At 63.8% G+C, this 54,982-nt stretch carries 59 protein-coding genes and 2 riboswitches (1 of these 61 running past the window's edge); of the genes, 28 read left to right on the top strand and 31 right to left on the bottom strand.

The genetic code is table 11. From position 1 onward, the window contains the following. Position 1: 1 nt before the first annotated feature. From gcvPA to T5B8_RS06190, 10 genes are all read right to left on the bottom strand, one after another. Entirely contained in the window at positions 2 to 1,381 is a 1,380-nt protein-coding gene (gene gcvPA, locus T5B8_RS06235; protein ID WP_353177165.1) for an aminomethyl-transferring glycine dehydrogenase subunit GcvPA, read from the bottom strand. Positions 1,382 to 1,455: 74 nt separating this feature from the next. After that, the gene (gene gcvH / locus T5B8_RS06230; RefSeq protein ID WP_353177163.1) at positions 1,456 to 1,851 is read right to left on the bottom strand and encodes a glycine cleavage system protein GcvH; all 396 of its coding nucleotides are present in this window, start codon (positions 1,849 to 1,851) and stop codon (positions 1,456 to 1,458) included. Between the two features lie 71 nt (positions 1,852 to 1,922). Further along, on the bottom strand, positions 1,923 to 3,032 hold the full coding sequence (gcvT, locus tag T5B8_RS06225) for a glycine cleavage system aminomethyltransferase GcvT (protein ID WP_353177161.1): 1,110 nt from the start codon (positions 3,030 to 3,032) through the stop codon (positions 1,923 to 1,925). Between the two features lie 54 nt (positions 3,033 to 3,086). Next, a riboswitch (glycine riboswitch) is annotated at positions 3,087 to 3,169 on the bottom strand. Between the two features lie 17 nt (positions 3,170 to 3,186). After that, positions 3,187 to 3,279, bottom strand: a riboswitch (glycine riboswitch). Positions 3,280 to 3,371: 92 nt separating this feature from the next. Next, the gene (locus T5B8_RS06220) at positions 3,372 to 4,577 is read right to left on the bottom strand and encodes a UbiH/UbiF/VisC/COQ6 family ubiquinone biosynthesis hydroxylase (protein ID WP_353177159.1); all 1,206 of its coding nucleotides are present in this window, start codon (positions 4,575 to 4,577) and stop codon (positions 3,372 to 3,374) included. Next, a complete protein-coding gene (ubiH, locus tag T5B8_RS06215; RefSeq protein ID WP_353177157.1) occupies positions 4,574 to 5,806 on the bottom strand; it encodes a 2-octaprenyl-6-methoxyphenyl hydroxylase in 1,233 nt (410 codons plus the stop codon). The genes T5B8_RS06220 and ubiH overlap by 4 nt, the downstream gene beginning before the upstream one ends. After that, positions 5,803 to 7,152 carry a Xaa-Pro aminopeptidase gene (gene pepP / locus T5B8_RS06210; protein WP_353177155.1) on the bottom strand — a complete coding sequence of 450 codons (1,350 nt, stop codon included), beginning with the start codon at positions 7,150 to 7,152 and terminating at the stop codon, positions 5,803 to 5,805. Before pepP ends, ubiH begins: the two co-directional genes overlap by 4 nt. 67 nt (positions 7,153 to 7,219) lie before the next feature. Continuing rightward, positions 7,220 to 7,777 carry a UPF0149 family protein gene (locus tag T5B8_RS06205; protein ID WP_353177154.1) on the bottom strand — a complete coding sequence of 186 codons (558 nt, stop codon included), beginning with the start codon at positions 7,775 to 7,777 and terminating at the stop codon, positions 7,220 to 7,222. A 118-nt stretch (positions 7,778 to 7,895) separates the two neighbouring features. Continuing rightward, entirely contained in the window at positions 7,896 to 8,303 is a 408-nt protein-coding gene (gene mrtJ, locus T5B8_RS06200) for a JDVT-CTERM system glutamic-type intramembrane protease MrtJ (protein ID WP_353177152.1), read from the bottom strand. Positions 8,304 to 8,334: 31 nt separating this feature from the next. Next, positions 8,335 to 9,564: a JDVT-CTERM domain-containing protein gene (locus T5B8_RS06195; protein ID WP_353177151.1), complete on the bottom strand. Its 1,230-nt coding sequence runs from the start codon at positions 9,562 to 9,564 to the stop codon at positions 8,335 to 8,337. Between the two features lie 5 nt (positions 9,565 to 9,569). Next, positions 9,570 to 9,941, bottom strand: a complete 372-nt coding sequence (locus tag T5B8_RS06190) for a post-PEP-CTERM-1 domain-containing protein (protein ID WP_353177149.1) — start codon at positions 9,939 to 9,941, stop codon at positions 9,570 to 9,572. 129 nt (positions 9,942 to 10,070) lie between these two features. Here T5B8_RS06190 and argE point away from each other — a divergent pair, with 129 nt between their 5' ends. The 13 genes from argE to T5B8_RS06125 all read left to right on the top strand — a co-directional run bounded on the left by argE (position 10,071) and on the right by T5B8_RS06125 (position 21,696). Next, positions 10,071 to 11,246 (top strand): acetylornithine deacetylase, encoded by a 1,176-nt coding sequence (argE, locus tag T5B8_RS06185; RefSeq protein ID WP_353177147.1) that lies wholly within the window; start codon positions 10,071 to 10,073, stop codon positions 11,244 to 11,246. Between the two features lie 24 nt (positions 11,247 to 11,270). Continuing rightward, positions 11,271 to 12,641 carry an amino-acid N-acetyltransferase gene (gene argA, locus T5B8_RS06180; RefSeq protein ID WP_353177145.1) on the top strand — a complete coding sequence of 457 codons (1,371 nt, stop codon included), beginning with the start codon at positions 11,271 to 11,273 and terminating at the stop codon, positions 12,639 to 12,641. Continuing rightward, positions 12,638 to 13,381 (top strand): 16S rRNA (uracil(1498)-N(3))-methyltransferase, encoded by a 744-nt coding sequence (locus T5B8_RS06175; protein ID WP_353177143.1) that lies wholly within the window; start codon positions 12,638 to 12,640, stop codon positions 13,379 to 13,381. The genes argA and T5B8_RS06175 overlap by 4 nt, the downstream gene beginning before the upstream one ends. Before the next feature lie 533 nt (positions 13,382 to 13,914). Next, positions 13,915 to 14,442: a TetR/AcrR family transcriptional regulator gene (locus T5B8_RS06170; RefSeq protein ID WP_353177142.1), complete on the top strand. Its 528-nt coding sequence runs from the start codon at positions 13,915 to 13,917 to the stop codon at positions 14,440 to 14,442. Then, the gene (locus T5B8_RS06165; RefSeq protein WP_353177140.1) at positions 14,439 to 15,572 is read left to right on the top strand and encodes an MFS transporter; all 1,134 of its coding nucleotides are present in this window, start codon (positions 14,439 to 14,441) and stop codon (positions 15,570 to 15,572) included. The genes T5B8_RS06170 and T5B8_RS06165 overlap by 4 nt, the downstream gene beginning before the upstream one ends. A 181-nt stretch (positions 15,573 to 15,753) precedes the next feature. Next, positions 15,754 to 16,302, top strand: a complete 549-nt coding sequence (locus T5B8_RS06160; protein WP_353177139.1) for an NERD domain-containing protein — start codon at positions 15,754 to 15,756, stop codon at positions 16,300 to 16,302. A 668-nt stretch (positions 16,303 to 16,970) separates the two neighbouring features. Beyond that, positions 16,971 to 17,921: a glutathione synthase gene (gene gshB, locus T5B8_RS06155; protein ID WP_353177137.1), complete on the top strand. Its 951-nt coding sequence runs from the start codon at positions 16,971 to 16,973 to the stop codon at positions 17,919 to 17,921. A 7-nt stretch (positions 17,922 to 17,928) separates the two neighbouring features. Then, positions 17,929 to 18,672: a TonB family protein gene (locus tag T5B8_RS06150; protein WP_353177135.1), complete on the top strand. Its 744-nt coding sequence runs from the start codon at positions 17,929 to 17,931 to the stop codon at positions 18,670 to 18,672. A 54-nt stretch (positions 18,673 to 18,726) separates the two neighbouring features. Further along, complete coding sequence (locus tag T5B8_RS06145) at positions 18,727 to 19,281, top strand: YqgE/AlgH family protein (protein ID WP_353177133.1); 555 nt, start codon at positions 18,727 to 18,729, stop codon at positions 19,279 to 19,281. Between the two features lie 11 nt (positions 19,282 to 19,292). Beyond that, positions 19,293 to 19,742: a Holliday junction resolvase RuvX gene (ruvX, locus tag T5B8_RS06140; protein WP_353177132.1), complete on the top strand. Its 450-nt coding sequence runs from the start codon at positions 19,293 to 19,295 to the stop codon at positions 19,740 to 19,742. 42 nt (positions 19,743 to 19,784) lie between these two features. Then, positions 19,785 to 20,297: a bifunctional pyr operon transcriptional regulator/uracil phosphoribosyltransferase PyrR gene (gene pyrR, locus T5B8_RS06135; RefSeq protein WP_353177131.1), complete on the top strand. Its 513-nt coding sequence runs from the start codon at positions 19,785 to 19,787 to the stop codon at positions 20,295 to 20,297. Further along, entirely contained in the window at positions 20,294 to 20,737 is a 444-nt protein-coding gene (locus T5B8_RS06130; RefSeq protein ID WP_353177129.1) for an ACT domain-containing protein, read from the top strand. The genes pyrR and T5B8_RS06130 overlap by 4 nt, the downstream gene beginning before the upstream one ends. Next, entirely contained in the window at positions 20,734 to 21,696 is a 963-nt protein-coding gene (locus T5B8_RS06125) for an aspartate carbamoyltransferase catalytic subunit (RefSeq protein ID WP_353177127.1), read from the top strand. The genes T5B8_RS06130 and T5B8_RS06125 overlap by 4 nt, the downstream gene beginning before the upstream one ends. A gap of 5 nt (positions 21,697 to 21,701) precedes the next feature. On the opposite strand, the gene T5B8_RS06120 is transcribed toward T5B8_RS06125, so the two are convergent. Further along, entirely contained in the window at positions 21,702 to 23,072 is a 1,371-nt protein-coding gene (locus tag T5B8_RS06120) for an aminotransferase-like domain-containing protein (RefSeq protein ID WP_353177126.1), read from the bottom strand. 136 nt (positions 23,073 to 23,208) lie between these two features. Here T5B8_RS06120 and T5B8_RS06115 point away from each other — a divergent pair, with 136 nt between their 5' ends. Continuing rightward, complete coding sequence (locus tag T5B8_RS06115; RefSeq protein ID WP_353177125.1) at positions 23,209 to 23,814, top strand: LysE family translocator; 606 nt, start codon at positions 23,209 to 23,211, stop codon at positions 23,812 to 23,814. 22 nt (positions 23,815 to 23,836) lie between these two features. Here the strand turns inward: T5B8_RS06115 and T5B8_RS06110 are convergent, their stop codons facing one another. The 6 genes from T5B8_RS06110 to T5B8_RS06085 form a co-directional block, all read right to left on the bottom strand. Further along, entirely contained in the window at positions 23,837 to 24,931 is a 1,095-nt protein-coding gene (locus T5B8_RS06110) for a succinylglutamate desuccinylase/aspartoacylase family protein (protein ID WP_353177124.1), read from the bottom strand. A gap of 100 nt (positions 24,932 to 25,031) precedes the next feature. Then, entirely contained in the window at positions 25,032 to 25,937 is a 906-nt protein-coding gene (rimK, locus tag T5B8_RS06105) for a 30S ribosomal protein S6--L-glutamate ligase (protein WP_353177122.1), read from the bottom strand. A gap of 5 nt (positions 25,938 to 25,942) precedes the next feature. Next, positions 25,943 to 26,431: an ATP-dependent zinc protease family protein gene (locus tag T5B8_RS06100; protein ID WP_353177121.1), complete on the bottom strand. Its 489-nt coding sequence runs from the start codon at positions 26,429 to 26,431 to the stop codon at positions 25,943 to 25,945. Between the two features lie 382 nt (positions 26,432 to 26,813). Continuing rightward, complete coding sequence (locus tag T5B8_RS06095) at positions 26,814 to 27,920, bottom strand: PilT/PilU family type 4a pilus ATPase (protein ID WP_353177119.1); 1,107 nt, start codon at positions 27,918 to 27,920, stop codon at positions 26,814 to 26,816. Next, positions 27,910 to 29,100 carry a PilT/PilU family type 4a pilus ATPase gene (locus tag T5B8_RS06090; protein WP_353177117.1) on the bottom strand — a complete coding sequence of 397 codons (1,191 nt, stop codon included), beginning with the start codon at positions 29,098 to 29,100 and terminating at the stop codon, positions 27,910 to 27,912. Before T5B8_RS06090 ends, T5B8_RS06095 begins: the two co-directional genes overlap by 11 nt. Before the next feature lie 12 nt (positions 29,101 to 29,112). After that, a complete protein-coding gene (locus T5B8_RS06085) occupies positions 29,113 to 30,153 on the bottom strand; it encodes a type IV pilus twitching motility protein PilT (RefSeq protein WP_353177115.1) in 1,041 nt (346 codons plus the stop codon). A 79-nt stretch (positions 30,154 to 30,232) separates the two neighbouring features. Here T5B8_RS06085 and T5B8_RS06080 point away from each other — a divergent pair, with 79 nt between their 5' ends. Then, on the top strand, positions 30,233 to 30,934 hold the full coding sequence (locus T5B8_RS06080) for a YggS family pyridoxal phosphate-dependent enzyme (RefSeq protein WP_353177113.1): 702 nt from the start codon (positions 30,233 to 30,235) through the stop codon (positions 30,932 to 30,934). A 45-nt stretch (positions 30,935 to 30,979) separates the two neighbouring features. Then, on the top strand, positions 30,980 to 31,642 hold the full coding sequence (gene rpiA / locus T5B8_RS06075; protein WP_353177111.1) for a ribose-5-phosphate isomerase RpiA: 663 nt from the start codon (positions 30,980 to 30,982) through the stop codon (positions 31,640 to 31,642). On the opposite strand, the gene T5B8_RS06070 is transcribed toward rpiA, so the two are convergent. The 3 genes from T5B8_RS06070 to T5B8_RS06060 are packed head-to-tail and all read right to left on the bottom strand — an operon-like array spanning position 31,639 to position 34,042. Next, complete coding sequence (locus T5B8_RS06070; protein WP_353177109.1) at positions 31,639 to 32,985, bottom strand: sensor histidine kinase; 1,347 nt, start codon at positions 32,983 to 32,985, stop codon at positions 31,639 to 31,641. The genes rpiA and T5B8_RS06070 overlap by 4 nt on opposite strands. A gap of 2 nt (positions 32,986 to 32,987) precedes the next feature. Then, positions 32,988 to 33,665, bottom strand: coding sequence for a response regulator transcription factor (locus tag T5B8_RS06065; protein ID WP_353177107.1), 678 nt, complete (start codon positions 33,663 to 33,665; stop codon positions 32,988 to 32,990). A 17-nt stretch (positions 33,666 to 33,682) separates the two neighbouring features. Continuing rightward, positions 33,683 to 34,042, bottom strand: coding sequence for a PepSY domain-containing protein (locus T5B8_RS06060; protein WP_353177105.1), 360 nt, complete (start codon positions 34,040 to 34,042; stop codon positions 33,683 to 33,685). Positions 34,043 to 34,152: 110 nt separating this feature from the next. Here T5B8_RS06060 and T5B8_RS06055 point away from each other — a divergent pair, with 110 nt between their 5' ends. The 4 genes from T5B8_RS06055 (at position 34,153) to moaCB (ending at position 37,774) form a co-directional block, all read left to right on the top strand. After that, a complete protein-coding gene (locus T5B8_RS06055) occupies positions 34,153 to 34,458 on the top strand; it encodes a PepSY domain-containing protein (RefSeq protein ID WP_353177103.1) in 306 nt (101 codons plus the stop codon). A gap of 366 nt (positions 34,459 to 34,824) precedes the next feature. After that, a complete protein-coding gene (locus T5B8_RS06050; RefSeq protein ID WP_353177101.1) occupies positions 34,825 to 36,027 on the top strand; it encodes an MFS transporter in 1,203 nt (400 codons plus the stop codon). Between the two features lie 86 nt (positions 36,028 to 36,113). Then, a complete protein-coding gene (locus T5B8_RS06045; protein WP_353177099.1) occupies positions 36,114 to 36,857 on the top strand; it encodes a molybdenum cofactor biosynthesis protein in 744 nt (247 codons plus the stop codon). Further along, positions 36,854 to 37,774, top strand: coding sequence for a bifunctional molybdenum cofactor biosynthesis protein MoaC/MoaB (gene moaCB, locus T5B8_RS06040; protein WP_353177097.1), 921 nt, complete (start codon positions 36,854 to 36,856; stop codon positions 37,772 to 37,774). The genes T5B8_RS06045 and moaCB overlap by 4 nt, the downstream gene beginning before the upstream one ends. Before the next feature lie 72 nt (positions 37,775 to 37,846). Here moaCB and T5B8_RS06035 read toward each other — a convergent pair whose 3' ends face one another. The 4 genes from T5B8_RS06035 to modA are packed head-to-tail and all read right to left on the bottom strand — an operon-like array spanning position 37,847 to position 40,764. Next, positions 37,847 to 38,119, bottom strand: coding sequence for a hypothetical protein (locus T5B8_RS06035; protein ID WP_353177095.1), 273 nt, complete (start codon positions 38,117 to 38,119; stop codon positions 37,847 to 37,849). Between the two features lie 51 nt (positions 38,120 to 38,170). Beyond that, positions 38,171 to 39,271 (bottom strand): molybdenum ABC transporter ATP-binding protein, encoded by a 1,101-nt coding sequence (gene modC / locus T5B8_RS06030; protein WP_353177093.1) that lies wholly within the window; start codon positions 39,269 to 39,271, stop codon positions 38,171 to 38,173. Next, positions 39,271 to 39,960 (bottom strand): molybdate ABC transporter permease subunit, encoded by a 690-nt coding sequence (gene modB, locus T5B8_RS06025; RefSeq protein ID WP_353177091.1) that lies wholly within the window; start codon positions 39,958 to 39,960, stop codon positions 39,271 to 39,273. The genes modC and modB overlap by 1 nt, the downstream gene beginning before the upstream one ends. Before the next feature lie 6 nt (positions 39,961 to 39,966). Further along, positions 39,967 to 40,764, bottom strand: a complete 798-nt coding sequence (gene modA / locus T5B8_RS06020; RefSeq protein WP_353177090.1) for a molybdate ABC transporter substrate-binding protein — start codon at positions 40,762 to 40,764, stop codon at positions 39,967 to 39,969. 299 nt (positions 40,765 to 41,063) lie between these two features. Between modA and T5B8_RS06015 the strand changes: the two genes are divergently transcribed. The 3 genes from T5B8_RS06015 to codB all read left to right on the top strand — a co-directional run bounded on the left by T5B8_RS06015 (position 41,064) and on the right by codB (position 43,946). After that, a complete protein-coding gene (locus T5B8_RS06015; protein WP_353177088.1) occupies positions 41,064 to 41,588 on the top strand; it encodes a hypothetical protein in 525 nt (174 codons plus the stop codon). A gap of 234 nt (positions 41,589 to 41,822) precedes the next feature. Next, positions 41,823 to 42,500: a hypothetical protein gene (locus T5B8_RS06010; RefSeq protein ID WP_353177086.1), complete on the top strand. Its 678-nt coding sequence runs from the start codon at positions 41,823 to 41,825 to the stop codon at positions 42,498 to 42,500. 186 nt (positions 42,501 to 42,686) lie between these two features. Next, entirely contained in the window at positions 42,687 to 43,946 is a 1,260-nt protein-coding gene (codB, locus tag T5B8_RS06005) for a cytosine permease (RefSeq protein WP_353177085.1), read from the top strand. A gap of 54 nt (positions 43,947 to 44,000) precedes the next feature. Here codB and T5B8_RS06000 read toward each other — a convergent pair whose 3' ends face one another. The 6 genes from T5B8_RS06000 to T5B8_RS05975 form a co-directional block, all read right to left on the bottom strand. Next, positions 44,001 to 44,930 (bottom strand): alpha/beta hydrolase, encoded by a 930-nt coding sequence (locus T5B8_RS06000; protein WP_353177083.1) that lies wholly within the window; start codon positions 44,928 to 44,930, stop codon positions 44,001 to 44,003. A 4-nt stretch (positions 44,931 to 44,934) separates the two neighbouring features. Further along, a complete protein-coding gene (locus tag T5B8_RS05995; protein WP_353177082.1) occupies positions 44,935 to 45,318 on the bottom strand; it encodes a hotdog family protein in 384 nt (127 codons plus the stop codon). Next, complete coding sequence (locus T5B8_RS05990; RefSeq protein ID WP_353177081.1) at positions 45,315 to 45,752, bottom strand: MaoC/PaaZ C-terminal domain-containing protein; 438 nt, start codon at positions 45,750 to 45,752, stop codon at positions 45,315 to 45,317. The genes T5B8_RS05995 and T5B8_RS05990 overlap by 4 nt, the downstream gene beginning before the upstream one ends. Further along, complete coding sequence (locus T5B8_RS05985; RefSeq protein WP_353177079.1) at positions 45,739 to 47,256, bottom strand: AMP-binding protein; 1,518 nt, start codon at positions 47,254 to 47,256, stop codon at positions 45,739 to 45,741. The genes T5B8_RS05990 and T5B8_RS05985 overlap by 14 nt, the downstream gene beginning before the upstream one ends. Positions 47,257 to 47,328: 72 nt before the next feature. Further along, positions 47,329 to 48,084: an enoyl-CoA hydratase/isomerase family protein gene (locus T5B8_RS05980; RefSeq protein WP_353177078.1), complete on the bottom strand. Its 756-nt coding sequence runs from the start codon at positions 48,082 to 48,084 to the stop codon at positions 47,329 to 47,331. Beyond that, positions 48,081 to 48,722: a TetR/AcrR family transcriptional regulator gene (locus T5B8_RS05975; RefSeq protein WP_353177076.1), complete on the bottom strand. Its 642-nt coding sequence runs from the start codon at positions 48,720 to 48,722 to the stop codon at positions 48,081 to 48,083. Before T5B8_RS05975 ends, T5B8_RS05980 begins: the two co-directional genes overlap by 4 nt. A 289-nt stretch (positions 48,723 to 49,011) precedes the next feature. Between T5B8_RS05975 and T5B8_RS05970 the strand changes: the two genes are divergently transcribed. The 5 genes from T5B8_RS05970 (at position 49,012) to T5B8_RS05950 (ending at position 54,133) form a co-directional block, all read left to right on the top strand. Continuing rightward, positions 49,012 to 50,235, top strand: coding sequence for a substrate-binding domain-containing protein (locus tag T5B8_RS05970; protein ID WP_353177074.1), 1,224 nt, complete (start codon positions 49,012 to 49,014; stop codon positions 50,233 to 50,235). Between the two features lie 114 nt (positions 50,236 to 50,349). After that, a complete protein-coding gene (locus T5B8_RS05965; RefSeq protein WP_353177072.1) occupies positions 50,350 to 51,156 on the top strand; it encodes an ABC transporter ATP-binding protein in 807 nt (268 codons plus the stop codon). After that, positions 51,156 to 51,881, top strand: coding sequence for an ABC transporter ATP-binding protein (locus T5B8_RS05960; RefSeq protein ID WP_353177071.1), 726 nt, complete (start codon positions 51,156 to 51,158; stop codon positions 51,879 to 51,881). The genes T5B8_RS05965 and T5B8_RS05960 overlap by 1 nt, the downstream gene beginning before the upstream one ends. 16 nt (positions 51,882 to 51,897) lie before the next feature. Beyond that, positions 51,898 to 52,959, top strand: a complete 1,062-nt coding sequence (locus T5B8_RS05955) for a branched-chain amino acid ABC transporter permease (RefSeq protein ID WP_353177070.1) — start codon at positions 51,898 to 51,900, stop codon at positions 52,957 to 52,959. 13 nt (positions 52,960 to 52,972) lie between these two features. Then, positions 52,973 to 54,133, top strand: coding sequence for a branched-chain amino acid ABC transporter permease (locus T5B8_RS05950; protein ID WP_353177068.1), 1,161 nt, complete (start codon positions 52,973 to 52,975; stop codon positions 54,131 to 54,133). 96 nt (positions 54,134 to 54,229) lie between these two features. Here T5B8_RS05950 and adhP read toward each other — a convergent pair whose 3' ends face one another. Further along, a protein-coding gene (adhP, locus tag T5B8_RS05945; protein WP_353177066.1) for an alcohol dehydrogenase AdhP crosses the window boundary here: on the bottom strand, positions 54,230 to 54,982 show its 3' portion. Its footprint extends 273 nt past the window's final position; 753 of the gene's 1,026 nt are visible here — the last part of the coding sequence; its start codon lies off the right edge, out of view; the stop codon is at positions 54,230 to 54,232.

The raw sequence follows: 54,982 nt of genomic DNA, 5'->3' as shown, positions 1-54,982 counted from the left end.
GTCAGGCCGCGTCCGCCTGTTCGGCGAGCACCGTGCGCAAGGCCTGGGCATAGGCATCCAGGTCGGCCTCGGTCTTGGTTTCGGTGGCACAGACGAGCACGGTGTCTTGCAGTCCGTCGTAGAAATCGGCCAGCGCCAGACCGCCGAATATGCCGCGCTCGGCCAGCGCATCGAGCACGCGCTGGGCATTCGCCGGCAGGCGGAGCACGGTTTCGTGAAAGGCCGCGCTGTCGAAAACGCGTTCCACGCCGTCGATCGCGGTAAGTCGTTGCACCAACGCGCGTGTATTGGCGATACAGGTCGCGGCGGTGTTTTCCAGCCCCGTCGCGCCCAGCAGGCTCATATGGATGGTGGCCGCGGTTACCAGCAGGCCCTGATTGGTACAGATATTGGAGGTCGCCTTGGAGCGGCGAATATGTTGCTCGCGCGGCTGAAGGGTCAGTACATAGCCCGTGCGACCGTCCATGTCCTGCGTTCGCCCGACCACGCGCCCCGGCATCTGGCGGACATGCTTCTTGCGACAGCACAGAATGCCGAAATACGGTCCGCCGGAGGCCAGCGGCGCACCCAGCGGCTGGCCTTCGCCGACCACGATATCCGCGCCCTCGCCCGTGCCCCAGCGGCCCGGCTCCTTGAGTACGGCCAGCGCAAGCGGGTTGATCACGCCGATAGTCAGCGCACCATTGGCCTGGGCCCAGTCGGTGAGCGTGTCCACGTCTTCGAGCACACCGAAGAAATTGGGCTGGGGGATCACCAGCGCGGTCACGTCTTCGCCGGCCCAGCGTTCCAGATCGGCGCTGTCGATACGACCGGTGCCCGGTTCATAGGCGACGGTTTCGAACACGATGCCCTGATTCGCACAGATATTGCGCGCGACCTGGCGATAGAACGGGTGCATGCTCGCCGGCATGAGAATACGGGCCGATTTGGACTTGCGATTGGCGCGCACCGCCATCAGCACTGCCTCGGCCAGCGCCGATGCGCCGTCGTAGAGCGAGGCATTGGCCACATCCATGCCGGTCAGCCCGGTCATCATGGTCTGGTATTCGTAGACCACCTGGAGCGTGCCCTGGCTGGCTTCCGGCTGATACGGCGTATACGCGCTATAGAATTCGCCGCGCGTGGTCAGCTCCCACACCGCAGCCGGAATATGATGCTCGTAGGCCCCGGCACCGATGAAGCACAGGCCACCCGCATCGCGTGCCGCGCGTTCCTGCATCAACCGGCTGACCGCCTGTTCGCTCGCTCTCGGCGGGATCGAATCCAGGCTGACATCGCGCAGGCGCGGGTCGATCTCGTCGAACAGATCGTCGATCGTGTCCACGCCGATGGTGGCCAGCATCGACTGGATATCGTCTTCGGTATGCGGAATGAAGGGCATGAATCCTCGCAGAACGTAATACGCGGGCACAGCGGCACCGACGCCGGGCAATACCGGCGCCAGTGCGAGCGCCGCTAGTCTTCCTCTTCTTCGACGATGCCTTCGTAGGCATCGGCATCCAGCAGTTTTTCGACTTGTTCGGAATCGGATACCGTCATCTTGAACAACCAGCCTTCGCCGAAGGGATCTTCGTTGACCAGTTCCGGCGAATCCTCGAGCTGTTCGTTGATTTCGGCGATCTCGCCATCGAGCGGGGCATAGATATCCGATGCCGCCTTGACCGATTCGACCACGGCCACGGCATCACCGGCACCGACCTTGGTCCCGGCCTCGGGCAGTTCGACGAACACCAGATCGCCCAGCGACGACTGGGCATAGTCGGTGATACCGACCGTGCAGGTGCCATCGCCGTCGTAATCGATCCATTCGTGGGTCTTGGTATAGGACAGATCCTTGGGTACTTCGCTCATGGGGCTCCCTTGCAGCAGATTCGCGCGGTGCGCGCTATGTTTTGGTGGATAAAGGCTACTGAGAAACGGGCTCAGTCGTCGATACGGCGCTTGCCGTGGCGCACGAAGGGATAGCGCACGATGCGCGCGCGCTGCCACTTGCCGCGCAGACACACCTCGACGCTTTCTTCCCAATCGGCCGGTACCCGCGCGAGCGCGATCGAGCACGACAAGGTGGGTGAATAGCTGCCACTGGTGATTTCGCCTTCGGCTTCTTTTTCGTCGACATCGCTGTCGGCGGCCCGTACCGCGGTTTCGCTGCGCATCACGCCGCGGCCTTCCAGCACCAGCCCGACGAGCTTCTCGCCGACGCCCTCGGCGCGCATGTGCTCGAGCGCCGAACGGCCGACGAAATCCCGTTCTTCGGGCTCGAATGCCACCGTCCAGCCCAGGCCGGATTCCAGCGGCGTGTGGTCCTCGTCCATATCCTGGCCGTAAAGATTCAGCCCGGCTTCCAGGCGCAGGGTGTCGCGCGCGCCCAGGCCGATCGGCGCTACACCCTTGCCGCGTAGCGTTTTCCAGGCATTGACGGCCTCCTCGGCCGGCAACACGAGTTCGAAACCGTCCTCGCCGGTATAGCCGGTGCGCCCGATCGAGCGATCATCCTGGGTCGCGACCCGAAACGGCTTGAGCTTGAGCGCGGCGGCCTTGAAATCGTCGTCGAAGAGCTCGGCGGCAATATCGCGCCCGCGCGGGCCCTGCACCGCGATGATGGCCAGATCCTGGCGGTGATTGATCGCCACGTCGTAGTCGCGCGCCTGGCTGTCGATCCAGGCCAGATCCTTTTCCGTCGTCGCGGCATTGACCACGATGCGATACAGGTTGCCACTCAGGTGATAGACGATGAGATCGTCGATCACCCCACCGCGGGTGTTGAGCATGCAGGTATAAAGCGCGCGGCCGGACTCGTCGATCTTGGCGACGTCATTGGCCAGCAGCCGACGCAGGAATTCGCGTGCCTCGGCGCCGCTGATATCGACCACTGCCATATGCGAGACGTCGAACATGCCCGCGCTTTCGCGCACGGCATTGTGTTCCGAAATCTGGGAGCCGTAGTCGATCGGCATATCCCAGCCGGCGAAGTCCACGAGCTTGGCGCCGTCGGCGACATGCGCGTCGTAAAGCGGGGTTCGTTTGGCCATGACAATCTCTTTGCAGATGAATCAACAGAACACGGGCCGGCCCGGGCTTTCGCCTGCCGCCCCTCTGTCCTGGCACCTGAGAGATTCGCCCCTTCGGTGAGCCGGACTGTCGCCGGCTGCTCTCCAGAGTCGATCAAGCTGGCGTATAAACGCCCGCATGCACGTGGTTCGGGTACCTGAGCGTTTCCGGGCGGAAATTTGCGCCTTCGGTGACGAGCGACTGCCCGTTCTCTCCCACGCGGTTATTGACCGTGCCCTCGACTATACCGGCGACATCGACACAGGCCAAGCGCCAACCGCGAGGCCCCACTTACCTGCAAAATACAGCAGATTTTTCGACTACTGCAGCAACCGCGGGCCGTTGGCGGATAACCCTACGGCGTGATGAATCATGATCTGGCGAATCGGCGCGAGATTAGCCGCGATCCCGATTGCGCTCTGGCGCAGCGTGCGCAGCAACGGATTGGCACTGCCGTAAACGCGTTTGAAGGCATCGGTCGTGCCCAGCATCATCAGATTCTCGGCCATGCGTGCGCGCTGATAGCGGCGCAGATAGGTCATGTCGCCGGCATCGCGATTCGCCGCGCGCCCCGCCTCGAGCGCTTCGACCATGCCCGCCACGTCGAGAAGGCCGAGGTTGACCCCCTGACCTGCCATCGGGTGAACCACATGCGCCGCATCGCCGGCCAGGGCCACACGCGGGCGACAATATTCGCGTGCATGCTGGAGCTTGAGCGGGAACGAGGCACGCTTGTCCATATGCTGGATTTCGCCCAGTACGCCCCCGCTGGCCTCGGTCAGCCGCGCGCAGAATGTGTCGTGGTCGAGTTCAGCCAGCTCTGCGGCCAGTGCATCGTCGGCATGCCAGGCCAGCGAACAGCGACCGTCCGACAGCGGCAAAAACGCCACGGGCCCGGTTTCGGTGAAACGCTGCCAGGCGATATGGCGATGATGACGTTCCGGAGTCACCGTGCCCACGGTACAGCGCTGACCGTAGGGCCAGCCGGTGGTTTCGATACCCGCGGCCGCGCGCACCGGCGAATTCGCACCTTCCGCGCCGACCACCAGGGCCGCGCTCACGACCGTGCCGTCGTCGAGACGTAGGCGCGCGGCATCGCTGTCGATGGCCAGGCTTTCCATCTTGGCCGGACAATAGATATCGACATCGGTCAGCGCCTGCCAGGCGCTGTCGACGATCAGATTGTTCTCGACGATATGCCCGAGTTCCGGCAGACCGACCGCGGTATGTTCCAAGAACAGCTCGCTCGCGCCGCCGGCCTCCCAGACCTTCATGCCGGTAAATGCACAACAGCGGCGGCGCTCGACCGAGGCCCACAGACCAAGATTTTCGAGTACACGACGCGTACCCGGCGCGATGGCCGACACACGCAGTTCGTAGTCTTCACCCAGCTCGAAACGCGAGGGACGCTTGGCTTCCACGAGCGCGACCGAGAAATCGGCACGCGAAAGGGCCACGGCGAGCACGGCGCCCACCATGCCGCCACCGACAATGGCGATATCGTAACGGGGGCTTTGCTTGCTCATGAATTGGCCTCGCGAAGACGTGCCGGCGCCAGGGCCAGACCCATGCTGCGCCGGGCCATATCGTCACGAATCGACGGCAACAGCGACAGGCCGAACAAGCCCGCGCCGCGCGCGTGATCGAGCATGGGAATACGGTTGGAGAACAAACGCACAATCGCGTCGGTGAAATTGGCCACGCGATGCTGGTCGGGTCGGCGGGCCTCGGCCCAGCCGGTGAGCAGATCGGCATCGCCGGGATCGAAATCGGCATCGCCCGCCACGCGCTCGCGCAGCATCGCCGCGAGCAGCAACGCATCGCGAATCGCCAGATTAAAGCCCTGCGCGGCGGCCGGATGTAGCGCATGGCCGGCATTGCCGATCAGCACGGCCCGCTCGACCGCGGCGCGGTCGCACAGCACGCGCGCCAGGGGATAACTGCCACGCGGGCCGGCCAGCTTGAGCGTACCCAGGCGCTGGCCGAATGCCGCTTGCAAAGCGTCGATGAATTCGTCTTCGCTGACCGCGCACATCTGCTCGGCGCGTTCGCTGGGCAACGTCCAAACCGCCGCACAGCTGGCACGGGCACAGGGCAACAGGGCCACCGGGCCGTCCGGGGTGAAGCGTTCGTAGGCAACGCCGCCGTGTGCGCGTTCGGGCTCCACGAACGTCACGATCGCGCGCTGGCGATAATCGTCGGTACGCGCGCCGATACCCAGCGCGCCGCGCACCGAGGATTGCGCGCCATCGGCGCCGACCAGCAGCCGTGTACTCAAGGTGTGAGCCGTACCGTCCGGCCCCGTGCAACGCAATTCGATCCGCTCGCCGTCCGCGTCGCGCTCAAGCGACTCGAAACGCGCCGGCGCGACCACATCGACCTGGTCCATACGCGCCAGGCGTGCACGCAATACCTCGATCATGGTGACGTTGTGCAGCACATAGCCCAGGGCCGACAGATCGTAATCCGCGGCATTCACGCGCACGCTGCCGAAGCGGCCCTGCTGGGATACATGCAAGCGCTTGATCGGGGCGGCGTCGTGAGCCATATCGGCCCACAGATCCAGCTCTTCGAACATCGCCCGGGTGCCGGCCGCGATCGCGGTGGTACGGGCTTTCATGTTCTCGTCGGCCGGGGCATCGAAGGCCACCGCTTCGACCAAGGCAATCTTCAGGCCGGTATCGGCCAACGCGCAGGCGAATGTCGCCCCGGCCAGCCCGCCGCCGACCACGGCGATATCGTAGTCGCGGCTCACGGGGTTTCGCTCCGATAGGGTTTGGCCATGAGTGCCTCGATCTCGTCGGCGTCCTTGGGCACATCGGCCGTGAGCACGTCACAGCCGGTTTCGGTAATCACGATATCGTCCTCGATGCGAATGCCGATATTGGCAAACCGCGAGGTGGGGTTGTCATCGGCGCGGACATACAGCCCAGGTTCGACGGTCAACACCATGCCCGGTTCGAGCGCTCGCCATTCGCCATCGATTTTATAATCGCCCACATCGTGTACGTCCATGCCCAGCCAATGGCTGGTGCCGTGCATGAAATAGGCGCGATAGCTTTCCTCGGCGATGGCGTCGTCCACGCTGCCCGCGAGCAAGCCCACCTCGATCAGCCCGGCCACGAGTACATGCAGCGCGGCCTGATGGACCGCATTCATCGGCGCGCCCGGCCTGGCGGCCTCGATCGCCGCCCGGTTGGCCGCAAGCACGATGTCGTAGAGCTCGCGCTGCGCCTCGGAGAAGCGCCCGTTGACCGGAAAGGTGCGGGTGATATCGCCCGCATAGCCGCGATATTCCGCGCCTGCGTCGATGAGCACCAGATCGCCATCGGCCATGGGCGCGCTGTTTTCGATGTAGTGCAGCACACAGGCGTTTTCGCCGGCGCCGACGATCGTGGGATAGGCCCAGTGCATGCCATCGCTTTCGAAGGTGTAATGCAGCACGGCGGCCAGCTGATACTCATACATGCCGGGACGTACCGCCTGCATGGCGGCACTATGCGCCCGCGCGGAGGTCGCGGCGGCCTGACGCATGAGCGCGACCTCCGCGGCCGATTTGCGCAAGCGCATCTCGTGAAGTACTGGCTCGAGCACAGCCAGCTCACAAGGCGGCACGCCGCCGCGGCCCTGGCTGCGTAGCGCCGACAGGTGATCGAGCACGCTCTGTTCGAATTCCGGATGCGTACCGAGGGTGAGATAGAGCTTTCGGCGGCCGTCGAGCAAACGGTCGATCCAGTCCTCGAATTCATCGATGGCGAAGGCGCGATCGGCGCCGTAATCGGCCATCGCGCCCTCCGGGCCGGCGCGCCGGCCAATCCAGACTTCCTGCTCGGCATTGCGCGCGCGGCAGAACAGCAGGTAGTCGCCGGCGTCGAAACCCGGCGCGATCACGGCAATGGCCTCCGGCTCGAGAAAGCCGGTCAGATACCGGAAGTCGCTGTTCGGCCGGTAGGGGTAATCGACATCGTTATTGCGATTGCGCTCGGGCGTGGCAGCAATCATCGCCACACCATCGCTACCCACAATCTCCGCCAGGCGTGCGCGGCGCGCGGCATGGAGCGCCGGATCGTCGCGATGCTGCAGCTGTGATTGATCTCTCATCCGGTCCCTCATCAAAGCCTTGTCACGAAAACAGCCTGGCCCGGGCGCTGCGCTTACCCGCGCACCCTTAATGCAGCGATTCGCGCCGCGTGGGGCCTTCGCGCTTGGGCTGAAGTTCGAGAAATACCATCTGCACGCCCACCCGCACGTATTCCACCAGCTCGGCGTAGTCCGCCTCGGCGGATTCGTGGTCGGCATCTTCGGCGGTCAGCCCCGCACGCGAAAGTTCGGTGAGGTCGTTGACCACCTCACGCACCTCGCCCGAGAGGCTGTTGATCTCGAAACTGCCGTCCGCGCTCAGGCCATAGAGAAAGCCGGCACACCAGCGCGCCAACGCCTGCACGCGGCGCTCGAGATCGACATCGTCGCCCGGCAATAAGGGCGTGAAACTCAGATCGGGATCGAACAGACCTTCCAGCGTCATTTCGCGCAGCGCGGCGAGCGCGCCTTCGATCTTGTCGTTCTTGACGTCCTCGACCGCGCGCGTGGCGCTGATTTCGTTATCGATACATAACATGCCGGTGAGCGTGCCGTGCACCTCACCGGGCGTCTGTACCGATTCGGCCTGGGTCAGGCCCACCTGCAGGGCGTCGAAGATACTGTTCTGACTCGTGCCTTGGCTCATATCGCGCAACTCGTTTGCAATACGCCATGGTAGCAAAGCCGCGTATTGACCCAGCGCACAAGCGCGCCTGCGCGAGTGTGCTTGGCGGGTTAACGCCTGGGTCGCGCGCCTTAAGCGGTCAGGCGCTATGCAGCCCCAGGCAGCAGAAATAGACGAGGTTATAAAAGGCGTGCACGCTCACCGGCGACCACAGCCGCGCATGGCGTTCCCAGAGCACGCCGAACACAAGGGCAGGACAAAAGGTGGCCAGCGCCCAGGCTGGCGGATGGGCGAGCAGATGCGCGCCAGCAAACAGCGCGGCAGTCAGCAGGTTGGCCGCGCTCAGCGCCCCCCAACGGGCGCGGCTACGCGTACGCAGCCAATCGTGCACACCCAGCCGGAACACGATCTCTTCGAGCCAAGGCAGTACCAGTACGGCCATGACAAAAACCTGGGTGCCCGGCCAGCGCAACGCGAATTGCGCGGGCGTCACCAGCGTGATCAGCCAGAGCGCGGGCACGACGGCGACAAGCGCCGCCGCATACACCGGGTCGCGCCCGGGCGATCGCGTTGCCGGCTCAGACGAGCCGACGACGGCGACACACCCCGAACGCGCCCATCGCGAGCAGCAAGGCCCAGAGCGGGTCGAAACGACCTTCGCCCGTCAATGTACAGCCGCCACCGCTACCACCATCATCGCCACCGCCCGAACTCGCGGAACCGCCGCCGGCCGGCTCGCTGACCGGCTCGCTCGGCGCTTCCTCGGTGGGCTCTTGCGGATCGGCGATGGCCTGATCGGCCTCGTCGGGGCAACGCGCGCCGTTGGCCAGCGTCCAGCCGATATCCTCCAGCACGCAGGTGGTCAGACCGATGCCATTGGCGACATCGTCGTTACCGGTGGCAAAGGGTTCCATGATCTGGTCCGGATCGAGCGATATATCCCAATGCGAGATCGAACTGCCGGGTCTCACCGTCGACGGTGCATAGAGCATTACCCGGCCTTCGTTGAGGCCATCGGTGAGAATGCTGGCGGCGCGGCTACCGGTATTGATATCGCTCCAGACCACGTTCGGGCCGTTGGTCAGCGATTCGGCGCGCTGTTCGTCGTTCAGCTCGGTCCACAGTGGATCGCCGGCAAAGGACAGATCCTGGATCAGGCTGCTGTAGATATCCGGAAACCTGGCGGTGCCACCGCTAACCTGCGGAAACTGGCCGGCTTGCGATTCGGCGCTGTCGGTCAGTGCCACCAGCGATACGAACCCCACGCCATGGGTGAGTTCGTGCTCGACGGTACTCACGAAACTCGGACGGCCGGCCGGCGTGGCGCCGTCGGTGCCGTAATACCAGCGCGTCCCGCCCAGACAATCGGTGCCCTCGTCGAGATTGGGATTGAAGGTTGCCCGAATATCGTTGTCGGTATCGGCCACACGCGCACCGAGCAGGGCATTGGCCAGCGGCAGCGGATAGAACACATCGCGCCGAGCGCGCGAGGCCTGGGTGAAATTGGCGACATAGCTGATTGGCCCGGCCGCGCCCAGGGTCGCGCTGTTGCGCTCGCAGGTCAGCGCGGCGTTAAAGCCCGCGACGATGCGAATCGGCACGCTGCTGTCGATACGACTGCCGAGAATATCAGCCGCGTACTCGAAAGCGATCCGTCGCTGAGCGCCCAGCGTCAGCCCGGTGTTGCCGCCTTCCGGAGCGACCGGGGTGGGATCATTGAACCCGCTGTCGGCGTCATCGCTGACCACGAGCACCATATCCGCGGCCTGAGCTGTACCGAACAACAGCGCGAGGCTGATGCTCGCCATACCGACTAACGATTGTGCGCCGCGCATAGGGCCCCCGTGTCGTCGCTGGCCTCGTCGTGGTCGACATGACCCATATGCAGGCTGCCATCGGGGCAGCGCACCGCGCGCGTCATCGGCGCGGATTCGAAGCTGGGTGTGAGCATTTGCGCGCCTTCGCTGTTCTTCCAGGCTTTCGGCGCCGCGATACTTGCCTTCTGGCCGGCCTCACCCGGGTTCGTGCCTTCGGCCTTCTCTGCCGGGGGCGCGACGATTTCACCGGTTTCCGGATCGATAAAGATTTTCTGCTCGGCGGCAAAGACCGCGCCGGTCGCGGCCACACTGGCGGCCAGCGTTAACGCCAGCGCAGTTATTTTCGAAAATCGCATCGGCTTGTTCATATACCTGTTCCTCATCCGGGGCGCCAACGTGTTTTACGCGGCTGACCATGATCGGGTTTTGGCACCCGGTATATCATGGCTATTCCGATACCCGGCAAGCCGGGCCGACCTCGACGCTCGCTATCGCATATGACAACACTGGACTGGCAAGACACCCTCGAAACCCTGATCCGTCATCGCACCATCAGTAGCGGCGATCCGGCATGGGACTGCGGCAACCGTGTCGCCGTCGAGGAGCTCGCCGATCGACTCGAACAGGCCGGTTTCGATTGCCGTGTAATGCCGATGCCCGAGCGCGACGACAAGGTCAACCTGATCGCGCGCCTGGGCCCGGCCGAGCAGGCCAGCGAAAACGGGCTGGTGTTCGCAGGTCATATCGATACCGTGCCTTTCGACGATAACGGCTGGGAAACCGATCCCTTTAGCCTCACCGAACGCGACGGCAAGCTCTACGGTCTGGGCAGTTGCGACATGAAGGGTTTCATCGCGATCGCTGCGGCCGTGGCCAGCGAATACGCGGCGCGCGATCTCGCCGCGCCCGTCAGCCTGCTGGTATCGGCCGACGAGGAATGCGGCATGGACGGCGCCCGTACCCTGCTCGATGCCCACCGTGAACACGGGCAGCGCCCGGGGCGCTACTGCGTGATCGGCGAACCGACCAATCTGGTGCCTATTCGCCAGCACAAGGGCATTTTCATGGAAACGCTGGAGGTTCACGGCGCTTCCGGGCATTCAAGCAACCCGGCCCTGGGCGCGAACGCCATCGAGGGCATGTATCGCGCGCTGAGCGCCATTCGCGAACTGCGCGATGAACTGACCGAGCGCCAGCGTATCGCCGGTTTTCCCGTACCCCATGCCACGCTCAACCTGGGCGCGATTTCCGGCGGCGACAACGCCAACCGTATCCCCGCGCGCTGTCGGCTGGATATCGATCTGCGGTTTCTGCCCGGCATGACCGCCGAGCAGCTGCGCACCGAGCTACGCGAGCGCGTTGCGGCCGCGCTCGCGGACAGCGATTGTCGGGTGACATTCCGCGAGCTGTTCACCGGCACACCGGCCTTCGAAACGGCGGGCGATTCGCCGATCGTCAGCGCCTGCGAGGAGTTGTCCGGCCACGGCGCAGCGGCCGTCGATTTCGGCACCGAAGGCTCGTTCTACAACGCCATGGGCATGGACAGCGTGGTGCTGGGCCCGGGCGATATCGCCCAGGCGCATCAGCCCAACGAATATCTGGCCCTGGAACGCGTCGCGCCGATGCAACGCATCCTGCACGGGCTCATCGAGCGCTTCTGCCTCGCCCGCTAGCCGCGACATCCGCATAATACGCGGATGAACACGCCGCACACTGCCTCGAAGCCACACGCGCCCGCGCGCGACGACGAACCGCGCCACGCCGACATGGTCGCCTCGCTGCGCGCGAGCGCGCCCTATGTGCATGCCCATCGCGGGCGTACCTTCGTGATCCATGTGCCCGGCGAAGCCGCAGCCTCGCCTGCGTTTACCGATCTGATCTACGACATCGCCCTGCTGGCAAGCCTGGGCGTACGGCTGGTGATCGTGTTCGGCGCGCGCCCGCAAATCGATGCCGCCCTGGCCGATGCGGGGCTCGAAACCCATTTTGTCGACGGCGTGCGGGTAACCGACAGTGCAGCACTTGCCTGCGTGAAACGCGCGGTCGGCAGCCTGCAGATGGATATCGAAGCACTGCTATCCACCAGCCTGGCAAGCACGCCCATGGGCGGCGCACGCATCGTGACCGCCAGCGGCAATCTCGTGACCGCGCGTCCGGTCGGCATCGCCGGCGGTATCGATCATGGCCATACCGGCGAGGTCCGGCGTATCGACGTGGCCAGCATCAATGCGCATCTGGAGCGCGGCGCGATCGTGCTGATGTCCTGTGTGGGCTATTCGCCGTCCGGCGAGATCTTCAATCTGTATGCCGAGGAAGTGGCCACCGCCACCGCTACCTCGTTGTCGGCAGACAAGTTCGTGGTACTGCATCCCGGAGCCGCGCTGCACGAACGCTTTGCGGATACGCCGGCCGAGCTGGACACCTACACCGCACGGCGCTTGCTCGCAGCCGAGTCCGCCCCATTGCAAAATGCCGACCGGGCTCGGCTGCAGGCGGCCATCAACGCCTGCCAGGCCGGCGTGGCGCGCGCGCATCTGGTGAGTTTCGATACCGACGGTGCGCTGCTGCGCGAGCTGTATTCGCGCGATGGCGCCGGCACGATGATCGCAGCCGATACCTACGACATCACCCGCACGGCCACGGCTGACGACCTCGGCGGCGTGCTGGCGCTTATCGAGCCGTTGGCCGAGGCGGGCATTCTGGTGGCACGTTCGCGCGAGCAGATCGAGCTGGATATCGAGCGCTATATCGTGCTCGAACGCGACGGCCTGATCACTGCCTGCTGCTCGCTCATGCCCTATGCAGACGAAGGCGTGGGCGAATTGGCCTGTGTGGCCGTACACCCGGATTATCGCGGCCAGGATCGGGCCGAACGGCTGCTTGTGGAAGTCGAACGCCGGGCACGCGCATCCGGGCTGACGCGCATTTTCGTGCTCACGACCAAGACACCGCACTGGTTCGTCGAACACGGCTTTGCCCCGGCCGATCTGGATGCCCTGCCCCTGGCCAAGCGCGCGCTCTACAACTATCAGCGCAACTCCGCGGTGCTGATCAAGCGCCTGAAATGAGCCGGCGTGGTCATGTACCGCGGGTGTTCGTCGACACGCCGCTGGCCGTGGGGGAGACGCTCGACCCGGGTGACGACAAACGCCATCACCTGGCCACCGTGCTGCGGCTCGGCGTCGATGCCCCGGTCACGCTATTCAATGGCGATGGCCACGAATACGACGCCCGGATCGTAAAAGCCGAGCGCAAGCGCATGACGCTGGCGGTCGAGGCCCGGCATTCGCCCGAACGCGAATCGCCGCTGTCGATCACCCTCTATCAGGCGATCGCCCGCGGCGATCGCATGGACTTCGCCCTGGCCAAGGCAGTGGAGCTGGGCGTAACCGCCATCCGCCCGGTGTTCACCGAACGCGGCAAGGTCAAGCTCGAAGGCGAGCGGCTGGCCAAGAAACAGGCGCACTGGCAGGCCGTGGTCGAATCCGCGGCCCAACAAAGCGGGCGTCTGGTGTGTCCGCCGCTCGAAGCGGCCACCGCCCTGTCCGACTGTCTCGATCGCGATACCGATCATCTGCGGCTCATGCTGGCGCCGAGTGCCACCGGCGGCCTCAACGCGCTGACCCGGACCACGCACATCAGCCTGCTCGTCGGCCCGGAATCCGGCCTGTCGGACACCGAGATCGACAACGCCACTGCCGCCGGCTGGCAGCCCATCACCCTGGGCCCGCGCGTGCTGCGTACCGAAACCGCGGGCATGGCGGCACTTGCCGCGCTGCAGTCGCTTTGGGGCGATCTGGCTGGCTAGGGAAGCTCTGCATCACCTCTCGCGGGTCGCGTTCGCCCTGAAAAGACTTTCGAGGTCACATGCGTTGCGACAAGGCGTCCAAGCGCAGCGCCTGCCTCATTGGCAGGTCAAGCCTGGCAACGCAGCCGCGGCGTCTGTGAGGCCGAACACCATAGGGGCCGCCGGCTTTGCGCGCGCTTGATCGGCGTCAGTGTTCGCTACCGTGCAACTTGTTATTGGCTTGGGCGCGCTACGCGCTCACTTGACTGTCAATCGCGCGCAAAGCACGCGGCGCGACCGCGACCAGTTGTGCAGAGCTTCCCTGGGCCGGCCCCGCACACTGCCCGGCCGGGCAATGGCCACGCACGCCACGCCCGCACCCCTGCCGCTTTTTCAGCCTTCATTCGCGACCGCTACGGCCTGCGCCCGCGGTGGCCCAACCGACCTGCGTTGCCTTCCGGTCGGTTGGACATCCGCGGCCCGCGCCGGAGCGGATCTCGCAGCGACGGCCCACCCGATTGACGCATGTAAAACGATCGTTTTACATTGAGCGCATGGATATTGACCAACAGCTGCTGGCGGCTGCAGAACGCCTGTTCGATCGCAACGGTTTCAATGCCACCGGCATGGGCAAACTCGTTCGCGAAGCGCGGCTTTCGAGCCGAACCGTCTACAAGCATGCGGGCAACAAGAATGCGTTAATGGCGCGGGTACTGGCGGAACGCCACCGGCGTTTCTTCGAACATACCGACTTCAGCACGACCACCGCGCTGTTCGACTCGCTCGCCGAGTGGTTCGCCGCAGAAGGCATACGCGGCTGCCTGTTCTTCCGGGCCGAGGCCGAGACCGGCGGCGACATACCGGAGATCGCCGCCGAGGTCGCGGCCTACCATCAGCAGTTGACCGAGCGCATCGCCGATCTGGTCGTGCGCGAAACCGGCCAGGCGGATTCACAACTGGCCGATCAGGTTCTGGCCCTGTTCGAAGGCGCAACCACCGCTGCCACCTACCGTGGCGCGGCCGTAATCGAAGCCGCACGCACCTGTGCCTGTCAGCTGGTAAACGCACGGGCCCGGCCATGACGCCCGCGCTTCGTATCGGCGCGACCGGCTTCGGGCTGATCGCGGTCTGCTACGGCTTTGCCCGCTTTGCCTTCGGCCTGTTCCTGCCCCAGATCCGTAGCGACCTGGGGCTGTCTCCCACCCTGGCCGGCGTCATCTCCGGCGGCGCCTTTGCTGCCTACTGTGTCGCCATCATCGTCTCGGCCCGCTGCTCGGAGCGTTTCGGCGCGCGCGTCGTCGCGGTCGCCGCGGCGGCCGTGGCTACGGCCGGTCTGGTTGGCATCGCGGTTTGTACATCACCGGGATGGCTGGCGGTATTCGTCATTCTTGCCGGCACCAGTACCGGCCTGGCCTCGCCGCCATTGGCCGACGCGGTGTCGTTTGCGGTGGCCCCGGCGCGTCGCGATCTCACCAACACCATCATCAACGCCGGCACCAGCGCGGGCGTGGCGCTGTCGGGGCCGTTCGCGCTGGGGCTCGGTGAGCAGTGGCGCCTCGTTTTCATGATTTTCGCTGCCACGGCCGCCGCGCTGGGCGTCGCCTCGTACCTGGCCTTGCCGGCCAGCGGCTCGAAAAACGGTCGTATCGAAGGGCTGGGTATGCCGCCGTTGCACGCCAACCTGCTACGCCTGGTCGCAGCGTCGTTTCTCATGGGCGCCGCCAGCACCGCGCTCTGGTCGTTTGGCGGCGAGATCGCGCAGGCACGGCTCGACTGGTCGACCCGGCTTACCGGCATGCTCTGGATAGCGATCGGCGCGGCCGGCATCCTGGGTGCCGCGGCCGGCTGGCTGGTCGCGCGCCTGGGCATCAATACCGTACATCGACTGTTTCTCGTAGCGCTCGTGGCCAGTATCGGCATGACCGGGCTGGCGTTCACCACACCCACGCTCACGCTTATCGGCGGCGCGTTGTTCGGCGCGGCCTATGTGATGCTCACCGGCGTCTATCTCGTCTGGGGCACCACGACGCTACCCGACCGCCCTGGCACGGGCCTGATGATCGGATTTCTAACGATCGCCGTGGGCCAGACCGCGGGCGCACCCCTGTTCGGGGTGCTGATGAGCCAGCTGTCATTGCAGACGGCCGTGTGCGTTTTCGCCGGCCTGGGACTGGCGCCGGGCCTGTTCTGGTTTCGCACGGTCGCCCACTGATGGAAAGACGCCGACAATGCCGCGCGGAAGACGTCTTCAAGTCCATTCAATACGCCTATCGGACTGCCACAGAAATTTAATTTCTCAAGTTCTTCAGAAGCGCTTGCAAGCGCCGTAATATATGGCGTCGCAGCCCATTCGGCGGTCGCCGGATGTCGTTCATCAGCCTTAAGTAGTCGCCGTGAAAGCGCTGATTTCTCTCGAACTTTCTTTTCGTCGCGAATATGCGTCGGTCGTCGTGCGTCTGTCGCGTTGGCGCGCTGCACTCGCCTGGTGGTGGATGCTGCGCTCACGTCGCTATATCGTACTGCGCAATCTGGCCGTACAGACCCCGGGCGCGCTGATTCATCTCGGCCTGGTACTGGTGAGTACGCGCGGTCTGTTCATCATCGAACCGCTGGATGCCGGCATCGCCCACGACCTGGGTTCCACGGACTGGGCGCAGCGACCCATGCCGGATGCGGCCAACGACGCCGATCCGGTCGAGCGCTGCGAACAGCAGGCCCAGGAACTGGCCGAATTGCTCGAGGAAAACCGCAGCTTCGTCAGCCCGGTGCTGGTAACGGTAAGCGATCTGCCGGCCGAACGTCCGGCCAATATGGTGCACGGCCCCGAGTTGGCCGAGTACATTCGCAGCTATCGGGTGGAAGTCTTTTCCGCGCGGCGCCTGCAGCAGATCGTCACCCAGCTGTCCGGGCAAACCCCGGCTCAACTGAAAACCGCTGCCTGAGCGAACGACCCGGCGTAGAGCGTCTGAAACGCCACGTCGAATCCGTCTGACTGGCTGCTGGTTAACTATCCATCAAGGCGCACTTCGGGTAGTGCGTTATCTTTGAACGAAAGGCAGGAACCGTAGATTACGCAGATTGCGTGACAGGCCGCTTCGCGCTACATCCGCATGCAGCAAGCTTGGGGCAAGCGCGAGGGCCGAAAACGCCTCTTCTTAATCCCTTGAATCTGCGCAATCTGTGGTTGCTTTCAAGGAACGAAGCCAGCCCAAGCGAAAGCCCCGCGTTCACACTGCATGGCCCGTTCGCGTTTATTCGCGTGCATTCGCGGTCCGAGTCGTCCTCTAGGACAAGACAGGAACCGCAGATTACGCAGATCAACGCAGATTGCGTGACAGGCCGCTTCACGCCACATCCGCATGCAGCAAGCTTGGGGCGAGCGCGAGGGCCGAAAACACCCCCTTCTTAATCCCTTGAATCTGCGCAATCTGCGGTTGCCTTCAAGGAACGAAGCCATCCCGACCAGCCGCGGGCATGTGTTCGCAGAAAACGCGGCGACTCAAGGTTGCGTGGACGAAAGCCAGGCATGGCATGCCTGCGCTACCATGCGCGCTGATCGATAATCGTTGCGCGCGCCCCGCGCTCGCACTCTTTTTGCAGGAGCTGTGGCATGGCCACCCGTCTCGGCGTCGTGATGGACCCCATCGCGGATATCACCCCTTACAAGGACACCACCCTGGCATTGCTGCTCGAAGCCATGCGTCGCGAGTACGAAATCATCTATTTCGAGATGTCCGATCTGTTCGTGCGCGACGGCGTGGGCTACGGCACGGGCCGCCGCCTGCAAGTATTCGACGACAACGACGACTGGTATCGCTTTACCGGCGAGTCGGAGATTCTGGCCCTGGCCGATCTCGATGCCATCCTCATGCGCAAGGATCCGCCGTTCGATACCGAATACATTTATGCCACCTATATTCTCGAGCTGGCCGAAAACGAAGGCACGCTGGTGGTCAATCGCTGCGATGCGCTGCGCGACGTCAACGAGAAGATGTCGATCAACCGCTTTGCCCATCTGACCGCGCCCACGCTCGTGGCCCGGCGCAGCGACGATTTCAAGCGCTTCATCAAAGAACATGGCGATGCCGTGATCAAGCCGCTCGACGGCATGGGCGGCTCGCGCATCTTTCGGGTCAAGACCGGCGACGACAATATTTCCGTGGTCCTGGAAGTGCTCACCGAGCACGGCACGCGCTATGCCATGGCGCAGGCCTATCTGCCGGCGATCAAGGACGGCGACAAGCGCATTCTGGTGGTCGATGGCGTGCCGATCGACTATGCGCTGGCGCGCGTACCGGCCGAGGGCGAGCTGCGCGGCAACCTGGCCGCCGGTGGGCGCGGCGTGGGCCGGCCGCTCACCGATAGCGATCGCGCGATTGCCGAGGAAATCGGCCCCTACGTCCGCGACAAGGGACTGCTGTTCGTCGGCCTGGATGTGATCGGCGACAAGCTCACCGAAATCAATGTCACCAGCCCGACCTGCGTACGCGAGCTGGACAAGCAGTTCGGCATCAACATCGCCGGCAAACTGTTCGACGCGATCGAGCGGCGGCTGACCTAAAGCGGCGATGTCCAGCGTTCGTGCGCGTTTTTGTTTCTGCCTGGCGATCGCGCTGATCGTGCACGCGCTGCTGCTGGGCTGGTCGAATAAATCCGACCCGTCCAGGGCCAACGACGCGCGACTACTCTCGGCCACGCGCACCGTGGCCGACGCCGCCGATACCGCGCCCGACACCGCGATACGCGCCACACGCAATCAGCAAGGCGCGGATGAGCGCTCGCAACAGGCCATTGCCGCCAACCCGACCATGCCCCGGCCACAGCCCACACGCGCGCAGCCGGCCGGCGCGAGCACGGTCACGCGCTTCGTGATGGTCGCCGAACCCAAGGTCAAGGCAAGCGAACAGACGCCGCAAACGCCCAGTCCGCCAATCGAAATCCTCGAGCAACCGCAGCCCGCAAAAATCTCGGCGGCCGCCGAAGACGCGCGGGCCGAATATCTCGCCAGCTGGCAACAGCGCATCGAAGCGCGCGGCAGCCGGCGTTATCCGAGCGCGTTGCTGGACGCCGCCCATCCGCGCCGGCTGACCATGGCGGTTCGCGTGCGCGCAGACGGCACCCTTCTGGCCGTGCGCGTACTGCGCTCCTCGGGCAACGACGCGCTCGACAACGCCGCACTGGCGATCGTACGCTCCGCCGCGCCCTACCCGCCGTTCGCCGATGCGCTGGCCTCTCTGACCGACGAGCTAAGCTTTGCCTACGACTGGCTGTTCGAACCCGGCAGCGCGGGCGAAATCAACGGCAACGACTGACTGCCGGCGCGCACCCATTTGCCCGTATGCAAGCCGTCGGCGGATAATACGGCCATGACAGAGGGAATTTTTCGCAACCAGTTCCTGCTCGCCATGCCGGGCCGTGTCGGCGGCGATTTCGCCGACAGCGTGACCTTTATCGCCGAACACAACGAGGACGGCGCCATGGGGCTCGTGATCAACAAACCGGGGGATCTGTCCGTACGCGACATGCTCGCGCATATGGATATCGAGGCGCATGTGCCGGCCGAGCAGCCGGTGTTCTGGGGCGGGCCGGTTCAAACCGAGCGCGGCTTCGTGCTCCATCGCGACGAGGGGCGCTGGGAATCCACCCTCAAGATCGCGGGCGGGCTCGCGCTCACGACCTCGCGCGATGTGCTCGAGGCCATCGGCAACGGCTTCGGGCCCAGTGACTATCTGATCACACTCGGCTATGCCGGCTGGGGCGAAGGCCAGCTCGAAGACGAAATGCTGGCCAACAGCTGGCTGAATACGCCGGCCAGCGACGAGATCATCTTCTCGACGCCGGTCGAAAGTCGCTGGTCCGCGGCCGCACGCCTGCTGGGCGTTGAAGCCCATCAGCTGTCGGCGCTGATCGGTCATGCCTAGGAAGTACATGTATGGCCGGTGATGCCAATGTGCTGCTGGGCTTCGATTTCGGCACCAAGCGAATTGGCGTGGCCGTGGGCAATGCGATTACCGGCAATGCCCAGGCGCTGACTACCCTGCACCACAGCAATGCCGGCAACGCCCCGGACTGGCCGGCGCTGACCCGGATCGTAGCGGAATGGCGCCCAGGCGCGCTGGTGGTCGGGCTGCCGCTGGCCAACGATGGTTCCAGCCAGCCGATGACCGAAAACGCCCAGCGCTTCATGCGTCAGCTCGGCGAGCATTTCGATATCCCGGTGCACGCCATGGACGAACGCTTTTCCACGATTGAAGCCATGGAACGCCTGCGCACCGCACGCGCCAGCGGTAGCCGCGGCAAACGCCTGGCCAAGGGCGATTCCGATTCGATGGCAGCCCAGGTCATTCTCGAAGGCTGGCTCGCCAACGCCGGTGCTTCGTAATGCAGTCGTTTTTGTCCGCCATTCGCCAACCCGAGCCATGCCATGACGCCCGCTGACCCGAACCCGACCCAGACCTTCGATGTCGATGCTGCGCTCGCCGCGCTCGAATCGGCCCTGGCACCGCTCATCGCCGCCGATCCCGAGGCCGTGATGGTTGGCGTGGAAACCGGGGGCGCCTGGATTGCCGAACGCCTGCATGCCCATTTCGGTCTGGCCGCGCCCCTGGGTACGCTCAATATCAGCTTCTACCGTGACGATTTTTCCACCATCGGCCTGCACCCAAGTGTGGGTCCGTCGCGCATTGATGCCGATATCGACGGCAAGACCGTGATTCTCGTCGACGACGTGCTCTATACCGGGCGTACCGTGCGCGCCGCGCTCAACGAGTTGTTCGACTACGGCCGCCCGGCCGCGGTCAAACTGGCGGTGCTGGTGGATCGCGGTGCCCGCGAACTGCCCTTCGCCCCGGATGCCGTGGGGCTGCAGCTGGATATCGCCCGCGGCGAACGCATCAAACTCACCGGCCCCGAGCCGCTGCGCCTGATCATGCAGTGAGCCCGCCCCCGGCCCGCAGCGACGACGGCATACAGGATCTCGCCGTATTGCTGCGTGATCTGCGCGCCGAACGCCAGCCAGGCATTTATCGCTTCGCGCGCATCGATCATGTCGACGCGATCGATTTGGATCGGCTCGTGTGCCTGATGCACGAGCCCGAGGGCCTTTCGATCGTGGCACGCGAAAGCGAACTGCCCGCCGGCGCGCGCGCTGCCGAGCCGCCTTGCTGCTGGATCACGCTGCAGGTGCATTCATCACTCGCCGCGGTCGGGCTGACCGCCGCGGTGGCCAGCGCGCTGGCCCAAGCGAACATCGCCTGCAACGTGGTGGCCGGTACATGCCACGATCATCTGTTCGTGCCGGTGAACCAGGCCGACGCGGCGATGGCCGTGTTGAAGGCCCTGCAAAACCGATCCGACGACTACGGAACGACCCCATGACCGACGATATTCAGCTCGACCGCGACGGCGGTCTACGACATCTGATCACCACGCAAGGCCTGCCCCGTACGCTGGTCGAGCAGATTCTGGATACAGCGGAAACCTTCGTGCCCGAGCCCGGCACACCGCCCAAGAAAGTGCCGCTGCTGCGCGGCAAGACCGTATTCAATCTGTTCTTCGAAAATTCCACCCGTACACGCACCACCTTCGAGCTCGCCGCCAAGCGTCTGTCGGCCGACGTAATCAATATGGATGTGGCGCATTCCTCGCGCGCCAAGGGCGAAGACGATCTCGACACGCTCTACACGCTGCAGGCCATGGGCGCGGACATCTTCGCCATCCGTCACCCGGAAAACGGTGCAGCGGCGCGCTTTGCCGCCCATGCGGCCGACAACGTCGCCATCATCAACGCCGGTGATGGCAGTCATGCCCATCCCACCCAGGCATTGCTGGATGTCTTCACCATTCGCCGCCACCGCCCGGATTTCGACAATCTGCGCGTGGCGATTGTGGGCGATGTGCGCCACTCGCGGGTCGCGCATTCGACCATCCATGCACTGCGTACGCTCGGCACCACCGATATTCGCGTGATCGGGCCGGATCGGTTTCTGCCCGACGACGCCGAGCGTCTCGGCGTACGGACCAGCGGCGATATCGCCCAGGGCCTGAGCGATGCCGATATCGTCATGGGCCTGCGTATTCAACGCGAACGCATCGACGGCGACGCGCTCGAGGGTGTGGATGACTATCACCAGCGTTTCGGCCTGACCGCCGCCAATCTCGCCCATGCAAAGCCCGATGCGCTGGTCATGCACCCGGGCCCGATCAATCGCGGCGTGGAGATCAATGCCGAGATCGCCTATGGCGATCAGTCAGTCATTCTCGAACAGGTGCGTAACGGTATCGCCATTCGCATGGCGGTGATGGCCATCATCGCGGGCAATCGCAACGCGCGTTAACAAAGCTAAAGTGTTTCCCAGAGCGCCGGGCCGGGCGCCTCGAGGCTGTCGCGAATCACGCCCAGGGCGCGCCCAAGTGCTACGCGATCGGATGCCGCGCTGATACACACACGCACGGCCTGCGGTGCGGGTTCGCTGCCGACACAGAAGGGCTCGGCCGGGGTGACCCGCACGCCGCGCTCGGCGAGTTGTTCGACAAACGGCCCGGCACGGCGCCCGGCTGGCAATCGCAGCCAGATATAGAAACCGTCGGCCTGGGCGCTGTAGTCATAGTCCGCCAGATAGTCCTTCACCAGGACATGGCGTGCCGCCATTTCTTCGCATTGCCACGCCAGTAACCGGTCGGCATCGCCGCTTTCGATCCAGGCACACACGAGACTGGCAATCAGTGGCGGCGGCATCCAGCTTTGATTGCGCAGTACCGCGGCCACCTGCGTACGTAACGACGCCGGCACTCGGATCGCACCCGAGCGCATGCCCCCACCCAGGATCTTGGCGACCGAAAACAGATAGAGCGTGCGTTCAGGGGCCAGCCGATACAACGGCGTACCACGCTCGCCAATGTACTGCACGCCGTCTTCGATCAGCCAGAAGTCACGTTCGCGCGCGAGTGCGGCCAGCGCATGCCGGCGCGATTCGGACAATGCCGCGGTGGTGGGGTTCTGGTGCTCGGTCATGACATAGAGCGCGCCAAACGGCTGGCGTTCGTGGCGCATTGCCAGGGCGTCGATATCGATACCCTCGCCGTCGTGTTCGATGCCGACCGTGCGAATACCCAGCTGCTGGGCGACGCTGATGACGCCGGGATAGGTCAGCGTCTCGGCCGCCAGCCGTTGCCCGGGCGAAAGCAGCGCCGACAGGCTTACGAAGATGCCGTTCATGCCGCCCTGATCGATGAGCAATTCATCGGCGCTCATCGGCAGGCCCAGGCGCGTGAGCCACTCGGCATAGATTCGACGATGCCGATCCAGCCCACCCTCGGGCTGATAATCCATGGCATGAACGAGCGCACTACGGTCGCGCTGAATCGCACCCATGGCACGGGCCAGCCCATCCGCACGCGCCGCGCAGGGCGGCGGCAATGACAAGGACAAATCCACCTGGGCGGAATCCTCGGCCGGGCTGACGTGACTGAATGCTTCGGTCGTCGGGCCACGCACATAGGTACCGCTGCCGACCCGCGCCTCGACCCAGCCGCGACGCTCGAGCTCGGCATAGGCGCGGGTGATCGTGCCCGTGGTCACGCCCAGCGCATGGCCCAGGCGACGCTGGGGCGGCAGTTTCTCCTGCTCGCCGAGCTCGCCCGACTCGATCGCGGCGACGACCGCCTCAACCAGCTGGCGGTAGCGCGGCCCCGACCCTGACAGTTGTGGCACCCAGATTGTCATGGTGACAATAAAAATATTGACGCTGAAAAATCGATATTTAGAGTAACGAAAACCGGAACATTAAAAGCTTACTCGTAAAATTGAACCCGTACAATTTATTCGCCCACCGATCGCCCGAGACGCCATGAGCTCCGCGAGCTGGTTACTTTCGGTCGCCCTGTTCAGCGTGGCCATGTCGGGTACGCCCGGCCCCAACAACATCATGCTGACGGCCTCCGGCGCGCGTTTCGGTTATCGCCGCACATTGCCGCATATGGTGGGTATTCTCGGCGGTTGTGTGCTGTTGTTCATGGCCACCGCCCTGGGGCTGGGCGCGATATTCGAGCGCTACGAAAGCGTGCAATGGGGGCTGCGCCTGGCGGGCAGCGCCTATCTGCTGTATCTGGCCTGGCGTATCGCCACTGCGCCGCCGCCTGCGCTGGCCGACGCCGACACCGCACGCCCGCTCACGATCTGGGAAGCTGCCGCATTCCAGTTTGCCAACCCCAAGGCCTGGATCATGGGGCTGACGCTGACCGCCTCTTTCCTGCCGAATGACGGTCCGCTACTGCTCAACGCGTTGGCGTTGGCGATCTTCATGGAGATCGTGGCCTTTCCCTGTATCTCGTTCTGGGCCTTGTTCGGCCGGACACTGGGCACGCGGCTACATTCACCGCGCGCGTGGCGGCTGTTCAATGCCGTGATGGGCGCTTTGACCGCCGCCTGCGTGATACTGATCTTCAGCGACTGAGCCGTCCCGCACCGGCGGGCGGCTACACGATGGGTGGCTCGCCGGATTCGCCGCGGTCGTCGAAATCGTCCGGTTCGTTGTCAGATTGATAGGCTTCAACCCGACTGGCCAGCTTCTGGGCGCCTTTCACCCGGGCGACGTGGTAGAGCGCATCGCCGGCATGGGCCAGCGGCAGATAGGAACGCCCGATCACGATGCCGGGATGCTCCGAGGTCACCGCGACCTCGGTTTCGCCGAACGGGTCGGCGATATAGGCCAGCACCTGATCCTTGCTCACATATTCGCCAAGCTCGACCAGCGAACGCAGAATGCCGGACTCGGGCGCGCGCTCCCAGTTGGAGTCGAGCGCGACCACCGACTTGTGCGGCGCGCGCTTGCCGCGCATGGGCAGCATCTTGAGTTCGCGCATCACCCCGGAGATGCCGCGCACGCCCGCGCGAATGGAAAACTCGTCGAAGCGCAGCGCCTCGCCTGCCTCGTAAAGCAACAGCGGTACGCCTTTTTCGTTGGCGTGTTCGCGCAGCGAGCCTTCGCGCAGGCTGGCATCGATGAGCAACGGGCAGCCGAAGGCCTCGGCGAGCCGGCGGGTCTCGTCGTTGGATAGATCGGCGCGGATCTGGGGCAGGTTCGCGCGATGAATCGCACCGGTATGAAGATCGATGCCGTAATCGGCCTTGGCCAGGATTTCGTCGACGAAGACCTTGGCCAGGCGCGAGGCTACCGAGCCTTTCGAGGTGCCGGGAAACGAACGATTCAGATCGCGCCGATCCGGCAGGTAGCGCGAATGGCGCAGAAAGCCGTGGACGTTGACGATCGGCACGGCAATGAGCGTACCGCGCATTTGCTTGAGCCCGCGCAGTTTGAGCAGCCGGCGGATGATCTCCACGCCGTTGAGCTCGTCGCCATGCACCGCCGCCGAGACGAACAGCGTCGGCCCGGGCCGGCGCCCGCGGATGACGTTGACCGGCATGGTGAGTTTGGCGTGGGTATACAGATCGGTAACCGGCAGATCGATGCTCGTGCGCGTACCGGCTTCGATGGTCTGCCCACCGATTTGCAGCGGCTTGAAGGACGGGTACTCATCGGCGCGACTGGACTTGTGATCGGTATCGCTCATACGCGGGCTCGATTCCAAATGACTGATGCAACTCAAAGAAAAACGGCAGCGCCAAAGACGCTGCCGTTTTGCAGTATAGCGGCTTGCTCGGCGCTAGCGCTCAACCACCGCCACGCGTGCGCGTTTTACCACGTTTGGAGTAGCTCTCGATAAAGCCGATGATCTGGCCGGCCACGTCCTTGCCGGTAGCCGTTTCGATACCTTCCAGGCCCGGCGAGGAATTGACTTCCATGACCACCGGCCCGTGATTGGAACGCAGCAGATCCACACCGGCGACGTTCAGACCCATGATCTTGGCCGCGCGCACGGCGGTCGAGCGCTCTTCGGGCGTGATCTTGATCACCGAGGCCGAGCCGCCGCGATGCAGGTTGGAACGGAACTCGCCTTCCCGGCCCTGGCGCTTCATCGACGCCACGACCTTGTCGCCGATCACGAAGCAGCGGATATCCGCGCCCTTGGCTTCCTTGACGAACTCCTGCACCAGAAAGTGCGCATCCAGGCCACGAAAGGCATCGATCACCGACTCGGCCGCGCCGCGGGTTTCGGTGAGCACCACACCCTTGCCCTGGGTGCCTTCGGTGAGCTTGATCACGTACTGGTTGCCGCCCACAAGCTCGAGCAGATCGTCGGTATCGTCCGGCGAATGGGCAAACCCGGTCACCGGCAGGCCGATGCCCTTGCGCGAAAGCAGCTGCATGGAGCGCAGCTTGTCGCGCGAGCGCGAGATGGCCACCGATTCGTTGAGCGGATAGACGCCGATCATCTCGAACTGGCGCAGCACGGCCGTGGCGTAGAACGTGATCGAGGCGCCGATACGCGGAATGATGGCATCGAAGCCTTCGAGCTTCTTGCCCTTGTAATGAATTTCGGGCGCGTGCGGCACGATGTTCATATAGCAGCGCAACGGATCGATCACGGTCATTTCATGGCCGCGTGACTTGCCGGCCTCGACCATGCGACGCGTGGAATACAGATTGCGGTTACGCGACAGAATTGCGATTTGCATAGCGATCAGGCCTCAGGCGGGCGGCCGGTGAGAAAGGAAGCGAGCGGGTCGACGCGAAGACAGCGCATGGCGGTTCGGCCGAGCAGCATGCGGAATAACATTGTATCGCGCGCGGTCAATGTAATCTCGATCGGCCATTCGCGTTGCGCCATGCGCACCGGCGTTTCGATCACGAAACGCCATTCCTGATGGCCGCCAGAGTCGCGCACGCTGCGCTCATCCACCACCGGCGCCTGGCACCAGGTGATGGTGTCGTTATCGCGCTGAAACGGATGCACGCCAAAACGCGCAACCTTGGCGCCGTGCTCGTGCTCGACATCGAGCTGAAAGGTATGCAGCGCCGAGGTCCGCGCGCCGGTATCGATCTTGGCCTTGATCCAGTCGATCCCCAGCGCGGGCAGGCTGACCCATTCGCGCCAGCCGATCACCGCCGGATTGGCCGGGTCGGGTACGCCCTGCGAAGACGCCGCGCTAGCGGGCGATTGCGAACTCATCCACCATCCAGTTAGACAAACAAGCCCAATCCTCGCCGCAATACACCACCCGTGGCAAGACGAGTGCCATGGCCATGCCGCGAAAAATGGGCCTGGGAAGCGCTGCATAACCTCTCGCGGATCGCGTTCGAGCCCTCACAGAGGTGCGGCAAGGCGTCCAAGCGCAGCGCCTGCCCCAGGAAATCAACGAGGGGCAGGTCAAGCCTGGCAACAAGGCCGCGGCGTCTGTGAGGCCGAAACCCCGCAGGGGCCGCCGGCTTTGCGCGCGCTTGGTCGGCGTCGAGGCAGGCGCGCCGTGCAACCAGCACGCTACGCCCACCTCTGCCTGCCAGCCACGCGCAAAGCACACCGGCGCGACCGTGACAGGTTGTGCAGCGTTTCCCTAAAGATGCTCGAAGGCCATACGGCTTTGCAGGTTTTCGCGCGAGTCGGCATAGGCCAGCGCCTGTTCCTGGCTGATCTGGCCCTCGCGCACCAGCGCCAGCAGGGAGTCGTCGAATGTGGCCATGCCTTCGCCGCCATCGCCTTCCGACATGGCTTCGCGTACCGAATCGATACGCCCCTGGCGGATCAGATCGGCGATATACGGGGTATTGAGCAAAATCTCGAAGGCGGCCACGCGCTTGCCGCCGACGCCGCGCACCAGCCGCTGCGAAATGATCGCGCGCAGATTCAGCGACAGATCCATGAACAGGGCTTCGCGCGCATATTCGGGAAACAGCGCGATCAGGCGTTGCAGCGCCTGGTAGGCATTGTTGCCATGCAGCGTGGTGAGCGCGAGATGGCCGGTGCCGGCCAGCTGAATGGCGGCTTCAGCGGTGGCCAGATCGCGCGTTTCGCCGATCTGTACGACATCGGGCGCTTCGCGCATGGCGCTGCGCACCGCGCGCGCAAAATCCAGCGTATCGGTGCCCAACTCGCGCTGATTGACGATCGAGCGCTTGTGGCGATACATGAACTCGATCGGGTCCTCGATGGTGAGGATATGGCCGTTCGCATTCTCGCTGCGATGATTGATCATCGCCGCCAGCGTCGTCGACTTGCCCGAGCCGGTCGCGCCCACGACCATGATCAGCCCGCGCTTTTGCATGGACAGGCGCTTGAGCACCGCCGGCATGTCGAAGGTATCGAAACTGGGCACATTGCCGATATTGCGCAACACCATGGCAGCCGAACCGCGCTGGCGAAACACATTCACACGAAAGCGCCCCTGCAGCCCGTAGCGGTAGGCGAAATCCACCTCATGGTCGCGCTCGAAGCCGGCTTTCTGCTCCTTGGTCATGATACTCAAGGCCAGCGCTTCGACGCGTTCCGGCGTGAGCGGCTCGCGCGTTTTGCTCTTGACCGGATAGATCTCGCCCTCGACACGCAACATCACCGGCGCATGCGTGGTGAAGTACAGATCGGAGGCGTTCTTGTCGATCGCCAGTTGCAGATAGGGCTCGACCGCCTCGAGGGCGTCGTCGGTTTGCTGCTCGCTATCGCTCATGGCGGGACATCCCCTCGTCGGCAGCCGCTTCGTCCTCGTCTTCGTCGTCGTGCATCGAAAGCGCATTGACGTCGGCGTCGTCGGCCAGATTCTTGCGCGCGCGCTTGCTGTTGAGCTTGATGTTCAGGCGCAGTTCGTTCTGGGAATCGGCATGGCGCAGCGCCTCGGCGTAATCGATTTCGCCCGCCTCGAAGAGTTTGAACAGACTCTGATCGAAGGTGATCATGCCCTGCTCGTTGCCGCGGCTCATCACGTCCTTGAGCTCGCCGACCTTGCCCTTGAAGATCATGTCGGCCACATGCGGCGTGTTGAGCAAAATCTCCATCGCCGCACAGCGCCCGCCGCCTTCCTTGCGCACCAGCCGCTGCGACAGCAGCGCGCGCAGATTCAGCGACAAGTCCATGAGCAGTTGCTCGCGCTTGGCTTCGTCGAAGAAGTTGATGATGCGATCCAGCGCCTGGTTCGAGCTGTTGGCGTGCAGCGTACACAGCACCAGATGCCCGGTTTCGGCGAAGTTGATCGCGTATTCCATGGTTTCGCGCGTACGCACTTCGCCCACCAGAATGACGTTGGGCGCCTGGCGCAGGGTGTTCTTGAGCGCGTTGTCCCAGGATTGGGTATCCACGCCCACCTCGCGCTGGGTGACGATCGATTTCTTGTGCGGATGCACGAATTCGATCGGGTCCTCGATGGTGATGATATGCCCGGCCGCGTTGTTGTTGCGGTGGCCAAGCATCGCCGCCAGCGACGTGGATTTACCCGAGCCGGTGGCACCGGCCATGATCACCAGCCCGCGCTGGCTCATGACTACATCCTTGAGCACCGGCGGCAGACCGAGTTCGTCGAAATCCGGAATTTCGGTATTGATCACGCGCATGACCGCGCCAACCCGGCCTTGCTGCACGAACGCCGAGACACGAAAACGCCCGGACGGCGGCGAGATCGCGAACTGGCACTCCTTGTATTCGTCGAATTCGCGCGCCTGGCGATCATTCATGATCGAGCGCACGATCAACGACGACTGCTCGTGGGTGAGCGGGCGCTCCATGAGCGGCGAAATCTGGCCGTCGTGCTTGATCGCCGGTGGGAAGCCGGCGGTAATGAACAGATCCGAGCCGCCCTCTGAAACCAGTCGCTCGAGCAGTACGGTGAGAAGCTTGGTCGCCTGTGCGCGGTCCATCGTGCGTCTCCTCTAGTTACCCAGCGACTCGCGATTGACCGCCTTGCGGCCGGCCTCGTCGCGCGCGACCACGCCCCGGCGCACCAGATCCTGCAGGCACTGATCGAGTGTTTGCATGCCGGTGGACTGCCCGGTCTGAATCGCCGAGTACATCTGCGCGATCTTGCCTTCACGGATCAGGTTACGAATGGCCGGCGTGCCCATCATGATCTCGTGGGCAGCCACACGTCCGCCTGCCTTCTTCTTGAGCAGGGTCTGGGAGATCACCGCTCGCAGCGATTCCGACAGCATGGCGCGCACCATGTCCTTCTCCGCGCCCGGGAAGACGTCGATAATACGGTCGATGGTCTTGGCCGCCGAGCTGGTATGCAGGGTGCCGAATACCAGATGGCCGGTTTCGGCCGCGGTCAGCGCCAGGCGAATGGTTTCCAGATCGCGCAGCTCGCCGACCAGGATGGTGTCCGGATCCTCGCGCAGCGCGCTGCGCAGCGCGGCGGCGAAGGAATGGGTATCGCGCTCGACTTCGCGCTGGTTGACCAGGCATTTCTGCGAACTGTGCACGAACTCGATCGGGTCCTCGATGGTCAGGATATGGCCGAGTTCGGTTTCGTTCTTGTGGTTGACCATCGCCGCCAGCGTGGTCGATTTACCCGAGCCGGTCGGCCCGGTCACCAGTACCAGCCCGCGGGGCAGGCCCGCGATTTCGCGAAAGACCTTGGGCGCGTCCAGTTCCTCGAGGGTCAGCACCTCCGAGGGAATGGTGCGAAATACCGCCGCCGCGCCCCGGTTCTGGTTGAACACGTTGACACGAAAACGCGCGAGGTTCGGAATCTCGAACGAAAAGTCGGTCTCGAGATGCTCGTCATACGCCTTGCGCTGCCGATCGTTCATGATGTCGTAGATCAGATCGAACACTTCCTTGTGTTCCATCGGCGGCAGATTGATACGCCGCATATCACCATCGACACGGATCATCGGCGGCAAACCGCCCGACAAATGCAGATCCGAAGCATTCTGCTTGACCGAAAAGGCCAGTAACTGGGAAATATCCATGGGTCCCCGACGTGCTCCCTACTAGGCTGGCCGCGTTATCCTAATCCTAACCCAACGCAGCCGAACGAATACTGTTTCCATGTCGACCGATTCAACCCCATCCGTAGCCGACGCGCTCGATAAAGTCCGCGAACGCATCGCGCGCGCCGCGCACGCCGCTCATCGCGATCCGGCCGATATCACGCTGGTCGCGGTATCCAAGACCAAACCGGTCGCGCGCGTGCGCGATGCGCTCGATCACGGCCAGCGCGATTTCGGCGAGAACTATCTGCAAGACGCCCTCGCCAAGATCGACGCGCTGGCCGCGCGCGAACCCCTCTGGCACTTTATCGGCGACATTCAGTCGAACAAGACCCGTGATATCGCATCCAATTTCTCCTGGGTGCATGCCATCAACCGTTTCAAGATCGCGCGCCGCCTGTCCGACCAGCGTCCGCCAGACCTCGCGCCGCTGAATCTGTGTATCCAGGTCAACATCGACGGCGAAGCCAGCAAATCCGGCCTCGCCCCCGACGCGGTCGCCGAACTCGCCGATCAGATCGTCGAGCTCGACCACGTCAAACTGCGCGGACTGATGACCATCCCGGCGCCCAGCCACGATGAAGCCAGCCAGCGCAAACCCTTTGCCGCGCTGCGCGAACTCATGCAACGCCTCAACGAGCGCGGCCATACGCTCGATACCCTGTCGATGGGCATGAGCGCCGATCTCGAGGCCGCGATTGCCGAAGGTGCGACGCATGTACGCGTGGGCACCGATATATTCGGCGCCCGCGACCGATAATTTCACTCACGCTTTTATTCTCGACACGCAAGCAGGAAAGCTTTAATGGGCAAACAGGACGATCTCAAGCGCGCCGCGGCCGAAGCCGCCTACGAATACGTCAGCGAAGGCGAATATCTGGGCGTGGGCACGGGCTCGACGGTCAATCATTTCATCGACGTACTCGGCGAGCGCAAGCCCGACATCCCCGGCTGTGTGTCCAGCTCGAACGCCTCCACCGAACGCCTGCGCGCGGCCGGTTTCGATGTGATCGATCTCAACAGCGCCGGCGAACTGGGCGTGTATATCGACGGCGCCGACGAAGCCAACGAACACCTGGAACTGATCAAGGGCGGCGGCGGCGCGCTTACCCGCGAAAAGATCATCGCCGGCGCGTCGCGCAAATTCATCTGCATGGTCGATGAATCCAAGCAGGTCGATCTGCTGGGGCGCTTTCCGCTACCCGTCGAGGTCATCGAAATGGGTCGATCGAGCGTGGCCCGGGCGCTGGTCAAGCTCGGCGGCGAACCGGAATTGCGTGCCGGTTTCGTTTCCGACAACGGCCACCCGATTCTCGATGTCTACAACCTCGAGATCATGAACCCGATCGAACTCGAGGATACGATCAATGCCCTGCCTGGCGTGGTCACGGTCGGCCTGTTCGCGCGCCGCCCCGCCGATGTGCTGATCGTGGCCGCCGCCGGCGGCGTGCAGACGCATACGCGCTAGGCCCCGCCTGCAGATTTCGGTAACCGCAGGCGGGCCGACAGCCCACCCAACCCGGCGCGCTCAAGTATCAGTTCGCCGCCATAGGCCTCGGCCAGATCGCTGACGATCGCAAGCCCCAGCCCGGAACCGGGCACGGTTTCGTCGAAGCGCTGGCCGGGCTGGATCGCCTGTTCGCGCTGGTCGCCACGCATGCCGGGGCCATCGTCGTCGACATGCAATACCAGCGTGTCGGCATCGGCCGTCGCGCTCACTTGCACGACCCCACGGGCCCATTTACAGGCATTTTCCATCAGGTTGCCCAGCATCTGTTCGAGATCGCGCTGCTCGCCGGCAAAGCGAACCGCCGGGTCGGTCTCGATTTCGATAATCACGCCGCGATCGCCATAGAGCCGCTGCAAGGTGCGTTGCAGCCGGGCCATGACCTCGTCGACCGGCGTGGCCAGACCATGGCCCGCGCGCCCGGCGATACGGGTACGCGCCAGATGCCAGTCGATATGACGCTGCATGGCCACGACCTCGTGGCCAAGGCGTGCGGCACGGCGGGTTTCGCCGTCCTGGCCCATGCGCTGTGCTTCGTTGTCGATAATCGATAGCGGCGTTTTCAGCGCGTGGGCCAGATTGCCCGCCTGCCGGCGCGCGCGCTCGATGAGTGTTTCGTTATGGGCCAGCACGCTGTTGAGATCGGCCACCAGCGGCGCGACCTCGGCTGGGTAGTCGCCGGATAGACGGGTGGCCTCATTGGCACGAATCCGCGCCAGCTCGCCGCGCAACTGACCCAGCGGTCGCAGTCCGAGGCGCACCTGCAACGCGGCCGCGAGAATCAGCCCCGCCGCCAGCACGCCCAGTGCGATCAGCGTGGTGCGCCGGAAATCGGCCACCGCAGCGTCGACCGGCGCCAGGCTCGCGGCCACGGTCAATAGCAGCGGCTCGTCGACATTGGGTAGCGTGATCTGGCGCACCACAGCCAACAGTGGCTGGCCGCGCGGGCCGTTCATACGGATACGATCGCCGCTGTGCTGCGTGTTGGTTTCAAGACGGGCATCCCACAGCGAGCGCGAACGCAGGCTCACGGCTCCGGCGCGCTCGATCTGCCAGTAGCGCCCGGACAGTACGCGCTGATAGAGCGGATCGCTCATCGCCACCGGGTGCAGCAGCCGCCCCTGGGCATCGACATCGAACTGGGACACCAGCTGCAGGAAATCCGCATCCAGACGGCGGGCGAGTTCGTTTTCCAGATGGTCGCGAAACAGCACCGACAGCACCACCGCCGTGGTCACCAGCGCAAGCACGATCCAGATGGCCGCGCCCACGAACAGACGCCGCTGTAGCGAAGCGCGACCCATGTTCAGCCGCTCGCGCGCTGCGTTTGCGCCTCGAAGCGATAGCCGAAGCCGCGCACGGTCACGATCGCGCCGTTGTCGAGTTTCTGGCGCAGCCGCCGGATGAAGACTTCGATGGTATTCGAGTCGCGATCGAAGTCCTGCGCATAGATGTGCTCGATGAGCTCGCTACGCGATACCACCTCGCCGACATGGTGCATGAGATAAGCCAGCACCCGATATTCGTGGCCGGTGAGCTTGACCGGGCGTCCGGCCACCGCGACCCGCGCGCTGCGGGTATCCAGACTCACATCGCCGACTTCGAGCACCGGCGAGGCCATGCCGCTGGCGCGGCGGATCAACGCCCGCAAACGCGCGAGCAGTTCTTCCATACGAAAAGGCTTGGCCAGATAATCGTCGGCACCGGCATCCATGCCGTCGACCTTTTCATGCCATTCGCCGCGCGCGGTCAGCACCAGCACCGGTACGTTGATGTCGTCGCCGCGCCAGCCACGCAGCACACTCAGCCCGTCGAGGCGCGGCAGGCCTAGATCGAGCACGATTGCGTCATAGGGCTCGGTGGCACCGCGATAGGCACCGTCCTCGCCGTCCCGGGCGATATCCACGGCATAACCGGCCTCGCTCAAGGCTTCGAACAGCTGCTCGCACAGCGTGGGTTCGTCTTCGACAACCAGCAGTCTCATAGGGGAACTCTTCGAGGTCAGTCCGGGGTGCCGGGCGGCACGCATTCCAACGCATCCAGATGCCGGCCTTCGGCTTCGAGCAGGCGCAGATCGGCGGCATCGTATTCCAGTTCGGCGACATCGCCGTGCGGGCCGATGAGCTTGATCTCGTAGGTCCACTGGCCGTCGTCCTCGTCGAGTTCCATTTCCACGAAACGGCCACGGCATTCGCGCTCGACCTTGTCGAACAGCTGTTCCAGCGGCGCAATGTCGCCGGCGGCGCGCGCGCGGCGTGCCTGCTCGGCATCGACATCGTCGGCATGCAGCGCCGCACTCGCGCCGAGCAGCAATACGCCGGCGCATACACAGGACAGGCAGATGATCATCCAGCGTGACATGGCGCCTATTGTCGACGCGGCGCTGATTAATTGGCGATGAACACGGTATTCACCATGCATTCGACAGCGCGGCCCCACACTCGGCGCCGAACTCAACCAAGGAGGACACCATGTCCCATCGCAACCGTCGTATCGCTACCCTCGCCCTGGCCACCGCGCTGACCGTCGGCCCGGCCGTGGCGTTCGCCCAGAACGATGCCAACGCCAACGCCAACACGAACGCCGATGCCAATATGAAGTCGGTCGCCGACGTCGTACAAATGCTCGAAAGCCAGGACTACACCCAGATCGACGAAATCGACCGCGATCTGGACCGCTACGACGTCGAGGCCACCGACCCGGCCGGCCAGCGCGTGGAACTCACGATCGACGCCAACAGCGGCGAGATCCTGCGTAGCGAGCGCGACGACGACTGATCGATCGCCCGATCGCAGCGTTTCGCCGCCTCGCGGCAATCGGCCCGCCTGCTTTCAGGCGGGCCTTTTTCATGCGCCGGCCACACCTGATTCGCGTTCACCACTGAACGCCCTAAAAGCCGCCTGACCCGAATCCCAGCGTGGAGGGATTAGCCAAGCGTAATCCGGCAAGAACATGCCCGCTGGGCGGGTTACAGCGCGCAGACGGCCCAACCACCGCGCACGGGCGCTCAAGCATTGCGGCGGCATCGTTTGCCGGCTATTTCGACGACACGGGCGAATCCATCCGGGTTCGCGGTGCCGTAACCCCACCGCTGTGCAATACAGCGTTAGAATCCGCCTCCTTTTTCACGAGGCCCGCACGCCGTGACCCACGAACACAGCGAACTCACCCCGTCGGCGCCGCTGGCCTGGTGCATGGCCGTGGCCTGCGGGCTGTCGGTCGCCAACATCTACTATGCCCAGCCGTTGCTGGACCTGCTTACCCGCAGTTTCGATATTTCCTCGGCGGGCGCGACCAGCATCATCACCGTCACCCAGCTCGGCTATGCGGCCGGGCTGGTGTTCATCGTGCCCGTGGGCGACTTCTTCAATCGTCGTCGCCTGATCACGCTGGTGTGTCTGGTAACCGCACTGGCGCTGGCCGCGGCTGCGCTTTCGCCGGCCTTCGGGTATTTCGTGCTCGCGAGTTTCGTGATCGGGCTGGCGGCCACCTCGGCCCAGATCATGGTGCCGATGGCGGCCACGCTCGCCGCGCCCATGCAACGCGGCGCGGTGGTCGGACGCGTAATGAGCGGACTGCTGATCGGCATTCTCCTGGCGCGCGCGTTTGCCGGCATCGTGGCGGATATCGCCGGCTGGCGCGCCGTGTTCGGCTGCGCGGCGCTGGCGATGCTGGCCCAGACCGTGGTGCTATGGCGCGTATTGCCCGATAACGGCCCGCCAGCCAACGCCCTGCGCTACGGCCAGGTGCTGCGCTCGGTGGGCGCGCTGCTGGTTGAAGAACCGCTGCTGCGCCGACGTATCGTCTACGGCGCGTTCGGCTTTGCCGGTTTCACCATCACCTGGACCGTACTGCCGTTTCTGCTGGCGGATGCGCCCTATCACTACAGCGAAACCACCATCGGCCTGTTCAGCCTGTTCGGCGCAGCCGGTGCGCTGGGGGCGTCGCTGGCCGGGCGATTCCACGACGCGGGTTACGCACGCTTGGCGACCGGCGCGTTCCTGTGTATGGCCTGCGCGTCATTCGTGTTCATGGGCCTGAACCCGCACAGTCTGGGCGCGATCATCGCCGGCCTGCTGCTCATGGATCTGGGCGTACAGGGCGTGCAGATTCTCAACCAGAGCACCATCTACACCCTGCGCCCGGACGCGCGCAGCCGGATCACCACCGCGTACATGGGCACGTTCTTTTTATTCGGCGCGCTGGGTTCGCTGGTGTCCGGCATTGCCTATGAAGCGGGCGGCTGGCCGGGCGCGCTGGCAGTCGCTGCCCTGCTGGAAGGCTGTGCGCTGGCGTTCTGGTGCACCGAGTGGCGCGCCACGCGTCGCGCCGAGCCCGAACGCTGAGCGTCGCATGGACCCGGGTTTCCGCGCATTGCCGCCACGCCTGTCAGACTCTAGCCTTTGCGCCTTACCTGCTTGATGAGTCGACCATGAGCGATGCCATTACCGTGAACCTGGAATGCTTCGGCGAGCTCGAGGCGCGCATGGGCGCGGCCGCACTGGCGTTACCGGTGAGTGCGCCGTATACGCCGGCCCAGCTGATTGCCGAGGCCCAGCGCCAGTTTCCCGGCGCGGCCGATCTGCTCTCGCGTACGGCCTGCGCGCGTGGCGATACGCTGCTGGCTGCCGACACACCGCTGGCCGATGGCGACCAGGTTGCACTAATTCCGCCGGTCTCCGGCGGCCAACCGCCAGCCGATACCGCCCACCTAACCGCCGAACCGCTTGATCTCGACGCCCTGATGGCCGAAACCGACAACCCCGAGTGCGGCGCGCTGGTGGTGTTCGGCGGCACGGTACGTCTGAATAACGCCGGCCGCGAAGTCACATCCATGGATTATTCTGCCTACGGGCCGCTCGCCGCGCGCACCCTGGCCGATATCGAAGCCGAGGCGATAGAAAAATTCCAGGCACACGCCTGTCGTATCCAGCATCGCACCGGCCGGCTGGGTCTGGGCGAGGTCAGCGTGTATGTGGTGGTACGCGCGGTGCATCGCGAGGCTGCATTCGAGGCGGCGCGCTACGCGCTGGAAGAACTCAAGGCGCGGGTCGCAGTCTGGAAGAACGAATACTATGCCGACGGCAGCAGCGCCTATCTGGAAGGTACGGAAGTGCCCCAGCCGGAACGGCCACGCGCTGCAGATAACGCGCGCGAACAAGGACCGCAATCATGAAAGATGTCGGCATGAAGCCCGAGACACTCCGCTCGGCGACAGCCACGGCCAGCTTCTATGCGCCCGCGCATTGCCTGCAGCGGATCGCCGAGCGGGATACCGAAAAGGGCGACCCACAGGCCAGCGCCCGTATCGCCGGTATTCTCGCGGCCAAGCGCACCGACGAACTGCTGCCGCTGTGTCATCCGCTGCCGATTCATGCGGCCGAGGTGCATTTTAATATCGAGGCCGAGCGCGTGGTGATCGAAGCCGAGGTGCATACGATCGGCCCCACCGGCGTGGAAATGGAAGCGCTGACCGCGGCCAGCATGGCCGCGCTCACCCTCTATGACATGCTCAAGCCCTATGCCGAACCCGAAGAACTGGCGATCGGCGAGACGCGTCTGCTGGACAAGACCGGCGGCAAGAGCCACTTCAAGCGCCACCTCAAGCGACCACTGTCGGCCTGTGTGCTGATGGTGTCCGATCCGGTGGCCGACGGCCACAAACCGGATACGGCCGGGCGCCAGGTCGCCGACGGCCTCGCCGGGGCCGGGTTCGAACCCCTGGATTATCAGATACTGCCCGACGACGAGACCCGCGTTGGCGACGCACTCGATACCGCCATCGCCAACGGCACGCAGCTGATCATTACGGTCGGCGGTACTGGAATCGGGCCCAAGGATCGCGTGGTCGAAACTGTCACGCCACGTCTGACCACGGCCATGCCCGGGCTGATGGAGGCCGCGCGCGCCTTCGGCCAGCGGCGCACACCCTATGCGGTGTTGTCGCGTGGGGTGTCAGGGTTTGCCCAGCAGTCGCTGGTACTCACGTTTCCGGGCAGCCGCGCCGGCGCCGAGGAAACCCTGGCGGCCTTGCTGCCGAGCATCGTGCACGTGCTCGAAATCCACCAGCGTTTTGCCGGCCACGCCGGCTGAAGCGATAAAAACCGCCGGGCCGTCATTGCCCGGCGGTTAATACATCGACACTTATCCCATCAAGCCGGCGCTTTAGCCCTCGGCTTCCATGGGCACCCAACTCAAGGCGCCCGTACCGGCGTTCTTGTCCATTTTGCAGACGTAGGGCTTTTCGTTCATCGTGACCACGGCCCCTGCGCTGTAGATATCGCTGCGCTGGAGACAGACCTTGTCCAGCGGCAATTCCCCGGCCTTGGCCGCGTCCGCGGATTTCGAACTCATCGTTTCCGACTGCTGCGCGAACGCCGGCGCACACAGCACAGCGGTCAGCGCCACCGCAACGGCTGCAAACAACCCTTTCTTCATTTTCCTCTCCGTAGGAAGACAGGCGTCTTGAATCTAGCAGAAAGTTTGAAGCTAGAGTCCACCCAGCCGTTCCCATGCCTGTTCGGCCAGGGCGAGACTTTTGATTACGGCATGAATGGTCTGGCCCGGCGCGAGCGCCAGCGCCTCGGCCGAGCGCTGTGTAATCCGCGCTTCCAGCGGCTGGTGGCCCACGCGCATATGCACATTGACTGCATAGTCGCCATCGGCCACGAGACGATCGATACGCGCAGCGAGCACATTCAAGGCACTGATACCGGTCGGCCGTTCACGGGCGAGCATGACGTCGCGGGCGCGTACATGCAGTGTAATCGCCGCCCCGGCCGGATATGCGACCCGCGGCACATACAACGACTGCCCCGCGCAGGTCAGCTCGGATAGTCCGTGCTCGCCTAGCTGGGCGAGCACCTGCGCACGCAACAGCACACCCGCGTCCCGAGCCTGCTCGGCGCCCAGCAGGGACGGGCGAGCCAGAAACTCGGCGGTCGCACCGCTGAATAGGATATGCCCGTCGCGCATCGCGACCACATGCCGGTTGGCCAGGCGTAGCAGTTCGTCGAGCTGATGGCTGACGAACACGATCGGCAGTTCCGCGCTCGCACTCAGACGTTCGAGATAGGGCAGCACCTCGTCACGCCGGGCCGCGTCCAGCGAGGCCAGCGGTTCGTCGAGCAACAACAACGACGGGTTCGATAACAGCGCCCGCCCGATCGCCACGCGCTGTTGCTCGCCGCCGGACAGCCCGGCGACCCGGCGCCCCAGCAACGGGCCGATATCGAGCATGTCGACGATCTGCTCGAAGCGTGCACGACCCGGCTTTGCGCGCGCGAACCAGGCCCCGTAGCCGAGGTTGTGGCGAACGTTGAGATGCGCGAACAGCCGCGCACGCTGAAAGACATAGCCGATGCGGCGTTTGTGGGCCGGCACATGCACACCGGCCGCGCTATCGAACACGCACCGGCCGGCCAGTTCGATACGCCCGTGATCGGGGACGACGAGCCCGGCCATGATGCGCAGCAGACTACTCTTGCCCGCACCCGACGGGCCGAACAGACCGGTAACCCGCGCATCACTTTCGAACGCGCATTCCAGGGTGAAATCGCCCTGCCGGTGTGTGATGTCGAGCGCCAGCATCAGGCCGCTGCCTGCAGGCGTTTGACCCGGCGCGCGATCAGCTCGGACACCACCAGCGCGGCCAGCGATACCGCTACCGATATCAGAATCAACCAAGCCGCCCGGCTTTCACCGCCGGGTACCTGGATGAAGGTATAGATCGCGATCGGCAGGGTGCGCGTTTCGCCCGGAATATTCGAGGCGAAGGTAATGGTCGCACCGAATTCACCCAGCGCCCGGGCGAAGGCCAGCACCAGCCCCGCGATCACGCCCGGCAACGCCAGCGGCAGGGTCACCGTGAGCGCCACCCATAGCGGCGCTGCGCCCAGCGTGGCCGCTGCGTGCTCGACGCGTTGATCGATGGCTTCCAGCGAAAGCCGAATCGGCCGTACCAGCAGCGGAAAACCCATGATGGCCCCGGCCAGCGCCGCACCGGTCCAGTGAAAGGCGAACACCAGCCCGACGGTGTCGGCCAGCCATGCGCCGAGCACGCTGTTGCGCCCAAGCGCGATCAGCAGCAGATAGCCGGTGACCACCGGCGGCATGACCAGCGGCAGATGCACCAACGCGTCGACGAGCATCTTGCCGCGCCAACGCGAACGGGCGAGAAACCAGGCGACCGCCAGCGCCGGGATCAGGCTGAACAGCACCGCGGTCGTGGCGACCCACAGGCTTAGCGACAGCACTTCGAGCGTGGCGGGATCGACCATCGTGGATCAATCGGCAGGCACGACGACGAAACCCCAGCGCTCGAAGATCGCACGCGCACGATCGCCCCGCATGAAACGCAAAAGCCGCTCGGCCGAGGGGTTGTCGACATCGGCGAGCAGCGCCGCCGGGTAAACGATGGGATCGTGGCTATCCTCGGCAAAGTGGGCCACCACGCGCACCCGATCCTCGGCCACGGCATCGCTGGCATAGACCACGCCCAGCGGCGTCTCGCCGCGCGCAACCAGTGCCAGCGCGGCGCGTACATCGTCGGCCTGGGCGATATGCCCCTGTAACGCCGACCACGCCCCCAGCGACTGTAACGCCTGCCGGCCGTAGATGCCGGCCGGTACGGCATCGGTATTGGCCATCGCCAGATAGCCGTTACCCCCCAGTGCGGCGCGGATATCGACGCCAGGTTCGAGTTCGAGCGTGATATCGCTCACACGGGGCGCGATCAGCACGAGGCGATTGCGCAACAAGTCGAAACGCGAGTCGGCGCGAATCGCGTGGTTTGCTTCTAGCCGGTCCATCCAGCGGCGGTTGGCCGACACATAGATATCGGCCGGCGCGCCCTGCTCGATCTGGCGCGCCAGGGTGGAACTGCCGGCATAGCTGACCCGGATATCCGTATCGTGCTCGCCGGTATAGGCGTCGACGACACCGTCCATCGCATTCTTCAGACTGGCGGCGGCAAATACGAGCACGCGATCGTTGTGTGCAAACGCGGGGGTGACCGCCAGGCCCAGACAAAGCGTCAGCACGACGGCGCCAGCCAACCCGCACAGGCGGCGATAGGTATTCATGCCTTCACCTCGTCATACCCATGTCCAAAGTCGACGAACTCAAAAACCAACATTACCGATCGGCCGATAAAATATCCCATAACCCTACAAATGGTTGTGTAGATCCCTCGCGTTTACCTGGGGACGATTTCCGGCTGCGTGTAATTGCGGATGTCGTATCGCGCGTGCCGTCTCTAGTATCCACCGTGTCATCACGTTGCGGTGCGAGGCTTCGTTCAGTCGCCATTCAAAACGCACCGGTACGCTGCCCCCGACGATCCATTTTGAGTTCGGGAAACGACATCAACAGGAGTTGCAGTATGCGTTCCATCAAGAATTTTACCCCGTCCGTTCTGACCTCGCTCGTGGTCGCCGGCGTCATCAGCTTCACGCCGGCCGCTTTTGCCGCCCAAACCAGCGGTAGCGCCGACACCAGCGCCAACGCGTCCACCAATACGGATTCGGGCCTGTCCGCCGAAGCCGGCATGAACAGCGATAACGGCATGGCCGTCGAAAGCGGTACAGAAGACGAAGGCACGCTCAGCGGCCAGAGTCAGACGCGTGACGATAGCTACGGTAGCAGCGAAGGCCAGCAGGGCAGCGCGGACTACAATGCCGAGCAGTCCAACGAAGGTACGCTTTCCAACGACAACCGCCGCCAGGGTCAGCCCCAGGGCCAAAGCCACGGCTCGATGTCCAACGACGCAGACATGGGCCACCAGGACACCATGTCCGGTGGCGACACCATGGGCAACGGCAACAGCGTGGGCGGCGAAACCGGCATGCGTGAAAGCGGTAGCACCAGCGCCGACGAGCTCAGCCAGCAGGACGATTCGAACATGTAATCGGCCATCCGGCAGAGATCGACCACGATCTCCCAATGCCGGATTGATAAGCTGGACTGATAAAGGGCAGCCTGCGGGCTGCCTTTTTTATGTGCTGCACCTACCCGGCGGCAGCGCACACGGCCGCAACGGCCGGGCCCTGTAAGCCGGCTCGCTGATATGCTCTAGCAACTATTTGTGCGAATCCGCTTATCGCGCACGCGCGTCAACGATACGCACGGCTTGCGAGGCGATATGAACGAGTCCAATCATGCGGTACCGGCGCCCTGGCAGCTGTCCGGGCGCGGTTATGTCATCGCCCTGTCCTGCTCGCCGGCCTTCGGCGAAATCTGTGCCCAGGATATGCCGGCACTGGCCGGGCGCGCCCGCGGCGGCATGGGTGTGTTGATGGTGGTTGACTACGCCAGCTCGAACGTCGGCCCCTACCGGGAACTGTTGCTGTGCCCGGGCCGCTTCGATATCGGTCAGCGCGCGACCGCCGCGATTACGCATATCTGGGTATCGACCCAGGCCAGTGTCGATAACGGCCAGCGCAACTGGGGCCTGCCCAAGCGCCTGGAATCCTTCGACACACTCGCGCACGACGCCCACAGCGAGCGTGTTCGTGTCCAGCTGCCCGGTCATGCACCACTGACCTTGGCCTTGAGCCGTCACGGGCCGCGTCTACCGTTGGGCACCGGCATGCTGCCGAGCGCATGGCATACGCTCGAACAACCCTGGCACGGCCATTTTTACCGCACCGTGATCCAGGCAAGCACGCGCGGGCGCTTCGCGCGCCTGCGCAACCATGACATCCCGCACGATAGCGGCTTTCCGGATATTGGGTCGCAGGCGCTGGGCATCGGGGTGTATGCGGATGGCTTCGATCTGCGCTTTCCACCCGCGACACGCCGGCCGATCGATACCGCATAACCGCTGCCCAGGCGATCGGCGGCAGCCAAAGCCCGTGCGACTCGATCATGGCATGGGCCTTGCTCAGCTTCGGCTCGCCCTGTAACTCGGGGATAATACGGCGGGCACTGCGCTGTCATGGTGCAAACCCGGTGTCGTGCATGGCCACGACGCAATGTATCTCCTCGCTCACGCTACCGATTCACGATGGCCCATACCGAACACGATTTTCAGGATTTCGAATTCTCTGCCGTCCCGGCCGGCGCGCGGCGTGGCTTCTGGACCATGCTTGCCGTCATGCTCGGCTTCACGTTCTTTTCAGCCAGCATGTGGGCCGGCGGCACCCTCGGCAAAGGGCTGACCCTGTTCGAATTCGCCAGCGTGGTGCTCGCCGGTAATCTGGTATTGGGGCTCTATGCGGTGCTGCTGGCCTTCATCGCCAGCCGTACCGGCCTGTCCACGCATCTGCTCAGCCGTTATGCGTTTGGCGTGCGCGGTTCCTGGCTGCCCTCGTTTCTGCTCGGCGGCACCCAGGTCGGCTGGTTCGGCGTAGGTGTGGTGATGTTTGCGTTGCCGATCGAAGCAGCGACCGGGATCAATATCTACCTGTTGATCGCCATCGGCGGCGTGCTCATGACCGCTACGGCGTGGGTCGGTTTCAAGGCCCTCACCATTCTCAGCTTTATCGCCGTGCCGGCGATTTTCGTGCTGGGCAACATGTCGGTCGCAATGGCGGTCGGCAAAGCCGGTGGCATCAATGCACTGGCCGCGATCACGCCGGACGACCCGATCACGCTTGCCGTAGCGCTGACCGCCTGTATCGGTTCGTTCATCAGTGGCGCCACACTTACCCCGGATTTCGTGCGCTTTGCCCGCAGCCCGACAATCGGCGTGAGCACGACATTGATCGCATTCTTTCTCGGCAACTCACTGATGTTCACTTTTGGTGCGGTGGGCGCACTCGTCTATAGCGAAGCCGATATTTCCCAGGTCATGTTCGCCCAGGGGCTGATTCTGCCGGCCATCCTGGTGCTCGGGCTCAATATCTGGACAACCAACGACAACGCCCTTTACGCCGCCTCACTCGGCTTTGCGAACATCACCCGCCTACCCAAACACTGGATCGTGATCGTCAACGGCACGATCGGCACGCTCGCTGCCCTGTGGTTGTACAACAACTTCGTCGGCTGGCTGTCGTTTCTCAGTTCGGCCCTGCCGCCCATCGGCGCGATTCTGATCGCCGACTTCTTCATCATCGCGCGTCGCCACTACCCGGCTCTGGCCGCGGCCGATCTCAAGCCAGTGAACTGGATCGCCGTCGGGTCGTGGGCGGTCGGCTTTGCCGCCGCCAACCTGTTGCCGGGCATCCCGCCGGTCAACGCGGTCCTCAGCGCGTTCGTCGCTTATCTCGCGGCCAGCTCCGGATTCGGCCAGCTCGCCGGTCGCCGCGCCGCCACTGCCGAATAGTCGACCGGCTGCGCTCGCTCGCCCGGCATCGACAAGATGCCGGCGGCGTTCGCCTTACCGCGACAGGAAGCGACCGATTTCGCGATACGTTTCGGCACAGACCTCGGGCACCAGCGCTTCGAGATTGAGATAGGCATGAATCATGTCGGCGAAATGTCGATGCCGGTACGACACGCCGTTAGCGGCTAGGCGCTCGACATAGGCCATCGACTCGTCGCGTAACGGGCAATAGCCGGCACTGATCACCAGCGTGGCCGGCAAATCCGGCGTGATCGGCAGATACAACGGCGACACGGCACGGCGATCCTCGTGCTGCTGAAAGTAGTGATCGAAATACCAGACCATACGGGCTCGCTCGAGCAGATAGCCCTGGCCGTTGTCGTTAACCGAGGCCTGATCGAGGGTGTAATCGAGGCTCGGGTAGATCAACACCTGGGTATCGATGGCTAGCGTCGGATCATGCTGAGCAGCAGCACTGATCGTCGCAGCCAACGCCCCGCCCCCGGAATCGCCCACAAGCGCGAGGCGCCGTTCGAACAGCCGATCCTCGGATTCCAGCAGGGGCCAGATATGCCGCACCACATGCAGACAGTCATCCAGCCCTGCCGGGTAGGGATGCTCGGGAGTGAGCCGATACTCGACCGATACGATCAGCCAACCGCTGGCCTGGGCGATACGGCGACAGATCGGATCGTAGACGGCAACGCTTCCGGCCATATGGCCGCCGCCATGCAGGAACGCTGCAACAGGCTTCGCGCGCCCCGGCGCCGGATCGTACAAGCGCACGCCGACCGACCTGCCGAGGGCTTCGACGAAACGATCTTCGACCCAGGCCACGTCCGGCCCGGCACTGACAAACTGGGCCGTCATCTTTTCGAGATTGCGGCGTACCGCCTCCGGCGCGGCCGCGCTTTCGATGTCGTCCGATTGCGCAGTATGCCGATTCACCTGTTCCAGCCAGGCCCCAAGTCGTGAATCGAGCATCCGATCAGCACGCAAAGAGGACCAGCGCCCGACCGGCACAGATCATGCGCCCGTCGCTGCCAGTACACGTGGTATCAAGATCGACCAGCGCTTTGTCCCGCCGCAGGCGGCTGACACACACCTCGACAGTCAGTGTTTCGCCAATACGCGCCATGCACTCGAATTGCATGTCCTGTTTGAGATAGTTCGTTCCGTGCCCGGGCAACTTTTCGCCCAGCAAATAAGAAAACAGCGCCGCGACCAGCGGTTCGGGCACCTGCGAAGGGGCTGTGGCCAGCGCCATGGTTTCGCACCACCGTTGCATATCCGCGGCCGTAAAACAGCGTGTGGTCGTTGCCCGATCGTCGACGGCCAGGGCATCGAAGCGCGGAATCTGTTGTTCGCTCATCGGCTATCCCCTGTCGGCGGCAAAACCATGCAGACGCCGTCCAGGCAGAACTGTCCGTCCGCCTTCATAACCCGGGTCGCAAGCGTCAGGACATCGGCGTCGGACCCGTCTTCGCTGATGAGCTCGATGCGTAGCGGCTCGTCGGCATAGGCCGGTGCCGGAAACTTGAGCGTCTGTGTCTGCAACCGGCTGTTCGCATAGATGGCGTCGACGAATGCCCGTACCGCCCCGAACAACAGCATGCCGTGAGATACGGTGGCGCCAAAGCGGCTGGCCGCGGCATAAACCGGGTCGACATGGATCGGATTATGGTCGCCGCTCAATTCGGCGAATGCATCGAAGTCGGCCTGTGTGAGTATCAGTTCACGCTCGAACCGCGTACCCGGCCGGCAGCTGTCGAGCGCTTGAGCGCTTATATCGTCACGTATTCTCACGCAGCACCTGTTTGGTGACCTTGCCAAGGGCATTGCGTGGCAACGCGTCCACCTGCGTGAACGTCTTGGGCACCTTGTAGCCCGCAAGACGATCGCGACAGAACGCGCGCAGCGTTTCGGCATCCGGCGTCGGAGCGCCCGGCCTCACACCGTAGAAGGCAGCGCCGACTTCGCCCCAGCGCTCATCCGACGCAGCGACCACCGCCACCTCCGTGATCGCCTCGTGCTGGCCCAGCACGTATTCGACCTCCGCGGGATAGACGTTTTCGCCGCCCGAGATATACATATCCTTCAGGCGATCGACGATGAAATAATCGCCATCCGCATCGCGCCGGGCGATATCGCCGCTATGCAGCCAGCCCTGTTCGTCGATGGCCTGTGCGGTCGCCTCGGGCTGGCCCCAATAACCAGGGGTGATATTGGGGCCGCGAATCCAGAGTTCGCCCGCTTCGTCACAGCCGACATCGTCACCGGCCAGGTCGACGATACGAACTTCGGTCAGCAGCTGCGGACGGCCGACCGAACCGATCTTTTCGATTACCCTGTCTTCGTCGAGCAAAAAGACGGTCGGGGCGGTCTCGGTCATCCCCATACCGGTACGCACATGGATACCGGCATCGACATACTGTTTTGCAATCGGCAGTGAAAGCGGCGCGCCGCCGCAACCCCAGGAACGCACGGACTTAAGCCGCTCGCCGCTGAAACCAGGCTGCGCCAGCAGGGCCTGATAAACCGCCGGCACCCCGAAGAAAACCGTGGCTCTTTGCTCGAGTACCCGTAGCGCCTGATCCGGCTCGAAGCTACGCGGCACCAGTACACAGCCACCGACCAGAAATACGGCCGAGGAATACAGATTTATCCCGGCGGTATGAAACAGGGGCAGTACATTGAGCAATACATCGCTGCTTGTCAGTTCTACCGCCAAGCCAATATTGAAATAGTTGGCCATCATCATGCGAAAGGTCTGAATCACGCCCTTCGGTTTGCCGGTGGTGCCCGACGTATAGAGCAGATACCAGGGCGTGTCGGCATCCTTGTCCGGATGCGCGCTCAGCTGCGGGGTGGTATCGGCCAGATCACGCTGATAATCGCGCTGCTCGCCAGCGGCCCCGTCGAGCGCCACGAGCTTCAAGTCCGGCTGCTGATGCGCAAGCGCAACCGCGGCGTCACCGAACTCCGCGCCGAAAATCAGTGCACGCGGGGTGCAGTCGTCCATGAGCACGGTTAGCTCCGGCACCGCCAGGCGCCAGTTCAACGGCACGAGGATCAAGCCGGCCTTGGCACAACCGAACAACATGGCAAAGAACTCGGCCCGGCTGTGGCCCAGATAGGCAAGACGGTCGCCTGCTTCCAGCCCCCAATGCTCGCGAGCGGCCCCAGCGAGACGCGCCGCCCTTTCGTTCAAACCGGCGTAGTCATAGCGTTCGCCGCTTTCCAGATCCTCCAGCGCCGGCCGCTCCGGCGTGACCCGGGCGCGGTGGGCAAGCAGGTCGAACATCTGCATGTCTGCCTCCATCGTCGTTGTTCTTCTATTGCGCAACACCGCCGCCGATCAAATCGCCACCGCAAAATAACGTTAGCGTTGGAGAAAGGCGCCCATGCCGCGGTCCGCTTCTGCGCTGTCGATTTGTTCAAGAAAGGACCGGTATTCGGCTTCGAGACCGGCGGCGACCGTGGTTCGATCGGGTCGCGTCAGCCTCAAGGTGTGGCCGACACTGCCAGGGCGCGCGGCACGGATGACGCGCGCCACGTCCAGTGTATGTGCCCCGGTGTCGCTCGCGCCCGCGCGATACTGCGCGAGCCCCAGGCGATAGGCCTCGTCGGCATCGACGACGCGGTTGGTCAGCTGTATATCCAGTGCCCGGGCACGGCCGATGCGTTCGGGCATCAAGGTTGTCCAGCCGCCGTCGGGGCTGAAGCCCACCACGGTGTACCAGGGCGCAAAGCTGGCGCCATCGCCTACCACGGCGATGTCACAGGCCAGCACCAAACCCACCGAACCGCCCGTGACCATGCCATGAACGGCCACCACGGTCGGGACCGGCATATCGAGCAGATCGAGCAATGTGGCGTTGAGTTCGCCAACCACCTGCTGTGCATAGGCCTTTCGGTTGGCACGGCGGGTGTCGTAGAAAGCAGCCACGTCGCCACCGGTAGAAAACGACGGGCCGCTGGCATCCAGAATCAGGACTTGCGCATCGGATTCGCGAACGTCGGCAAGGCCATCTCGTATTGCACGAAGCAACTCCGGCACCAGTGCGTTATGGCGTTCCGCCCGATTGAGCGTCAGGCGCGCGATACCGTCTTCAATACGGGTCCGTACCGCACTCATGGGTTTCTTTCCTGCCCGTCCATCGCAAGGCCATGTCGAAACAGATCGGAAATGGTGGCCACGATGTCGTCGAAAGGCACGTCGTCGTCCCACAGGGCATAGCGCAAGCCCAGAAAGTTCGCCATGCCCATCAATGCCCAGACCCGGACTTCGTTGTTACCCGAGCGAATCTCGCCCTTGCGCGTGGCATCGGCGAGCATGCGCAGATAGCCACGGCCGAAGGCTTCGTAATATTCGCGATAAATCGACTCGTCGACGAACTGCGCTTCCTGCAGCACGCGATAGAGGTACGGATTGTCGTGCAGGTATTCGAGGAAGGCGCGCAGGCCTTTCTCTTCGGCCTCGAGTCGATCGCGCGCATGGACGACTTCCGCAGCCAGGCGCGCACGCACCTGATGGCCCATATCGCGCACCAGCTCGCGAAGGATCTCTTCCTTGCCCGCGAAGTAGTTGTAGAACGTGCCTTGTGCGACACCGGCATCACGCGTGATGTCGCTCACGCCGGCCCGGTGATAACCCAGCGAGCCGAAGGTCGATTCCGCTGCCTTGAGTATGCGGGCACGCGTACGCGCGCCGCGCGCCGTCTTCGGCGCGCCCGGGCCGGATGGGGCCGCGGCATCAGCATGACCTATGGGCATCGAAAGCAACCTTGGTTGAATGAATACTGACTCACTCGTCACTTATAACCTAAGTCAGCTTGACTAATTTCGTCAACAAGTTAACGCCGTCGCCGCATAATTGTGGCGCTTTTTTCCTTTATATTATTGATTTTATTTAACTTTTAATAAAATCAAGCCGTTCGCGCGGGTTCGCTAACCGATCGGCCAAACCGCTTGCCCAAACGTGACTGAGGTGTCATATTTACTTCCAGCGCTTTTCGATACAACACAGCGCCCCCGGCGGGGGCCAATAAATCAAGGAGATCCGATGAAGCGTTCCATTACAGCGATTGCATTCGCCCTCGCCTCGGTCGTCGCCACGCCCGCTTCGCTGGCGGCCGACTCCATTCGTATCGCCCATGTCACCGGTTTCACGGGGCCCTTATCGGCGTATGCCGAACAGCTTCGCGTGGGCATGAAGATGGGTTTCGAATATGCCACCGACGGCTCGATGGAAATCGAAGGCCGTTCGATCGAGATCATCGACAAGGACACACAGCTCGACCCGGCCCGTGCCCGCGCACTCGTTGAAGAAGCCTATGCCGAAGACGATGCGCATATCGTCGTCGGGCCGGTATCGTCCGGCGTTGCACTGGCCACGCTGCCGATCGCGCAGATGTACGAGCGCGTGATCATGCCGGAAGGTGTCGCCGACGCGATTACCGGCAAGGACTGGAATCGCTACGTGTTCCGGGTGGGCCGCAACTCATCTCAGGATGCGGTCTCGAATGCCGTCGCCCTCGGCGCGCCAGGCGTTTGCGTGGCAACGATCGCCCAGGACTATGCCTTCGGGCGCGACGGCGTCGCTGCCTACAAGGAAGCCATGCAGGCCGAAGGCGGCCAGGTCGTACACGAAGAATATCTGCCCACGGATGCGACGGACTTCACCGCAGCCGCGCAACGGCTGTTCGGGGCACTCAAGGATCGCAGCGATTGCGACAAGGGCAAATACATCTTCGCCATCTGGGCCGGCAGCGCGAACCCGCTCAGTCGTATCCAGGATCTCAAGCCCAGCCGCTTCGGCATCAAGCTCGCCACCGGCGGCAACATCCTGCCGGCCCTGGTGAGCTACGCCGAATTCCCCGGTATGGAGGGCGCAGGCTTCTATTATTTCGAATCGCCGGATAACGATATCAACGACTGGTTCGTCGAGCAGCATATGAAGCGTTTCAATGCCGCACCGGACTTCTTCACCGCCCAGGGTTTTGCCCAGGCGATGGCGATTACCGCGGCAATTCGTAAGACGAACGGCTCGACCGACACCGAGGACCTCATCGAAGCCCTTGAGGGCCTCGACTTCGATACCCCGAAGGGGCCGATGAATATCCGCGCTGCCGACCATCAGGCCATGCAGCAGATGTATCACTTTCGCATGAAGGTCGAAGAACGCGACGACTGGTTTGCCGATCGCACCGTCGAGGCCGGCGTACCCACCCTGGTCCGCGTAATCGAAGCGGACGAAATGGATATTCCGGTACGTAACGGCCGTTGAAGCGGCATCGCAAGGCAGTGAAGGCGCCACGGCATGGCGCCTTCACGCCGCGACCAGACGATCGGCGGACAAGCAATGCAACCAAATGATTCCGACGTGGCGAACGATACGTCGATGCCCGATTCGCAAGCCGCGCCGCCGGATCAGTCGGGTCTCGAAATCCGCGATCTGAGCATCACCTTTGGTGGGCATACCGCGGTTAACAAGGTGTCCTGCGCCTTTCATGCTGGCACGCTGACATCAATCGTCGGCCCGAACGGCGCGGGCAAGACCACCCTGTTCAATCTCATTTCCGGCCAGCTCACGGCTACGTCGGGCAGCGTCAGATTGTTCGACGAAGACATCACCGCACTCGGCGCGCCCGCGCGTGCCGACAAGGGCCTGGGGCGTGCCTTCCAACTTACCAATTTGTTCCCAGGGCTCAGCGCGCTGGAGAACGTGCGCCTCGCGGTGGCATCGCGCTACCACATCGGCCATATCTTCTGGCAGATGGCCGCCGGCCGACGTGACATCAGCGACCGCGCTGTCGCCTATCTCGAGCAGGTCAACCTCGGCAAACGCGCCGACACGCCGGTAGCCAACCTGCCCCACGGCGACCAGCGCAAGCTGGAAGTGGCCCTGCTGCTCGCGCTCGAACCAGAGGTATTCATGTTCGACGAACCGACCGCCGGCATGAGCGTCGACGAAGTCCCGGTCATTCTCGACCTGATCGCCGATATCAAGAAGCGCCAGAACAAGATCATCCTTCTGGTCGAACACAAGATGGACGTGGTCCGTTCGTTATCGGATCGCATTGTGGTGCTGCATAACGGCGAACTGGTCGCCGCCGGCGAACCCGCACAGGTAATCGCCTCGCCCGTGGTCCAGCAGGTCTATCTCGGCGCCAGCCCCGAGCAATCTGCCGCCGGGAGTCATGCCTGATGAGCGACGCGTTGCTTTCATTAACGCAGGTCCGCGCGGATATCGACCAATACCATATCCTGCACGGGGTCGACCTCGTCGTGCCCAAAGGCGAACTGACCATGCTGCTCGGGCGCAACGGCGCCGGCAAGAGCACGACGCTGCGCACGATCATGGGGCTGACCACCGTCACCGCCGGGGATATCCGCTTTCAGGGCCAACCGATCACGGGCCAGAGCACACCGCGTATCGTGCGCCGTGGTATCGCCTTCGTACCGGAAAACATGGGCATCTTCAGCCTGCTCACGGTTCGCGAGAACATGATTCTCGCCGCGATCGGCGGGGCCATGGACCCGGCTCGGCTGGAATGGATCGTCGATCTGTTTCCGCCGCTGAAGAAATTCTGGGACAAACCGGCCGGCAATCTGTCCGGCGGGCAGAAACAGATGCTCGCTATCGCCCGCGCCATTATCGAGCCGCGGGAACTGTTGCTGATCGATGAACCCACCAAGGGGCTTGCGCCGGCCATCATCGACGACCTCGCCGATGCCTTCGAACAGCTCAAGCGTCAGCAGGTCACCATCCTGCTGGTCGAACAGAACTTCAACTTCTCGCGCCGGCTCGGCCAGTCCGCCGCCGTCATGAACGACGGCCGCGTGGTCTGGTCCGGCGCGATGGCCGAACTCGCCCACAACGACGAGCTGCAGCACCAGTTGTTAGGGCTGGGTATGGGCGAACATCAATGAAGACAGGAGCCTAGGCATGGCGGCTGACGACGTGCGTATCGATGAACCGGCCGGGCGCGTAGGCCCCATGGCGCGCTTTCATGCCTTTCGACGCGACAAGCCCCATATTTTCATCCTGCTCGCCATGATGCTCGGGGCACTGGCGTTGATGGAGCCGCGCATATGGGTGGTACTCACGATAAGCGGGCTGGCCATGGGCGCGATGGTGTTTCTCATGGCCTCCGGCATGACGCTGACCTTCGGCTTGATGAACGTGCTCAATCTGGCCCACGGCGCCTTCATTTCACTGGGTGCATTCGCCGGTGCGAGCGTACTGCTCTGGCTCAGCACGCAGGCCAGTCAGCCCTCGTTGTGGATGAACCTCATCGCCATTCTGCCGGCATTCGGCTTCGCGCTGGTCGTCGCCGGCCTGCTCGGACTGCTGTTCGAGCGGCTGATCATTCGCCCGGTCTATGGCGACCATCTGAAACAGATACTGGTCACCGTCGGCGGCTCGATCATCATCATGGAGCTGATTCAGGTCGTCTGGGGCCCGAACGAACTACCGGTCCCCCGCCCTGACGCGCTCAAGGGGGCGGTATTCCTGCCGGAATGGCTACCGGTGGCGGGCGGCATCGCACTGGAGAAATATCGCCTGATCGCGGTCGTGCTCGGACTGGCCATCTACGGGTTATTGATCTGGATTATCGAGCGTACGCGCGTGGGCATTCTCATTCGTGCCGGCGTCGAGAGCCGCGAAATGGTCGAGATCCAGGGCTATCGCATTCGGCTGCTGTTTCTTGGCGTATTCATCGCCGGCTCTGCGCTGGCCGGCCTCGGCGGCGCCATGTGGGCGATGTATCGGGAAATCATCACCGCGCATATGGGCGACGAGCTGATGATCTCCGTGATCGTGGTCATCATTCTCGGCGGGCTGGGTTCGATCAAGGGCTGTTTCTACGGCTCGGTGCTCGTCGGGCTGATCAACCTCTATGTCGGCTACCTCGAACCCCGCCTGGCCGCGGTCGCGACGGTCGCGTTGATGGTCGCCGTGCTGATGTGGCGCCCGCAGGGGCTGATCCCGGTCATCAAACTTTAGAGGAGCCGCCGTTTTGAACCGCTTGCTTTCCGGCGACTACCCACGCAGCCGGCTTCTGACCACGGCGCTGGTCCTGATTCTTCTGTGCCTGGCGCTGGGGCCGTTCCTGTTCGACGGCATTCGCACGTTTTCCATGCTCGGCATGATGTGCGTATTCATTATCGTCGTCGCATCCTACGATCTGATGCTCGGCTATACCCATATCGTATCGTTCGCACATACGATGTTCTTCGGCATCGGCGCCTACGGAATCGCGATCGCCAGCGATCATTACGGCAGCGGCTACGGCACCCTGCTCATCGGCATCGGCGGCGCGCTGGTCGCGAGTTTGCTGCTGTCGCTGTTGCTCGGCCTGCTGTCGCTACGCGTGAAGGCCATTTTCTTCGCGCTCGTCACGCTTGCCGTGGCCTTCGCGTTCCTGAGCCTGGTGACCCAGCTTTACAACGTGACCGGCGGTGAAGACGGGTTGGCCGTACGCAGCCCGCGCGAACTGGGGCCGGCGTTTCGCCCATTCGACTTCAAGCTGCCCGGCTTCAATATCTTCGGTTTTATCGGTAGCGCGCTCTCCAGCCCCGGCGAGACCGGCCAGGCTTTCGAGGAGGCGCTTTTCAGCGTGCGCTTGAGTGGGCGACATCTGACTTACTACATCGCCTTCGCAACCATGATCGCGGTCTTCATTTTCCTGCTGCGGATGGTCAATTCGCCGTTCGGGCGCGTACTGCAGGCCATTCGCGAAAACGAATTCCGAGCCCAGGCGCTTGGCTATCGCACCGTGCTGTATCGAACCGCCGTGGTCGTCGTATCCGCCCTGCTGGCCACCGTGGCCGGGGTGTTATTCGCGTTGCTCAATCGGTACGTGAACCCCGAAAACACGCTTAACTTCGAACTGATGATCTTCATTCTGTTGATGTGCGTGATCGGCGGCATGGGCACGCTTTACGGGGCAATCATCGGCACCGTGCTCTTTCTGCTGGCCCAGAACTATCTGCAGGATCTGCTCAAGCAGCTCGACGCACTCGTTCCCGCCGATACGCTGCTCGCCGAACTGATCAATCCCGATCGCTGGCTGCTCTGGTTCGGCCTGCTGTTCATCCTGAGCGTTTATTTCTTCCCCTCGGGCATCGTCGGCCAATTGCGAATCTGGTCCGCGAAGCGCGCAAAACGCCGGAACTGACAACCGGCAGCGAGAGCGTACGCACAAAACGCCGTATCGACCGGGCGCTTTGCCCCAGCGCCCGATCGATACGCGTTCTCCCTGAACTCTAATACGTCAGAACTTGACCACGATGCGCCCGTCCACACGCCCGTGCTCGAGATCCTCGAAAATGGTGTTGATGTCTTCCAGGCGTTTTTCGTGCACGTGGGTCTTGACCTTGCCTTCGGCAGCAAAGGCGAGTGCTTCGCTCAGATCCTTGCGGCTACCCACGATCGAGCCGCGCAGGGTGATGCGTTTGAGCACGACATCGAAGATCGGCGTGGGGAATTCGCCGGGCGGCAGGCCCACCATGGCGATCGTGCCCTTGCGCCGCACCATGTGCAGGGCCTGCGAGAACGCCGGTGGCGAAACCGCGGTCACCAGCATGCCGTGCGCGCCGCCGCCAGTCGCGGTCATGACCTGATCGACCGCGTCTTCATCGCGCGCGTTGATTGCTACATCGGCGCCCAGTTCACGCGCCAGCGCCAGCTTGTCCTCACCCACATCGAGGGCGACCACCTTGAAACCCATCGCCTTGGCATATTGCACGGCGACATGCCCCAATCCGCCGATACCGGAAATGGCCACCCATTCGCCGGGCCTGGCATCGGTTTCCTTGAGGCCTTTATAGGTGGTCACGCCGGCACACAGAATCGGGGCGATCTGGACATAGTCGGCGCCGTCGGGCAGCCGGCCGACATAGTCGGCATGGCCGATGGCGTATTCGGCAAAGCTGCCGTTGACGCTATAGCCACTGTCGTTTTGCTGTTCGCAGAGTGTTTCCCAGCCGGTGATGCAGTATTCACAGGCACCACAGGCATCGTGCAG

Origin of the sequence: Salinisphaera sp. T5B8 (assembly GCF_040361255.1) — a bacterium.
Classification (GTDB): Bacteria; Pseudomonadota; Gammaproteobacteria; order Nevskiales; family Salinisphaeraceae; genus Salinisphaera.
Note: the sequence above shows the minus strand (reverse complement) of the source record. Positions and strands in the feature narration are given on the sequence as shown.

What these genes read in the sequence shown, in the direction of transcription:
- gcvPA (WP_353177165.1), bottom strand. Translation starts at nt 1,381, where the DNA reads ATGCCCTTCATTCCGCATACCGAAGACGATATCCAGTCGATGCTGGCC.
- gcvH (WP_353177163.1), bottom strand. Translation starts at nt 1,851, where the DNA reads ATGAGCGAAGTACCCAAGGATCTGTCCTATACCAAGACCCACGAATGG.
- gcvT (WP_353177161.1), bottom strand. Translation starts at nt 3,032, where the DNA reads ATGGCCAAACGAACCCCGCTTTACGACGCGCATGTCGCCGACGGCGCC.
- T5B8_RS06220 (WP_353177159.1), bottom strand. Translation starts at nt 4,577, where the DNA reads ATGAGCAAGCAAAGCCCCCGTTACGATATCGCCATTGTCGGTGGCGGC.
- pepP (WP_353177155.1), bottom strand. Translation starts at nt 7,152, where the DNA reads ATGAGAGATCAATCACAGCTGCAGCATCGCGACGATCCGGCGCTCCAT.
- T5B8_RS06205 (WP_353177154.1), bottom strand. Translation starts at nt 7,777, where the DNA reads ATGAGCCAAGGCACGAGTCAGAACAGTATCTTCGACGCCCTGCAGGTG.
- T5B8_RS06195 (WP_353177151.1), bottom strand. Translation starts at nt 9,564, where the DNA reads ATGGCGAGCATCAGCCTCGCGCTGTTGTTCGGTACAGCTCAGGCCGCG.
- T5B8_RS06190 (WP_353177149.1), bottom strand. Translation starts at nt 9,941, where the DNA reads ATGAACAAGCCGATGCGATTTTCGAAAATAACTGCGCTGGCGTTAACG.
- argE (WP_353177147.1), top strand. Translation starts at nt 10,071, where the DNA reads ATGACAACACTGGACTGGCAAGACACCCTCGAAACCCTGATCCGTCAT.
- argA (WP_353177145.1), top strand. Translation starts at nt 11,271, where the DNA reads ATGAACACGCCGCACACTGCCTCGAAGCCACACGCGCCCGCGCGCGAC.
- T5B8_RS06175 (WP_353177143.1), top strand. Translation starts at nt 12,638, where the DNA reads ATGAGCCGGCGTGGTCATGTACCGCGGGTGTTCGTCGACACGCCGCTG.
- T5B8_RS06170 (WP_353177142.1), top strand. Translation starts at nt 13,915, where the DNA reads ATGGATATTGACCAACAGCTGCTGGCGGCTGCAGAACGCCTGTTCGAT.
- T5B8_RS06165 (WP_353177140.1), top strand. Translation starts at nt 14,439, where the DNA reads ATGACGCCCGCGCTTCGTATCGGCGCGACCGGCTTCGGGCTGATCGCG.
- gshB (WP_353177137.1), top strand. Translation starts at nt 16,971, where the DNA reads ATGGCCACCCGTCTCGGCGTCGTGATGGACCCCATCGCGGATATCACC.
- T5B8_RS06150 (WP_353177135.1), top strand. Translation starts at nt 17,929, where the DNA reads ATGTCCAGCGTTCGTGCGCGTTTTTGTTTCTGCCTGGCGATCGCGCTG.
- T5B8_RS06145 (WP_353177133.1), top strand. Translation starts at nt 18,727, where the DNA reads ATGACAGAGGGAATTTTTCGCAACCAGTTCCTGCTCGCCATGCCGGGC.
- ruvX (WP_353177132.1), top strand. Translation starts at nt 19,293, where the DNA reads ATGGCCGGTGATGCCAATGTGCTGCTGGGCTTCGATTTCGGCACCAAG.
- pyrR (WP_353177131.1), top strand. Translation starts at nt 19,785, where the DNA reads ATGACGCCCGCTGACCCGAACCCGACCCAGACCTTCGATGTCGATGCT.
- T5B8_RS06125 (WP_353177127.1), top strand. Translation starts at nt 20,734, where the DNA reads ATGACCGACGATATTCAGCTCGACCGCGACGGCGGTCTACGACATCTG.
- T5B8_RS06115 (WP_353177125.1), top strand. Translation starts at nt 23,209, where the DNA reads ATGAGCTCCGCGAGCTGGTTACTTTCGGTCGCCCTGTTCAGCGTGGCC.
- T5B8_RS06110 (WP_353177124.1), bottom strand. Translation starts at nt 24,931, where the DNA reads ATGAGCGATACCGATCACAAGTCCAGTCGCGCCGATGAGTACCCGTCC.
- rimK (WP_353177122.1), bottom strand. Translation starts at nt 25,937, where the DNA reads ATGCAAATCGCAATTCTGTCGCGTAACCGCAATCTGTATTCCACGCGT.
- T5B8_RS06100 (WP_353177121.1), bottom strand. Translation starts at nt 26,431, where the DNA reads ATGAGTTCGCAATCGCCCGCTAGCGCGGCGTCTTCGCAGGGCGTACCC.
- T5B8_RS06095 (WP_353177119.1), bottom strand. Translation starts at nt 27,920, where the DNA reads ATGAGCGATAGCGAGCAGCAAACCGACGACGCCCTCGAGGCGGTCGAG.
- T5B8_RS06090 (WP_353177117.1), bottom strand. Translation starts at nt 29,100, where the DNA reads ATGGACCGCGCACAGGCGACCAAGCTTCTCACCGTACTGCTCGAGCGA.
- T5B8_RS06085 (WP_353177115.1), bottom strand. Translation starts at nt 30,153, where the DNA reads ATGGATATTTCCCAGTTACTGGCCTTTTCGGTCAAGCAGAATGCTTCG.
- T5B8_RS06080 (WP_353177113.1), top strand. Translation starts at nt 30,233, where the DNA reads ATGTCGACCGATTCAACCCCATCCGTAGCCGACGCGCTCGATAAAGTC.
- rpiA (WP_353177111.1), top strand. Translation starts at nt 30,980, where the DNA reads ATGGGCAAACAGGACGATCTCAAGCGCGCCGCGGCCGAAGCCGCCTAC.
- T5B8_RS06070 (WP_353177109.1), bottom strand. Translation starts at nt 32,985, where the DNA reads ATGGGTCGCGCTTCGCTACAGCGGCGTCTGTTCGTGGGCGCGGCCATC.
- T5B8_RS06065 (WP_353177107.1), bottom strand. Translation starts at nt 33,665, where the DNA reads ATGAGACTGCTGGTTGTCGAAGACGAACCCACGCTGTGCGAGCAGCTG.
- T5B8_RS06060 (WP_353177105.1), bottom strand. Translation starts at nt 34,042, where the DNA reads ATGTCACGCTGGATGATCATCTGCCTGTCCTGTGTATGCGCCGGCGTA.
- T5B8_RS06055 (WP_353177103.1), top strand. Translation starts at nt 34,153, where the DNA reads ATGTCCCATCGCAACCGTCGTATCGCTACCCTCGCCCTGGCCACCGCG.
- T5B8_RS06045 (WP_353177099.1), top strand. Translation starts at nt 36,114, where the DNA reads ATGAGCGATGCCATTACCGTGAACCTGGAATGCTTCGGCGAGCTCGAG.
- moaCB (WP_353177097.1), top strand. Translation starts at nt 36,854, where the DNA reads ATGAAAGATGTCGGCATGAAGCCCGAGACACTCCGCTCGGCGACAGCC.
- T5B8_RS06035 (WP_353177095.1), bottom strand. Translation starts at nt 38,119, where the DNA reads ATGAAGAAAGGGTTGTTTGCAGCCGTTGCGGTGGCGCTGACCGCTGTG.
- modC (WP_353177093.1), bottom strand. Translation starts at nt 39,271, where the DNA reads ATGCTGGCGCTCGACATCACACACCGGCAGGGCGATTTCACCCTGGAA.
- modB (WP_353177091.1), bottom strand. Translation starts at nt 39,960, where the DNA reads ATGGTCGATCCCGCCACGCTCGAAGTGCTGTCGCTAAGCCTGTGGGTC.
- modA (WP_353177090.1), bottom strand. Translation starts at nt 40,764, where the DNA reads ATGAATACCTATCGCCGCCTGTGCGGGTTGGCTGGCGCCGTCGTGCTG.
- T5B8_RS06015 (WP_353177088.1), top strand. Translation starts at nt 41,064, where the DNA reads ATGCGTTCCATCAAGAATTTTACCCCGTCCGTTCTGACCTCGCTCGTG.
- T5B8_RS06010 (WP_353177086.1), top strand. Translation starts at nt 41,823, where the DNA reads ATGAACGAGTCCAATCATGCGGTACCGGCGCCCTGGCAGCTGTCCGGG.
- codB (WP_353177085.1), top strand. Translation starts at nt 42,687, where the DNA reads ATGGCCCATACCGAACACGATTTTCAGGATTTCGAATTCTCTGCCGTC.
- T5B8_RS06000 (WP_353177083.1), bottom strand. Translation starts at nt 44,930, where the DNA reads ATGCTCGATTCACGACTTGGGGCCTGGCTGGAACAGGTGAATCGGCAT.
- T5B8_RS05995 (WP_353177082.1), bottom strand. Translation starts at nt 45,318, where the DNA reads ATGAGCGAACAACAGATTCCGCGCTTCGATGCCCTGGCCGTCGACGAT.
- T5B8_RS05985 (WP_353177079.1), bottom strand. Translation starts at nt 47,256, where the DNA reads ATGCAGATGTTCGACCTGCTTGCCCACCGCGCCCGGGTCACGCCGGAG.
- T5B8_RS05980 (WP_353177078.1), bottom strand. Translation starts at nt 48,084, where the DNA reads ATGAGTGCGGTACGGACCCGTATTGAAGACGGTATCGCGCGCCTGACG.
- T5B8_RS05975 (WP_353177076.1), bottom strand. Translation starts at nt 48,722, where the DNA reads ATGCCCATAGGTCATGCTGATGCCGCGGCCCCATCCGGCCCGGGCGCG.
- T5B8_RS05970 (WP_353177074.1), top strand. Translation starts at nt 49,012, where the DNA reads ATGAAGCGTTCCATTACAGCGATTGCATTCGCCCTCGCCTCGGTCGTC.
- T5B8_RS05965 (WP_353177072.1), top strand. Translation starts at nt 50,350, where the DNA reads ATGCCCGATTCGCAAGCCGCGCCGCCGGATCAGTCGGGTCTCGAAATC.
- T5B8_RS05960 (WP_353177071.1), top strand. Translation starts at nt 51,156, where the DNA reads ATGAGCGACGCGTTGCTTTCATTAACGCAGGTCCGCGCGGATATCGAC.
- T5B8_RS05955 (WP_353177070.1), top strand. Translation starts at nt 51,898, where the DNA reads ATGGCGGCTGACGACGTGCGTATCGATGAACCGGCCGGGCGCGTAGGC.